Origin of the sequence: Cellulophaga sp. BC115SP (assembly GCF_009905545.1) — a bacterium.
Lineage (GTDB): Bacteria > Bacteroidota > Bacteroidia > Cytophagales > Spirosomataceae > Flectobacillus > Flectobacillus rivi.
The window spans coordinates 1-57,671 of sequence record NZ_JAAALB010000026.1; the positions used below are offsets into that span (position 1 = coordinate 1).

45 protein-coding genes are annotated in these 57,671 nt (G+C 37.3%); 22 read left to right on the plus strand and 23 right to left on the minus strand.

Annotation, left to right across the window (positions count from 1 at the left end; all coding sequences use genetic code 11):
• Positions 1-344: 344 nt before the first annotated feature.
• Positions 345-1,628 (plus strand): hypothetical protein, encoded by a 1,284-nt coding sequence (locus GVN22_RS17535; RefSeq protein WP_166552313.1) that lies wholly within the window; start codon positions 345-347, stop codon positions 1,626-1,628.
• A 35-nt stretch (positions 1,629-1,663) separates the two neighbouring features.
• Here GVN22_RS17535 and GVN22_RS17540 read toward each other — a convergent pair whose 3' ends face one another.
• Complete coding sequence (locus tag GVN22_RS17540) at positions 1,664-5,536, minus strand: DEAD/DEAH box helicase (RefSeq protein ID WP_166552314.1); 3,873 nt, start codon at positions 5,534-5,536, stop codon at positions 1,664-1,666.
• A 156-nt stretch (positions 5,537-5,692) separates the two neighbouring features.
• Here GVN22_RS17540 and GVN22_RS17545 point away from each other — a divergent pair, with 156 nt between their 5' ends.
• The 9 genes from GVN22_RS17545 (at position 5,693) to GVN22_RS17585 (ending at position 15,991) form a co-directional block, all read left to right on the plus strand.
• Entirely contained in the window at positions 5,693-7,792 is a 2,100-nt protein-coding gene (locus GVN22_RS17545; RefSeq protein ID WP_166552315.1) for a ComEC/Rec2 family competence protein, read from the plus strand.
• Positions 7,793-7,949: 157 nt separating this feature from the next.
• The gene (locus GVN22_RS17550; protein ID WP_166552316.1) at positions 7,950-10,526 is read left to right on the plus strand and encodes a zinc-dependent metalloprotease; all 2,577 of its coding nucleotides are present in this window, start codon (positions 7,950-7,952) and stop codon (positions 10,524-10,526) included.
• Between the two features lie 170 nt (positions 10,527-10,696).
• Positions 10,697-11,605, plus strand: coding sequence for a DUF72 domain-containing protein (locus GVN22_RS17555; protein ID WP_166552317.1), 909 nt, complete (start codon positions 10,697-10,699; stop codon positions 11,603-11,605).
• 298 nt (positions 11,606-11,903) lie between these two features.
• The gene (hisH, locus tag GVN22_RS17560; protein ID WP_166552318.1) at positions 11,904-12,488 is read left to right on the plus strand and encodes an imidazole glycerol phosphate synthase subunit HisH; all 585 of its coding nucleotides are present in this window, start codon (positions 11,904-11,906) and stop codon (positions 12,486-12,488) included.
• A 71-nt stretch (positions 12,489-12,559) separates the two neighbouring features.
• Positions 12,560-13,279, plus strand: a complete 720-nt coding sequence (gene hisA, locus GVN22_RS17565) for a 1-(5-phosphoribosyl)-5-[(5-phosphoribosylamino)methylideneamino]imidazole-4-carboxamide isomerase (protein ID WP_370520432.1) — start codon at positions 12,560-12,562, stop codon at positions 13,277-13,279.
• 35 nt (positions 13,280-13,314) lie between these two features.
• Positions 13,315-14,070, plus strand: a complete 756-nt coding sequence (gene hisF / locus GVN22_RS17570) for an imidazole glycerol phosphate synthase subunit HisF (protein WP_166552320.1) — start codon at positions 13,315-13,317, stop codon at positions 14,068-14,070.
• A gap of 93 nt (positions 14,071-14,163) precedes the next feature.
• Complete coding sequence (gene hisIE / locus GVN22_RS17575) at positions 14,164-14,763, plus strand: bifunctional phosphoribosyl-AMP cyclohydrolase/phosphoribosyl-ATP diphosphatase HisIE (RefSeq protein ID WP_166552321.1); 600 nt, start codon at positions 14,164-14,166, stop codon at positions 14,761-14,763.
• A 44-nt stretch (positions 14,764-14,807) separates the two neighbouring features.
• Positions 14,808-15,152 carry a phage holin family protein gene (locus tag GVN22_RS17580; protein WP_166552322.1) on the plus strand — a complete coding sequence of 115 codons (345 nt, stop codon included), beginning with the start codon at positions 14,808-14,810 and terminating at the stop codon, positions 15,150-15,152.
• 335 nt (positions 15,153-15,487) lie between these two features.
• Positions 15,488-15,991, plus strand: a complete 504-nt coding sequence (locus GVN22_RS17585) for an energy transducer TonB (RefSeq protein ID WP_166552323.1) — start codon at positions 15,488-15,490, stop codon at positions 15,989-15,991.
• A 58-nt stretch (positions 15,992-16,049) separates the two neighbouring features.
• Here the strand turns inward: GVN22_RS17585 and GVN22_RS17590 are convergent, their stop codons facing one another.
• The 5 genes from GVN22_RS17590 to GVN22_RS17610 form a co-directional block, all read right to left on the minus strand.
• Positions 16,050-16,439: a hypothetical protein gene (locus GVN22_RS17590; protein ID WP_166552324.1), complete on the minus strand. Its 390-nt coding sequence runs from the start codon at positions 16,437-16,439 to the stop codon at positions 16,050-16,052.
• Positions 16,440-16,455: 16 nt separating this feature from the next.
• Complete coding sequence (locus GVN22_RS17595) at positions 16,456-17,601, minus strand: methionine aminotransferase (protein ID WP_166552325.1); 1,146 nt, start codon at positions 17,599-17,601, stop codon at positions 16,456-16,458.
• A gap of 79 nt (positions 17,602-17,680) precedes the next feature.
• Entirely contained in the window at positions 17,681-18,805 is a 1,125-nt protein-coding gene (nagA, locus tag GVN22_RS17600) for an N-acetylglucosamine-6-phosphate deacetylase (protein ID WP_166552326.1), read from the minus strand.
• A 79-nt stretch (positions 18,806-18,884) separates the two neighbouring features.
• Entirely contained in the window at positions 18,885-19,727 is an 843-nt protein-coding gene (locus tag GVN22_RS17605) for a hypothetical protein (RefSeq protein ID WP_166552327.1), read from the minus strand.
• A gap of 159 nt (positions 19,728-19,886) precedes the next feature.
• Entirely contained in the window at positions 19,887-21,554 is a 1,668-nt protein-coding gene (locus GVN22_RS17610) for an amidase (RefSeq protein WP_166552328.1), read from the minus strand.
• 258 nt (positions 21,555-21,812) lie between these two features.
• On the opposite strand from GVN22_RS17610, the gene GVN22_RS17615 reads away from it, so the two are divergent.
• Positions 21,813-22,250, plus strand: coding sequence for a hypothetical protein (locus GVN22_RS17615; RefSeq protein WP_095166143.1), 438 nt, complete (start codon positions 21,813-21,815; stop codon positions 22,248-22,250).
• Positions 22,251-22,587: 337 nt separating this feature from the next.
• On the plus strand, positions 22,588-23,100 hold the full coding sequence (locus tag GVN22_RS17620; RefSeq protein WP_166552329.1) for an HAD-IIIA family hydrolase: 513 nt from the start codon (positions 22,588-22,590) through the stop codon (positions 23,098-23,100).
• A gap of 222 nt (positions 23,101-23,322) precedes the next feature.
• Here GVN22_RS17620 and GVN22_RS17625 read toward each other — a convergent pair whose 3' ends face one another.
• The 4 genes from GVN22_RS17625 to gatB all read right to left on the minus strand — a co-directional run bounded on the left by GVN22_RS17625 (position 23,323) and on the right by gatB (position 30,086).
• A complete protein-coding gene (locus tag GVN22_RS17625; RefSeq protein WP_166552330.1) occupies positions 23,323-25,734 on the minus strand; it encodes a ribonuclease R family protein in 2,412 nt (803 codons plus the stop codon).
• Positions 25,735-26,308: 574 nt separating this feature from the next.
• Positions 26,309-27,109, minus strand: coding sequence for a pyrroline-5-carboxylate reductase (proC, locus tag GVN22_RS17630; protein WP_095166149.1), 801 nt, complete (start codon positions 27,107-27,109; stop codon positions 26,309-26,311).
• A 162-nt stretch (positions 27,110-27,271) separates the two neighbouring features.
• Positions 27,272-28,426 carry a TlpA disulfide reductase family protein gene (locus GVN22_RS17635; RefSeq protein ID WP_166552331.1) on the minus strand — a complete coding sequence of 385 codons (1,155 nt, stop codon included), beginning with the start codon at positions 28,424-28,426 and terminating at the stop codon, positions 27,272-27,274.
• A 202-nt stretch (positions 28,427-28,628) separates the two neighbouring features.
• Positions 28,629-30,086 (minus strand): Asp-tRNA(Asn)/Glu-tRNA(Gln) amidotransferase subunit GatB, encoded by a 1,458-nt coding sequence (gene gatB, locus GVN22_RS17640; RefSeq protein ID WP_166552332.1) that lies wholly within the window; start codon positions 30,084-30,086, stop codon positions 28,629-28,631.
• 272 nt (positions 30,087-30,358) lie between these two features.
• Here gatB and GVN22_RS17645 point away from each other — a divergent pair, with 272 nt between their 5' ends.
• Together GVN22_RS17645 and GVN22_RS17650 are read left to right on the plus strand one after the other, a co-directional pair.
• The gene (locus tag GVN22_RS17645; protein ID WP_205690943.1) at positions 30,359-30,904 is read left to right on the plus strand and encodes an RNA polymerase sigma factor; all 546 of its coding nucleotides are present in this window, start codon (positions 30,359-30,361) and stop codon (positions 30,902-30,904) included.
• A gap of 49 nt (positions 30,905-30,953) precedes the next feature.
• A complete protein-coding gene (locus tag GVN22_RS17650) occupies positions 30,954-31,613 on the plus strand; it encodes a hypothetical protein (RefSeq protein WP_166552333.1) in 660 nt (219 codons plus the stop codon).
• Between the two features lie 25 nt (positions 31,614-31,638).
• Here GVN22_RS17650 and GVN22_RS17655 read toward each other — a convergent pair whose 3' ends face one another.
• Positions 31,639-31,866: a hypothetical protein gene (locus tag GVN22_RS17655; RefSeq protein WP_166552334.1), complete on the minus strand. Its 228-nt coding sequence runs from the start codon at positions 31,864-31,866 to the stop codon at positions 31,639-31,641.
• A gap of 127 nt (positions 31,867-31,993) precedes the next feature.
• Here GVN22_RS17655 and GVN22_RS17660 point away from each other — a divergent pair, with 127 nt between their 5' ends.
• Positions 31,994-32,500, plus strand: coding sequence for a hypothetical protein (locus GVN22_RS17660; RefSeq protein ID WP_166552335.1), 507 nt, complete (start codon positions 31,994-31,996; stop codon positions 32,498-32,500).
• Positions 32,501-32,543: 43 nt separating this feature from the next.
• Positions 32,544-32,933 (plus strand): hypothetical protein, encoded by a 390-nt coding sequence (locus tag GVN22_RS17665; protein WP_166552336.1) that lies wholly within the window; start codon positions 32,544-32,546, stop codon positions 32,931-32,933.
• A gap of 308 nt (positions 32,934-33,241) precedes the next feature.
• Here GVN22_RS17665 and GVN22_RS17670 read toward each other — a convergent pair whose 3' ends face one another.
• From GVN22_RS17670 to GVN22_RS17675, 3 genes are all read right to left on the minus strand, one after another.
• Entirely contained in the window at positions 33,242-33,628 is a 387-nt protein-coding gene (locus GVN22_RS17670; RefSeq protein ID WP_166552337.1) for a MerC domain-containing protein, read from the minus strand.
• Positions 33,629-33,793: 165 nt separating this feature from the next.
• Entirely contained in the window at positions 33,794-33,925 is a 132-nt protein-coding gene (locus GVN22_RS28100; RefSeq protein WP_255406884.1) for a hypothetical protein, read from the minus strand.
• A gap of 117 nt (positions 33,926-34,042) precedes the next feature.
• Complete coding sequence (locus tag GVN22_RS17675; protein ID WP_095166160.1) at positions 34,043-35,524, minus strand: arginine decarboxylase; 1,482 nt, start codon at positions 35,522-35,524, stop codon at positions 34,043-34,045.
• Positions 35,525-35,920: 396 nt separating this feature from the next.
• On the opposite strand from GVN22_RS17675, the gene murC reads away from it, so the two are divergent.
• Entirely contained in the window at positions 35,921-37,282 is a 1,362-nt protein-coding gene (gene murC, locus GVN22_RS17680; RefSeq protein ID WP_166552338.1) for a UDP-N-acetylmuramate--L-alanine ligase, read from the plus strand.
• A gap of 69 nt (positions 37,283-37,351) precedes the next feature.
• Complete coding sequence (trpA, locus tag GVN22_RS17685; RefSeq protein ID WP_166552339.1) at positions 37,352-38,128, plus strand: tryptophan synthase subunit alpha; 777 nt, start codon at positions 37,352-37,354, stop codon at positions 38,126-38,128.
• 235 nt (positions 38,129-38,363) lie between these two features.
• Here the strand turns inward: trpA and GVN22_RS17690 are convergent, their stop codons facing one another.
• Positions 38,364-42,590, minus strand: coding sequence for a gliding motility-associated C-terminal domain-containing protein (locus GVN22_RS17690; RefSeq protein ID WP_166552340.1), 4,227 nt, complete (start codon positions 42,588-42,590; stop codon positions 38,364-38,366).
• Between the two features lie 441 nt (positions 42,591-43,031).
• Here GVN22_RS17690 and GVN22_RS17695 point away from each other — a divergent pair, with 441 nt between their 5' ends.
• Positions 43,032-44,099, plus strand: a complete 1,068-nt coding sequence (locus tag GVN22_RS17695; RefSeq protein WP_166552341.1) for a type IX secretion system membrane protein PorP/SprF — start codon at positions 43,032-43,034, stop codon at positions 44,097-44,099.
• 262 nt (positions 44,100-44,361) lie between these two features.
• On the opposite strand, the gene ettA is transcribed toward GVN22_RS17695, so the two are convergent.
• Positions 44,362-46,029: an energy-dependent translational throttle protein EttA gene (gene ettA / locus GVN22_RS17700; RefSeq protein WP_166552342.1), complete on the minus strand. Its 1,668-nt coding sequence runs from the start codon at positions 46,027-46,029 to the stop codon at positions 44,362-44,364.
• A 599-nt stretch (positions 46,030-46,628) separates the two neighbouring features.
• On the opposite strand from ettA, the gene GVN22_RS17705 reads away from it, so the two are divergent.
• Entirely contained in the window at positions 46,629-47,909 is a 1,281-nt protein-coding gene (locus tag GVN22_RS17705) for a DUF349 domain-containing protein (protein WP_166552343.1), read from the plus strand.
• An 81-nt stretch (positions 47,910-47,990) separates the two neighbouring features.
• On the opposite strand, the gene trpB is transcribed toward GVN22_RS17705, so the two are convergent.
• From trpB to purB, 7 genes are all read right to left on the minus strand, one after another.
• Positions 47,991-49,178 carry a tryptophan synthase subunit beta gene (trpB, locus tag GVN22_RS17710; protein ID WP_166552344.1) on the minus strand — a complete coding sequence of 396 codons (1,188 nt, stop codon included), beginning with the start codon at positions 49,176-49,178 and terminating at the stop codon, positions 47,991-47,993.
• Positions 49,179-49,228: 50 nt separating this feature from the next.
• Positions 49,229-49,870: a phosphoribosylanthranilate isomerase gene (locus GVN22_RS17715; protein WP_166552345.1), complete on the minus strand. Its 642-nt coding sequence runs from the start codon at positions 49,868-49,870 to the stop codon at positions 49,229-49,231.
• A 102-nt stretch (positions 49,871-49,972) separates the two neighbouring features.
• Positions 49,973-50,764, minus strand: a complete 792-nt coding sequence (trpC, locus tag GVN22_RS17720) for an indole-3-glycerol phosphate synthase TrpC (protein ID WP_166552346.1) — start codon at positions 50,762-50,764, stop codon at positions 49,973-49,975.
• A gap of 20 nt (positions 50,765-50,784) precedes the next feature.
• On the minus strand, positions 50,785-51,771 hold the full coding sequence (gene trpD / locus GVN22_RS17725; protein ID WP_166552347.1) for an anthranilate phosphoribosyltransferase: 987 nt from the start codon (positions 51,769-51,771) through the stop codon (positions 50,785-50,787).
• Positions 51,772-51,837: 66 nt separating this feature from the next.
• Positions 51,838-52,404: an aminodeoxychorismate/anthranilate synthase component II gene (locus GVN22_RS17730; protein ID WP_095166181.1), complete on the minus strand. Its 567-nt coding sequence runs from the start codon at positions 52,402-52,404 to the stop codon at positions 51,838-51,840.
• A gap of 36 nt (positions 52,405-52,440) precedes the next feature.
• Positions 52,441-53,847, minus strand: coding sequence for an anthranilate synthase component I family protein (locus GVN22_RS17735; RefSeq protein ID WP_166552348.1), 1,407 nt, complete (start codon positions 53,845-53,847; stop codon positions 52,441-52,443).
• Positions 53,848-54,229: 382 nt separating this feature from the next.
• Positions 54,230-55,576: an adenylosuccinate lyase gene (gene purB / locus GVN22_RS17740; RefSeq protein WP_166552349.1), complete on the minus strand. Its 1,347-nt coding sequence runs from the start codon at positions 55,574-55,576 to the stop codon at positions 54,230-54,232.
• Positions 55,577-55,702: 126 nt separating this feature from the next.
• On the opposite strand from purB, the gene GVN22_RS17745 reads away from it, so the two are divergent.
• Together GVN22_RS17745 and GVN22_RS17750 are read left to right on the plus strand one after the other, a co-directional pair.
• Complete coding sequence (locus GVN22_RS17745) at positions 55,703-56,731, plus strand: cell wall metabolism sensor histidine kinase WalK (RefSeq protein WP_166552350.1); 1,029 nt, start codon at positions 55,703-55,705, stop codon at positions 56,729-56,731.
• 446 nt (positions 56,732-57,177) lie between these two features.
• On the plus strand, positions 57,178-57,660 hold the full coding sequence (locus tag GVN22_RS17750; RefSeq protein ID WP_166552351.1) for a GNAT family N-acetyltransferase: 483 nt from the start codon (positions 57,178-57,180) through the stop codon (positions 57,658-57,660).
• The last annotated feature ends 11 nt before the right edge of the window (positions 57,661-57,671 follow it).

The window sequence follows — 57,671 nt, forward strand, 5'->3', positions numbered from 1 at the left end:
GTTAAGCCCAGTACCGTTGATGATACTGCAATCAAATGCGGGAAAGTAAAAAAGCTCCAAAATATTACAAATTAGAAAAGAAGCCACTCCAAAAGAGTGGCTTTCTTCGTTTTATAAGGCTCAATACTGCAGGCTACGATACACCTACCTAAATAAATACCTATGATATCTTATTCTCAAGCTTAATAAGAGTACTTAGAAAGTTTATAATCTTTGATTTTACAGGCTTATTGCCTTGAAGAGTAGTATAAAATTTTAATTTATAGTTTTTACCTATTGATTTTATCAATTTACTATATTAATTTAAAGTATAAATTAAGTTGTAAATAGCTTTTCTACATTTTATGAAAAATCTACTCCAGATACTTGTACTAAGTATATTTTATACCACTACTATAGCTCAGATAAATTTGTCGGGTGCTAGCTATTCTCAGGATTTTAATCAGCTAGCTTCAGGGTTACCTCAAGGTTGGTCTATTCGAACTGGAGCTAATGCTCATAGTTTAGGCAATGATGTTTCAGGTGATTTTGTGGCTACGCCTACTCCAACAGTTATTGGAGCTAATGGGACTTATTGGAAGAATACGACTGCAAAATTCAAAAACTTTGCGTCATTTAAAAGCTCACTGATAGGAAACTACGTGCAACAAGCAAGTGAGCCTGATAGAGCCTTAGGCGTAAGACAAAGCTCAACGTTGGGCGATCCAGGTGCAGCATTTGTACTTTGTATTGCTAATACACAAGCATTCCAAAATTTTCAACTATCATTTGATTTACAATCTTTGGACGATACTAATGGCGAACGACAAACAGTATGGTCAGTCGACTATGGAATAGGTGATAATCCATCTACTTTTTCGACTATATCAACTGGGCATACGACAGGGGCCAATCAGGTTTTTAGTAATCGTATAAACACTACTCTTCCTGCATCTGTTAATAATCAAAATCAAAAAGTATGGATTAGAATCGTAACATTATCGGCGTCAACGAATCCATCAAATGCTTCTAACCCGACTCGTACCTCATCAGCGATTGACAATTTTAGTCTTTCCTATCAACTGATGCCAACTCCTATTACTTTAAGTAGCTTTACAGGAGAAGTCTTGATAAATGAAACAACGCAATTGAAATGGACAACAATTGAGGAATTGAATAATGTCTATTTCTCTGTTGAAAGAAGTACTAATATGCTTGATTTTAGGGAAATTGGAAGAGTGATTTCTCAAGGAAGTTCAAAATTACAAAAATCATATAGTCTAATTGATAAGCAGCCTGTGATGGGCTTAAATTACTATAGGCTTTGTCAGGTTGATAATGACTCAACTAGAACCTGTTTTAAGCCTATAGCGCTGAAAACAGCGTGGGTTGACTCAGAACAACAGGTTAGTATATATCCATCCTTATTTTCAAAAAATCAGCCTTTATTATTAACTTGGATACGAGAAGAGACACCCTATATCGAGATTTATACAATAAATGGAACTTCAGTAGCTTATGAAGTACAACAAAATGGCGATAAAAAATATGTTATTCGATTGAAAGAAGACACCTTTAAGGGTTTAGCTCTTGTTTCAGTATGGTGGAATACTACCAATATATTGACCCAGAAGATATTGATTGAATAAAATAAGAAAAGCTGGATAAACCAGCTTTTCATGTATTAGGAGAATAAATCGATGATGTCGTCTTGTGAAAGTTTTTTCAAGAAACCTTCTTCGGTACTAATTAAATCTTTTACTAAATCTTTTTTCTTTTCTTGCAATAAAAGTATCTTTTCTTCAATGGTATCCTTACAAATCATTCGATAGGCAAATACATTTTTCTTTTGTCCGATACGGTGTGTACGGTCGATGGCTTGTTGCTCAACAGCTGGATTCCACCATGGGTCAATCAAATAAACATAGTCTGCTTCAGTAAGGTTAATACCAACGCCACCAGCTTTTAGACTCATCAAGAATACCCGACAGTTTTCGTCTTCTTGGAAACGATTTACACGATCTTCTCTGTCCTGTGTTTTACCATCGAGATATTCATACGAAATATGATGCTTTTCAAGATGTTCTCTAATTAAATCTAACATTTTGAGAAATTGACTGAAAATCAAAATTTTATGATTTCCAGCATTCTCTTCTATCTCTCGAACAATTTCGTCTAATTTTGCCGAATTATTTTCAAGTGGAATTTCTGTGTTAATTAATGCAGGACTATCACAAATTTGACGTAGTTTTAGCAAACCCTCAAGAATCAAGAATGAAGCTTTTTCTTTACCATCAGTAGCCATTTTTTCTACTAGCTTTTGGCGGTATTCTTCTCGGTAAGAGTCATATACCTTTCTCTGCTTTTTATCCATTTCACAGAAAATAATACTTTCTGTTTTTTCTGGTAAATCTTTAGCTACTTCTTCTTTCGTTCTTTTTAAAACAAAAGGATAAACAATTTTACGTAAATGTGCTGCCTGTATTTTATCCTGTCCTTTGTCGATTGGTGTCGCAAATTCAGATTTGAAGAACTCTTGGCTACCTAATAAACCAGGGTTGATAAACTCCATTTGAGAGAATAAATCAAAAGTATTATTCTCGACAGGAGTACCCGTCATAACTAGACGATTTTGAGCGTTTAATTGTTTTACAGCCTTTGAAATCAAAGAGTCTGGATTTTTGATGGCCTGAGATTCATCCAAAACAACATAATTGAACGGAAATGACTTGAATAGCTCAATATCCGAACGAACCATGCCATAGGTTGTGAGAATAATATCATATTCATGCCAATGATGATTGTTTTTTTGACGAGTACCACCACGATGCACAAAAAGTTTCAAATCTGGGCAAAACTTGCTTGCTTCAGCCTGCCAGTTGAAGATTAGAGTAGTAGGTAGAATAACAAGATTCGTAGTATCCTTATGTCGATTTTGTTGTTCTTGTAAAAAAGTCAACATCTGTAAAGTCTTACCAAGACCCATATCATCGGCTAGAATACCACCCCATTTGAACTCATCAAGAAAGGAAAGCCATTTGTATCCTTCGAGCTGATAGTCACGTAAGGTCGCTTTTACATTGTGAGGAACAGCTACATTGGGAAGTTGCTTGAAATTGAGTAATTTTTGCTTTTTCTCAAACAATTCTTGCTGAACGGCAAAATTATCAATATCAGCACCTAATTCATCAAGAAGTGAAAAGTGGAGTTTTGAGACTTGAACATTTTCCCCTTTAATTTTCCCCAACTTAAAGATATGCTCATATTTCATGAGCCATTCTTCTGGTAAAATTCCCAACGTTCCATCTTTGAGTTCTACATAATTCTGTTTTTTCAAAACAGCTTTTTGAATTTCTTTGAGAGAAACGGTCTGATCGCCGAATACCACCTCAATTTTCATGTCAAACCAATCAATTCCTGAGCTGGTTTTTACAAAAAAGCTAGCTTTATTCGGATTGTATTTGAATTTCTTTAATTCTTGAGTACCGAATATCTTGATATTCTCTTTCTTCATTTCTTCGAAGAAATGAAATAACCAATCATTTTTCAGTACTTCGTTGAAACTTAAATGAAAGAAAGAATACTGACCTTGAGATTGAAAGTCACCGTGCAATTGCTGAATCTTTTCGAAAATTTCTTTCTCTAAGATAGCATTTCGTTCTTGTATGAGAATATCACCATTATGATAGTCTAGGCGACTAGACTTATGGTCATACGCAAATTCGTATTGAATAGGTTCTTTCTTGGGTATTATAGTTTTTTTAGAACCACGTTTAGGAGTTACGATTTCAACGACTGGCTCTTCAGGTAAAATTTGAGAGTAAACAAACCTTGGAACAAAAATGAGATTGTTATCCTCTTCTTTCAACATAAGTTTGGCCTCAATAAATTGAAGCTCTTCCTTTTGAATGTGCTCTTGAAGGTTCACTTCTAAATCAAATTTTTGACTTAGCGGAATAATAAAATCGTGCACAAAACCTTCAAAATCCTCTTTTTTTACCTTAATTACCCCTTGATTGTCGAGGTAGTGTAAAAGATTGGCAATTTCGGGGGAAGCTACTTTATGTAACTGCTCTCCGTATTCGCGTATCCAAAAGCTATTGAGATTAATTAATGATGCAAGTCTAATACGTTTTTTGAGAATACGTGTATAGCCTTCTAGTATAATAAATTCAGCGTCTTGGCGAAGAGTAAAAAACGGAATCACCCTTTCGCTTGATAACGTGATTGGTGTTAATTCGTGATGCGAATTGAAATAAGGTGAGCTTGCTAGAAAAACATTTTTGCCCTGCAATAAATGAAATACCTTATCTAGCTGCTTGCTCATATACTCCTCAATAATTGGTAGAGTATCTGCCGAAACTTGTTCACGGTCAAGATAATCATGGAAGTAATTGAGACGTATTTCTTTTCTTTTAGCAAAAGATTGAATACCATCAGCATTGATGCTATTGATGGTATGAATTACCTGTAGGTCTTCGTCAGAGAGTTGCGGAAAATCTTTGAACTGAGCAGAGTCGAAAGACTTAAAGCCTGACATTTTGCCTTGACCGTTGATTTTACAAGAATGTACCTCAAATTGAACATCGTTGAGATATTTGGCATCTTTGAAATGAACCACATAGATAATCTCACGAGTTTCCTGAAGGTTGGTTTCGTCAGTATTGATTTGAAAAGCATACTCTTCTGGGCGGAAAATCTTATTGTTGATAATACGCCAGTTCTGATAAGAGCTAATTTTCTGAATGCTTTTGTCTAACTTAACTAAGGCTACAGAGCCATCTTGATTGATTTTGAAGTCAAATTTTCCCTTCAAATCATCTTCTAAACTGAAGCCGTATTCTTGAAGAAGTTTATTTTTTTCGGAAGTATAATCACGCATTTTATCAAATGGATTATACGTACCGTATTTTTCTCGAATAGCTAAAATAGCTTGAAGTTTATGTACACAAAGCTGCGCATCAATGGAAGCGTGGCAAGAACAAGAAGTGAAAATTTCTTGATTAAAACGTAGACGTTCAACTTTTACATGAAATGTTTCTTGTTTGTTGGATACATCTACTTCAGCAACACCATTAAGTGCATGGGTAATATTTACCTGAAATAGGTTATCATTACGTTTTTTCCAGTCCTCTTCCTGTACCAATTGTTTGAGTGACCAATCGTCGAAGGAGCCAATTTTTAGAATATGTTGAGCTGTGATAAACTTTGGTTTTGCAGCAGTTGTAGAAACCTTTGACGAGGTTGGATTCGTTTTGATATATTCCTTTAAAGATAAAAGAGCAGCCACACGGTGTTTGCAGATACCTCCCCAGTCATATTCGCAATTACACTTAGTTCGAATAATTGAGCCATTCCAATTTTTGATGTCAACTTGATAGAGTTTAGGACCTGACTCGCTTTTTACTTGATATTTAGCTTCTCCATCACCTTCCATTTGGATGCTTTCGAGCTTACAAGCTTTGTTGTGAAATAACTGTATTCCTTTATTATGAACTTTAGGTAACGAATTCCCTTTTAAGAACTTATCTAATTTATCGCTAATCACTGAAGACATTTATCGTGCGTGTATTTTGATTAATCCGCAAAGATACGGATATTAGATATGGTAATTCTGGAAAATTTCGAAAAATCCAGAAAATATTCAAATCTTATTGATACCCAATGAGTTTGGACATCCTATTAGATTTTACACCGAATCATTATTATAGTTATGACACCTTTTGCACGCTTCCCTTTTTTGAGGTATGTGATATGCCTTATTGTCGGTATTTTATTGGCTCCGTATTTTGCTGGGTACAGGTTTGGACTTATGATTAGTCTGGTGAGCCTTTTTGCCTTGTATATTTTTGCCTACATAAAACTTTCGAAGAACCTGACAGGATTATTGGGCTTACTGATGGTGATAGGAATAGGTATCTTAGTGGTTGATATAAAGAAAGAAATCCTTTTCAAAAATCACTATTCAGATTTTACTGATACAAAAGCGGTTCATTTAGTGGAAATTGTGGAAATGGTAGAGGAAAAAGCAAACACATGGAAGGCAATTGCTGAAGTGAGAGAAGTAATTAAAAATGATACAATATATTCAAGTCATGGCAAAATTTTATTGTATGTCGATAAGAAAGCAGAAAGAAAACCAGAGTTAGGAGAAAAATACTGGTTGATTAATCACTTACAAAAGATACAAGCTCCGAAAAATCCTTACGAATTTGATTTTAGGAGATACATGGAACTACAAGAAATTTTTGACCAACAATATGTAAGAAAAGGCGACTTCGTATATGCAGGTGAAACAGAACATAAAAGCATTTATTATTATGCGATGCTATTGAATCGTTATGCAGATAGGACGGTTATCAAAGCTATTCCGAAGAAATCGGTTTATGGGGTGGTCAATGCTATGGTCTTGGGTGTAAGAGACGAGTTGGATTCGCCTTTAATGCAAGCCTATTCGGCGGCAGGTGCTATACATGTACTTTCGGTATCGGGAATGCACGTTGGTATTATTTATCAAGTGCTAATTATTTTATTAGGCTTTATTAAGAAAAGAAAAAGCCGATGGGGCCGAACAACCTTTGTGCTTGTAGTATTAAGCTTGCTTTGGTTTTATGCTTTCTTGACGGGACTTTCATCTCCGGTATTACGATCTACATTGATGTTCTCGATGGTACTAATAGCAGAGTTTATCAACAAAAAACAGAATACTTATAATACTGTTGCTTTCTCTGCTTTTGTATTGCTTTTATGGAATCCTAATTTCATTTTTCAGGTTGGATTTCAACTTTCTTATTTGGCAGTTTTAGGAATGTTAATTTTTCAACCATTATTGGTCAAATTGTGGATAACTGATATCCACAAAGGTTTTCATGTAAGAATATTGTATTGGTTTTGGGAGTTGACCTGTGTATCTGTGGCAGCTCAATTAGCTACTTTTCCACTGACGGTATATTACTTTCATCAATTTCCGTTGTACTTCTTATTCGCTAATCCTTTTGTAATATTCTTTTCTACCTTGGTGCTTTGTGTAGGTTTGCTTTTTATCGTTATATATCCTGTTTGTAAGTTATTTAAGGTGTATTTTGTTCTTGAATATCTTGGAAAGCTATTAGAATTTCTGACGGATTTATTAAACCTTTCGGCCAAAGTAACAGAAGAATTACCTCACTCAATGATGCAATTTTTACACTTTTCAAAGTTAGAAGTAGGCATAATTTTTGCGTTGTTGATAACTTTTTCAGCATTGTGGATAACTAGGTCATTTGTGTGGATAAAAAGTAGTGTTTTATTGATGATTATACTGATATTCCTACAGGTTAAAGAGCAATTTAATATTAGTGAGCAAAAACAATTAGTTATCCACAGTATTCCGAAGGGGCACGCTATAAGTGTGTTGGATGGCACAAACGCATTGATTATTGGCGACAGCAGTTTTCTCGAAAATAAGAAAGAAATAGGCTTTAGATTAACCAATTATTTTTCAGAGAAAGGAGTGAAGGATACCTTGAGTGAAAGTTTGTTACAAACCAATGCTACTCGAGTATTGACTTATCAACAATACAAATTACTGTATATACCTTTTAGGCTCAATAAGCAAAAAGTAGTTTCGAGTACCACATTCGACTGGGTAATTATAGGTAACAAAGCAATCAAAAAACTCGAAGATTTAGAAGGTTTGAAATACAAAGCCTTAATCTTGGATGGTTCTTGCTCAGAATATTATGCACAAAAGATTTTGAAACAATCTGAGGAATGGGGAGTTAAAGCAGAGTATCTGCGACAAACAGGTGCCAAAGTTTTGTTTGGAAAATAAAAGCTTTGGTCAATGATACCTTACGCCATGTCGAAAAACTGTTACCATTCATCACAAGCTGTTTTTAAATTCGTGTATTAAAATCTATTTTCGTTATTGGATTATTTCAAAAACCCATACTAAAGCAAGTTTATTAACTCAAACACAACCATTCAACATGCTAAAAAATGCTACTAAAGTTTCCTTGGCTATGTTGTCGCTTGGCGTTGCATTAAATGCTCAAGCGCAAGATAAAAAAGGAGATCCTAAAGCCTCTGCTGCTGCGCCAGCGGCTGTGGCTGCTCCAAAAGCTGATGCTCCTAAACCTGGACCAAAACCATACAAGGAAGTTATTACTGACAAAGCAAAAACTTCTAAAGGCTTGTTTACAGTTCATAAAATTGAAGATAAGTATTACTTCGAAATTCCTGATTCATTGATGGGTCGTGAAATTATGACTGTAACACGTGTGTCTAAATCTGCAACAGTGCCAGGTTCGGTAGGCTTGCCAGCTTATGGTGGTGAAATGCTAAACCGTCAGGTAATTCGTTTCGAAAAAGGACCAGATAATAAAGTATTCTTGCGTGGTGTTCAGTATATCAATGTGTCGGCTGATTCAACACAACCTATCTATAAGGCTGTTCGCAACTCAAACGTTGACCCAATCGCTCAAGCATTTGAAGTAAAAGCTTTCAAAAAGGATTCTGTTTCAAAATCTACCAATACGGTAATTGATATTTCGGATTTCTTCAAAAGTGAAAACCAAATTATTTCATTGCCACCTGTAATTAAGACTGCGTACAAATTGACTACGCTTGCTCCTGATCGTACTTATTTGACTTCTATCAAAACATACCCAATCAATACTGAGATTAGAGCGGTTCGTACTTACAATGGTGCGCCTTCTATGCCTGGTGCTCCTAGTGCGATGCCTTCGGTTTCTTTACCTTCGGTTGCTACAACGGGTGTGATGACAATGGAAGTGAATACTTCGATGATTTTGTTACCAAAAGTACCAATGAAGAAACGTAACTTCGACCCTCGTGTTGGTTTCTTTGCAAATGGTTACACTGTTTTTGATGAAAACTCACAAAGAACAGAAGACCAAACTTTTGCAGTTCGTTGGAGATTAGAGCCTAAAAATGCTGAAGATGCAGCAAAACAAAAGAAAGGGGAAATAATCGAGCCTAAAAAACCAATCATTTACTATATCGACCCAGCTACTCCAGCAAAATGGAGAAAATACTTGAAAGCTGGTATCGATGATTGGCAAAAAGCGTTTGAAGCTGCTGGATGGAAAAATGCTATCCGTGGTGAAATCTTGGCAGACAACGATACTACAATTAGCCTTGAGGATGCTCGCTATTCGGCGGTTCGTTATTTTGCTTCTGATATTGAAAATGCTTACGGTCCAAACGTTCATGACCCACGTTCAGGTGAAATTTTAGAAAGTCATATTGGTTGGTATCACAACGTAATGAAGTTGTTGAAAAAATGGTATATGACTCAAGCGGCTGCCGTAGACCCACGTGCTCGTAAAAGCAAATTTGATGATGAGTTGATGGGTGATTTGATTCGTTTTGTATCATCTCACGAGGTTGGTCACACTTTGGGCTTGCGTCACAACTATGGTTCAAGTAGCACAGTTCCTGTAGAGAAACTTCGTGATCCAAAATGGATTGCTGAACACGGTCACACTCCATCTATTATGGACTATGCTCGTTTCAACTACGTGGCACAGCCAGAAGATGGCGTAAAAGATTTGTATCCAAGAATTGGAGAATATGATATTTGGGCAATCAAATGGGGATACCAGACGTTGGATGGTGCAACTCCAGAAGACGACCAAAAAACATTGAGCAAAGAGTATATCCAAGAAATTGCGAAGAATCCAAGAATTTGGTTTGGTACTGAAACTAACCCTTATGACCCTCGCTCTCAAAGCGAATGTTTGGGTGACAACAACATGTTGGCAAGTGAATATGGTATCAAAAACTTGAAGCGTATTGTACCAAACTTGATTGATTGGACAAAAGAAGAAGCTCAAGATTATGATATGTTGACAGAATCATACAACGAAATCGTTACACAGTATCGTCGTTATATTGGTCACGTAGTGAAAAACATTGGTGGTATTTTTGAAACACCAAAGTCAGCAGACCAAACAGGTGTTGTATATGAGCCAACGCCAAAAGCTACTCAAAAAGAAGCGATCACTTGGTTGAACAAATATGTGTTTGATACACCAACTTGGTTATTGGATGAAAAAATTCTTTCTCGTATTCGCCCTGACCAAGGTTTAGATGCTATCTCAAGAATTCAAGATGCTGCATTGTCTAGTATTTTCTCTATCGACCGTTTACAGCGTTTGGTTGAAACTCAATCAAAATATCCAACAGCTTACGGTATCGACGAAATGTTGACAGATGTAAAATCAAACGTTTTTGCTGAGCTTAAAACTAAAAAAGCAACAGATAGCTTCCGTCGTAACTTGCAGAAAAACTACGTTGAGAAATTGATTGCAACGGCAAACGCTTCTGGCGCTTCTATGTCTGGTGGTTTCTCTTTCAGAGGTACAGTTGTACCTGCAGCAGTTGACCCTCGTAAAACTGATATTGTTTCAGTAAGTCGTGGACACTTGTTGGCATTGAGAGACGAAGTAAAAGCTAGCTTGCCATTGATTCAAGACAAAATGACTAAGTATCACTTACAAGATGTTTTGTTCAGAATCGAAAAAGGTTTAGACCCAAAATAATCAATAGCCAAAAGACACAGAAGTATATTCAGTAGATAAGTTCTGTTTTATGCTTCTGTGTCTAAACTATTGAGCACAATGAATTACGAAAATCCTACTAGCAATAGTGGGATTTTTGCTTTATATGGTAACTTTATTGTGGAATTGGATAGAGAAAAGCAATTAATGAAATGGACTTTGGAAAACTTTCAAAATTTGATGTAGAGCGTGTCGATTTTACTCTCTCTCAAGATAATGCCTTTAACTTGGAGGTATTGACTGGAACAAAATCAACAAAACCTAAAATCTGGATAGGATGTCCCATTTGGGCAAATAAAGATTGGAATGGGAAAATATATCCGTTTAATGCCAAAAATCAAGATTACCTTTCTTTATATGCCAAACAATTCAATACGATTGAGTTGAATGTGACACATTATCAAATCCCTAATGAAGAAACCATTAATCGCTGGTTAACCGAAACAGAAAATGGTTTTTTGTTTTGTCCAAAATTTCCTCAGGTTATCTCGCATGATAAACAACTCCAAAATGCACAAGAGCTGAGTCAGTTGTTTTGTAATAATATTTTGTCATTAGGAGATAAGCTCGGTTCTAGTTTTTTGCAATTAGCCCCACAGTTTGGTCCAAGACAACTACCTATTTTGGAGAAATATATTCAATCTATACCTCAGTCATTAAAGTTTTCGGTCGAATTCAGAAACGAGGATTGGTTTAAAAATCCAACCATTTGGCAAAACACCCTACAAATGCTCAAATCCTATCAAGTTGGAACAGTAATAACCGACGTGGCGGGGCGACGAGATGTTTGTCATCAAAGTCTGAGTACCACTACTGCAATGATTCGTTGGGTTGGTAATGAACACCCTTCTGATTATAAACGAATAGATGAATGGGTACAAAGAATTAAACAGTGGTTAGATAACGGCTTGGAAGAATTATACATTTTTGTACATATCTGCGAAAATACCATTGCACCAGAAATGGCAAACTATTGGATTCAAGAACTAAATTTACATTGTAATTTGGAGATTAATCCACCAAAGTTTTTACCCAAAATAGAACAAATGAGCTTGTTTTAAGGATTATATAAATGCTTGAATCGCAGATAAATGCAAAAATAGATAGATAATACTTGGTGTTTGTATATTCTTCGTCTAACTTTGCGCCATGAACAGCACAATTACACATCATCATCACCACTTGATTTCCTAATCGGGAATGGGCTGATGCGTGTTTGTGCCATTTTGAAGAATTGAATTATTCAAAATATACAAAAAGCCTGATTCCTAACCGAGTCAGGCTTTTTGTATTTTGGCAGTATCCTAAAAATTACATTGAAGGCTCTAATCGATAAGCCTGACCATAAATTTACCGTAAATGAAAACTGTAATTATTAAGTACAATGCTGGTAACGTTCAGAGTGTCATGTACGCTATGGACCGTATAGGAGCATCTTATCTTTGGACCGACGATGAGCAAGAAATTCGTACTGCTGATAAAGTGATTTTTCCTGGGGTGGGTGAGGCAAGTACAGCCATGAGTTATTTAAGAGAAAAAGGCTTGGATAAAGTAATCCCTTCTTTGACACAACCAGTACTCGGAACTTGCGTAGGTATGCAATTGATGTGCCGCCATTCTGAAGAGAATAATACTACTTGTATGGGAATTTTTGATTTAGATGTGAAGAGATTCGATTCAACCAATTTCAAAGTTCCTCATGTAGGTTGGAATAATATTTACAATCTCAAAACAGACTTGACACAAGGCTTACGAGAAAACAGCTATATGTATTTTGTGCATAGTTACTTTGCTGAACTAAGTCCTTATACCGTTGCTGAGTGTAATTATGTACAACCATTTTCAGCAATGCTTCAAAAAGATAACTTCTATGCAGCACAGTTTCATACCGAAATTAGTGGAAAAGAAGGTCAGTTGATTTTGGAAAACTTCCTAAAGCTGTAACTATATAAAAGAAATCATTTTGCTCAAGCCTTTGACTTGTAGCTCAACATAAACAGAACAATATTGCGATGATTCAGATTATTCCAGCAATTGATATTATCGATGGCAAGTGCGTACGTCTTACTCAAGGAGATTATTCTCAGAAAAAAACTTATAATGAAAACCCTTTAGAGGTGGCCAAGTCATTTGAAGATGCAGGTATTCAGCGTTTACATTTGGTTGACTTAGATGGTGCTAAACAAAAACGCATTATCAACCATAAAGTTCTTGAAACAATCGCCAACAAAACCAGCTTACATATCGATTTTGGAGGAGGAGTACAGTCAGATGAAATGATTCAATTGGCTTTTGATTATGGTGCAAAACAAGTAACAGGTGGTAGCGTAGCAGTAAAAAATCCTGAGTTGTTTGAAAAATGGTTGCAAGAATATGGTGGTGAAAAAATCATTTTGGGTGCTGATGCCAAAGATGAAAAAATTGCCATTTCTGGTTGGGAAGAGTCAACAGAAAAATCGGTTTATGATTTTGTAGGCGAATATATTGCTAAAGGAGCAAAATATACGATTTCAACAGATGTTGCCAAAGATGGTTTATTACAAGGACCAAGTTTTGATTTATACCAAAAACTTCAAGATCGTTTTGCAGACTTACATATCATTGCAAGTGGTGGGGTATCTGAATTGAAAGATATTATTCAGTTAAACGAAATGAATGTCTTTGGTGTAATTGTAGGAAAAGCTATTTACGAAGGGCGTATTACGTTAAAGCAATTAGCCGATTTTCATAAATAGAAAACAATATCAAGTTTACTTATAACTTCTTATCAATGCTAACGAAAAGAATTATTCCTTGTTTGGATATAAAAGACGGTAGAACTGTAAAAGGAACTAACTTCGTTAATCTCCGCGATGCTGGCGACCCTGTGGAATTGGGCGCAATTTACGCCGAACAAGGAGCTGACGAATTGGTATTTTTGGATATTACCGCAACTGTAGATAACCGTAAAACCTTGATTGATTTGGTGCGTAATGTGGCACGTCATGTCAATATTCCCTTTACGGTAGGTGGAGGTATTTCTTCTATCGACGATGTTTCGGCTTTATTAAATGCAGGTGCCGATAAAGTTTCTATTAATTCCTCGGCCGTTCGTCGCCCTGAATTGATTAATGAGTTAGCATTACAGTTTGGATCTCAATGTATTATTGTTGCGATAGATACTCGTTTTGTGGAGGGTGAACATATTGTGCATACGCATGGAGGACGTAAACCTACCGAATTGCGTACTATTGCCTGGGCAAAAGAAGTAGAAGACCGTGGAGCAGGTGAAATTCTGTTGACTTCTATGGATACAGACGGTACAAAAGCTGGTTTTGCCAATGAGCTTACCGCTACTATTTCTGCAAATTCTTCTATTCCAATTATTGCTTCTGGTGGTGCTGGAACCATGGATCATTTTACAGAAGTATTTACTACCGGAAAAGCTGATGCTGGATTAGCCGCAAGTATCTTTCATTTTAAAGAAATAGATATTATCGAACTAAAACAGTATCTCCAACAACAAGGAATTTCAGTAAGATTATAAATAAATCAAAATTGTAGAAGATGAATTGTGAATGATGTCATTTACAACTTATCGTTTACAATTCATCATTCACACATTTATCAATAAAGAGCTATGCAATTAGATTTTGAAAAACAAGGAGGCTTGATTCCTGCCGTTATTCAAGATGCCAAATCCGACAAGGTATTGATGTTGGGATATATGAATCAAGAGGCGTTGGAAAAAACAGAGAAAGAAGGTGTGGTTACATTCTTCAGTCGTTCAAAACAACGTCTTTGGACTAAAGGAGAGACTTCAGATAATTTCTTACATGTAGTCGAAATCTTAAAAGACTGTGATGAAGATACACTTTTGATTAAAGTTAATCCAGCCGGACCTACTTGTCATACAGGTGCTGATACTTGTTGGAATGAGAAAAATGCGCCAGGACAGGCAGGTTGGTTGAACTATTTAAAGGCTGTTATTCGTGAGCGCAAGAATAACCCTTCAGAAAAATCATATACAGCAAGTTTATTTGAAAAAGGAACCAATAAAATCGCTCAAAAAGTAGGAGAGGAGGCTGTAGAGCTAGTGATTGAGGCTATGGACAACAACAATGATTTGTTTAAGGGCGAAGCAGCAGACCTATTGTTTCACTATTTGGTATTGTTAGAGCAAAGAGGTATTGATTTTGACGAAATCATTGACGTACTTCGTACAAGACATAGCAAGTAGCTATTGTTGAAGCTCAAACATCTTCAAACCTTTTTATACAAACAATGGTCAATTTCATCATTAAGTATTTATTGATTGCGATTGCTGTGATTGTATTTGCTAAATACATTGATGGTATCGTAATTCAGGATGATAATTTTATCATATCCTTGAAGGTGGCTATAGCGATGGGTTTTGTAAATACCTTCCTCAAGCCTGTTCTCAAAATTATCAGCTTTCCTATTACTATTCTTAGTCTAGGATTATTTTTATTAGTAATCAATGTGATTCTGGTGTATTTGGTGTCACATTTTGTTACGGGTTTTAATGTCCACGGCTTTGTACCTCCATTATTGTTTAGCTTTGGTATCTCTGTGGTATCCACAATTTTAGGATGGATTTTAGACTAATAAAAAAATGAGTAAACCTTATCTTAATTAAGGTTTACTTTTTTTTTGCGTGCCGTTTTTAGTACAAAAAAAGAAAATAATGGATTAATGGTAAAATAAAGGATTTTATTTTAAAACATTCATTATTCTTCCTATCTTCGTGCCCTCCAAAATACTCTCACTTTTCTTTTTGGCATATTTTTTGAAATGTTAGCCAACAAATTGCAAGATAAATAGTTATGTCTTTTGTGTTACCCTTGACAAGAACCGCCAATGACGTCAAGAGCACAAACCTGACAGGGTTTGTCCGATTGATAATTAATTGAGTAGTTACATTTGAATTAGTCTATTAACACATGAAAAAGATCCTTCTTTTATTTTTAAGCTCGTTACTTACATTTCAGATACAAGCTCAAAAGAGTAAGTATGCTTCATCTACCATAAAACCTCAAGAACGCTCCAATATAGAAAAATCACTTAATTGGGCGTCTACGTCATCTCAGCATATATCTGATACTAGAGGTTATGAAATTGGAGTTAGTGCGGCTCCTGTAGATAGAGATTCTATTTATCATGAGGTTGATATTGCACCTTCATTTCCTGGAGGTGATGAAGCTGTTCGTAGATTTATCGCTCAAAATCTTATTAGACCTAAAGGTTCAAAGGGCGAGGTTGTTTTGGTGAAGTTCTTAGTTGAACGTTATGGCGAAATTAGCAAAGTGCATATTGTAGAAAGCAATGGCGATCCTCAAATCAGTGCTGAAGCTATTAGAGTAGTACGAAAAATGAATGCTTGGAATCCCGGTAAAATTAGAGGTATAGAGGTAGCATCGTATTATGTGTTACCTGTTCGTTTTTAAACAACGTTACTATAAAATATAAAACAAAATAGGCTCGGTCACCCGAGCCTATTTTGTTTTATGGCGTACCATGTTGAAAGGTAACTTCTGTGGCGATTCCCATAGCACTAAATCGGATACTCATAGATAGCGCACTAGATTTCTGTGTCTTGTTTTGACAGTGTGTACCGGGTTCAAAAAAGTAGATATAGTATTTTTGATTACGGTCTGCCAGTTGTTGAATGTCTGGTTTTCCTAAATAATCATCCATATCGTTGGCACTAACACCTCTTATTTCTTCTTTCAGGCTTTTTACTTTTTCTAACATGGCTAATCGTTTGCCTTGACAACCACCTCTGTCTGATTTCCATGTTTCCAAATCGAGTCCTGCCAAGTTGGGTTGTTTGGTACAAGCCAAAGTGCTAATCAATAGAAATATCCCAATGAACCCACTGATAATTTTTTTCATGTTGATAAATGTTTTATTATAATTTACTCAATCGTTCGCCAGCTATCTCTAAAGTTTGATCATCTTTGGCAAAACAAAATCTTAAAATTTTGTAATCGTTTTTCTGATGATAAAAAACAGAAACAGGAATACTTGCTACACCGATTTCTTTGGTAAGGCGTTGTGCTAATGCCAAATCGTTCTCGTCAGTAATTTTGGCATAGTTAACACACTGGAAAAAGCTACCACTTGCTGGAGTCCATTCAAATCTACTTCCCTGAATACATGAAATAAACTTATCACGTTTTTCTTGATAAAACTTTGAAACGGACAAATAGTTATCGGGTTCTTGAAGAAACTCCGCCAAAGCATATTGGATAGGAGTTACAGTAGAAAATGTTAGCCATTGGTGCACTTTTCTAAACTCCTCGCTGAGCTGTTGTGGAGCTAAGCAATATCCTACTTTCCAACCAGTGACATGAAATGTTTTGCCAAACGAACCACAAACAAAGGTACGCTTTTGAAGTTCAGGATGACGAATAGGGCTCCAATGATTATGACCGTCAAAGATGATATGCTCGTACACTTCATCACTAACGATAAAAATATTGGTATCCTTCACAATAGCTGCTAATTGCTCAAGATCGTCTTTGCTCATGACCGTTCCTGTTGGGTTATGAGGTGTATTGAGCAAAATGAGTTTTGTCTTTTCTGTGATTTTGGCTTTTACGACCGACCAATCAATCTGGTAATTATTTTCTGGAGTAAGCGTAACATAGACAGGAATACCGCCGTTGAGGCGAACAGCTGGCTCGTAAGAGTCGTAGTTGGGTTCGAGTAAGATAACCTCGTCGCCTGTTTGTACCACAGCTGTGATGGCGGCGTATAGTGCCTCAGTTGCACCCGACACAATCGTGACTTCTTGGTCAGGATGATAGGAAATACCGTAAAGTTCTGATGTTTTTTGTGCAATAATTTCACGCAAAGGCTGAATGCCAGATAACGGAGCATATTGGTTCATGCCTTTGCGTAAATATTTTTCGACTAATTCAATCAATTTGGGAGAGCACTCAAAATTGGGAAAACCTTGTGACAGATTGAGTGCGCCATGGTCATTGGCTAGTTTAGACATGACCGTAAAAATGGTAGTACCAATATGGGGTTGCTTAGATTGTAATTGCATGTAAAAAATCAGCCATTGTGAACATGCAAAATAAGGTAAGGATTAGCAAGTATCCCAACATATCGACAAGTATTAGGACTTAAATTTCAAGAAACCATTCCAGATATCCTTGTTCTATAATCCCCTGAACCTCTAAGTCTTCGTTGAAAATAACCATATTGGCTTGGAAGCCTTCTTCTATCTTGCCTAAGGTTTGGTCTTGTTGGATGGCTTGAGCTGGATACGTAGATGCCATACGTAAGGATTCATCCAGAGAAATACCTACTTTTAAGTAGCAATTAATAACCCCTTGAATCATGCTAAGCGCCGAACCTGATAAAATACCATTGGTATCGACATAGCGATCGCCAGCGTGAATAAATTTATAATCGCCAGAAATGTCTTCAGTAACGGCATCAGTTATGATAAAAAGGCGTTCGCCCATCATTTTTTTCGAAATACTTACCGTCGGGTAACTTACGTGTACACCATCAGGAATAATACTTGCCCAAACATCGCTATCATAAGTCGCACCTACAAGTCCTGGCTCACGACTCTGAAACTGCGACATGGCATTGAAAAGGTGAGTAACTCGTTTAATACCTTTATCAAAAGCTTCTGTAGCTTGTTCGTAGGTAGCAGAACTATGTCCTGCCGAGATGATAATATGGCTGTCAAGTAAGTACTCTAGTTGCTCTTTGGTAAACTCTTCTGGAGCGATTGTCATATAGGTTGGTAACCCTTTTGACGCTTCTACCACTTGAATGAGTTCTTCATTGGTGGGCTTTCTAATAAATTCAGCTACGTGTGCACCACGTTTAGGAAAACTAAAATAAGGACCTTCCAAATGTAACCCTGCCAAGCCTTTTCCGCCTTGAGCTAAATAATCTTTAGCGACTTGGATAGCCTCTAATATTTTATCAAGTGGCGTAGAAGAAAGAGTAATTTGAAAATGACTTGTTCCTGAACGTCGTATTTCTTGATAGGTTTTTTGAATTGTCTGAATACTTGTGCTAGAGTTGAATAAACTACCGCCACCACCATAGATTTGAATATCTACAAAAGATGGAGCAATAGAATACCCTCTCATGTCTACCGTTGAGAGTTCGCTATCAATTTGTTCCTCTGGGATAATTTGCAAAATACTTTCATCCTTGATGACAATTGCATGTTGTTCAAGAATTTTTGAGGAAGTATAAATTTTGCAGTTTTTTAATGCGTACATAAGCTAAATGGTTAACGTAATGAATGAGGTAAGTTTTCGTAGTAGTGTGTATAAAATAGGTTGATGAAGGGACAAACTCTTATTGAATTGTTTCTACATCAATCACAATTTTCCAAGTATTTTTTGATTCTTGTTGCCAAACTCTCAGAAAACTGCCCTTGATGTCTTTATCTTGAGCTTTTCCTGAAATACTCCCATAAACACAAGCCAAGTCGGTAGCTTGTGATACGATAGTTTTGAGGCCTGTATAAATGAGTTTTTTCTGATAATTTTTTTGTAGAAAAGCTATAGCATTGGCTTTTCCCTCTATTGGGATGTTGTTATCTCTAATTAGTAAGACGTTTTCAGCAAGGTGCGGCTCGTGTGGGTTCAATGATGTTTGAGCATTTTTCCAGTAATAAAAATCCTTCATGAATACAAAACGTTCTGCTTGAATCACCGAATTACTTGATGGTTTGAAGGCACTAAATCTTTCTTTGAGTACTTGGTTGGGATTGGCTTTGTGTGCAACACCTATGTCGGCACGAACACGCCAATCGCCTGTATTTTGCTTTTGCCAAAGCGTGACAAATGTACCAGTTGCGGAAGCTGTTGTTTGTGCGTTGGCTGAAGCCTGCCAATTACCAATAGAGTAGCCCAAATCCCCTGAAAGTGCCATTCCTGCATAGATAGGTTGCCATTGTAATAAGCCTTGAGGTTTTTTGTTTTTCCATATTTCCAGGCCATTTTGAGGCATTCCTCTGTCAAAAACTACGCCATCAGGTGCTAAAAAATAGAGAAAGGCAACTGGTGTATTTTTATCTAATGCCATTTTAGCAAACGCTTTTTCTGTCGCAATCATTTGAGCGATAGCTTCTTTGGGTAAAGCATCCTGAAAACGGAAAGCTGTCAATAACAAGCAGATAAGAAAAGTAAATCGCATATCGTATAAATATTGAGTGATTGAGTGGTTTGTGATTAAGTGATTTTTACAAATATCTATCTTCTCAGACGTAATGCTTTGTAAATTATAGATTAAAAATTAATCACTCATTCGCTCAATCACTCATTCACTCAATAATTGAAGTTACAATGAAAATAGTTATTTCTTAAGCCACTCTGGGTGCTTTTTGTGAAAATCGGTAGCATCTTGGTAGATTTTGGCTACCTCCAATAACTTGCCTTCACCAAACAATTTCCCCATAAAAGTAATACTTGTTGGACGCCCTTCTGGACGGAAACCGTTGGGTAATACCACGCAAGGGTGCCCCGACAAATTGGTTAATGTCAAGTTGGCATTACCAAAGGCTGGTGAAATATAAACGTCTATATCTTTGAGTTTAGTCTCCATATCCTGAATAAGCTTGGTACGGAGGCGATTGGCTTGTAGGTATTCTACCGCAGGAATAAAACGAGACGCACGGAATGAATTTGGCCAAGCATTCTTGATTTGTCTGACCATCGTATCGTCTTTGCCATTGCGTGTTAGTTCATCAAATGCTGTGGCAGCCTCAGCGCTAAGGATAATGGTCATGTCTCCTACTGGATAGTTAGGAAGTTCAAGTGGTATTAACTCTGCTCCTAATTTCCGTAAAGTTGCCAAGGATAGTGAATCTTGGCTCTTGGTTGGGTAATTTCGATCAAAATCTTTTTTCAAATAAGCGATTCTGATACCTTTCAAGTCTTTTCTATTACCATTAAAACTAAACGAAGCATCAATGGTACTGAGGTCTTTCCCGTCGGTTCCTTTAATAGCATTAAAGACAATCGCACAATCTTCGACTGTTCTACATATAGGACCAAGTTTATCCATCGACCAGCTCAAAGCCATGGCACCTGTACGAGGTACGCGACCAAAACTTGGACGAAGTCCAGTAGTTCCACATTCGGAAGAAGGCGATACAATAGAGCCTAAAGTTTCGGAGCCAATAGCAAATGGTAATAGTCCTGCCGAAACAGAGGATGCCGAACCAGCCGACGAGCCTGACGAACCACGTTTGAGATTCCAAGGGTTTTTGGTTGTTCCTCCAAACCAAACATCTCCCCAAGCTAGCTCTCCGAGTGTTAGCTTGGCACAAAGCACAGCACCAGCTTCTTCGAGACGAGTCACGACAGTCGCATCATAGTCCAACACTTGGTCTTTGAATGGTACAGAGCCCCACGTGGTTTTATATCCTTTTTTAGCTAGTAAATCTTTTGCGCCATACGGAATACCATGTAATAGACCTCTATATTTCCCTTTGGCTATTTCTGCGTCAGCTTTTTTGGCTTGTTGAATGGCCAAATCTTCTGTAAGGGTAATTACACACGCTAATTGTTTGTCATAGGTTTTTAGTCTTTCCAAGAAAAACTGTGTTAGTTCTAATGAGCTAATTTGTTTGGTACGAATCAATTCAGCCAATTCACGAACACTCATAAAAGCCAAATCACTTTTATTTATAGGAAGTTTAACATTAGGGTTTGTTGAGGGAATAAACTTTGAGGGAGTTTTATCAAAAGTAAATCCTATGGGTAAAGGATTAAAGGCAACAGCTGGAGCAACCTCATTGTTGATAGGGACCTTTCGAATTTCTTCAAAATTCCTTCGATTATCAGTCACATCAAAAATCATGGAATCAGCTTCTGCTTCCGTAAACTCCAAGCCTAATAGTGATTGGGCATGATGGATAACATTGGTTGTGATTGGTTGATTTTCAATCTTTTGATGTATAAAAGCTCCAAGGAATAAGCTACCAACGCAAGCTAATGGTAGGACGTAATGTTTTTTCATAGAATTGATATTAGTTTGTTAAATGCATAAAAGGAGAAGGTTTTGTTCTACTCTAAAGTTAAGCCAAAATGGGAAAGAATTGTTTGATGAAAGAGAAATTTAGCTCAACATCAAAGTTTAGATGCGAAATGAAATAACAAATAATTGAGAATTTTCGAGAATAACCTATAGTCCGATTTTTTTGTTGATTATCTTTGGCACAGCAAATCTATTTGATAGCGCCACTTTGAATTTTTAACAAACAAAAAACATATTATTATGTACGAGATTCTAGTAACTTCTCACTCTTACCTTCGTTGGCTTGTGTTAATGTTGGGTTTGGCTACAACGATTAGTGCCATTATGGGCAAAACTTCAAAAGCTCAGTTTTCAGATGGTGATCGTAAATTGGGTCTTTTCTTTATGATTTCATGCCACACACAATTGTTACTAGGCTTAGTTCTTTACTTTGTGAGCCCATTTGGTGCCAAAGCATTTGAAATGGGTATGAAGGAAGTAATGGGTAATGCTTTTTATCGTAAAATCGCTGTTGAGCACGTATTTACAATGATTATCGCAATCGTTTTGATTACGGTTGGTCATTCAAAAAATAAGCGCGAAACAAGCGATGCAAAAAGATTTAACAACGCATTGATTTTCTTTGGATTAGGCTTACTATTGATTTTGGCTGGTATTCCTTGGAACAAAGCGGTTTAGGAATTAAGTATTTGTAATTGCATTATTGCGCTCTAGGCTCTAAGCTGTGATACTTTTCAGTTTTTGGCAGCCTATAGAGGGTAAAATTAATTTTGCCCACCAACTAGACATTCTTTAAAAAAGGCTTATCAGATATTGCTGATGAGCCTTTTTTTTACCTTTCAATCAAATTTGAAGATTTATCAGGAATAAAAGTTTGAAAAGTAGTTATTATTTGTAATTTTTATTAAAAAAAATATTCGATAAATTATATAAAAACCTATTGAGGATTCTTCTTTGATTTTGAAAACACATCAATTGACCATTTTTATATAAAACTGATTAACTTTGTAAGGATATGAATAAGTGTATTTTTTTAGATAGAGATGGTGTTTTGAACGTAGATAGAGTGGACTACGTTTATCGCATCGAAGATTTGATTATTCCCGAAGGAACAGTAGAAGCGTTGGAGCGTTTGAAGGCTGCGGGCTACTTGTTGATTGTCATTACAAACCAATCAGGTATTGCGAAGGGTATCTACACACGCGATGATGTATGGATGTGCCATAATTACTTCCAAGAGCAATGTGGACACTTATTGGATGATCTATATTTTTGCCCTCATCACGAAAACTTCAACTCAGCATCTCTTACTCGCAAGCCTGGCTCATTGATGATCGAAAAGGCTATTGCGAAATACCAAATTGATCCAGACCAATCTTGGATGATTGGCGATGCACATCGCGACATTAAAGCGGGGCATCGTGCGGGTGTAAAAACGATACATTTAACCGAAAAACCTGAAGAGTCATTTTCTGAAATTACCACAAATACTCTGTTGGAAGCAAGCCAGATTATTGTTCCAGCTTAGGATTTGACAATATATTCTAACAAAAAGAATCAATAGAGTGAATTGTGATTGAGTGATTATTTAAAATTAGTATTCACAATGTAGGTACGTAATGCTTTGCGTCTAAATCTCTATCGTTATAACATCAAAAAAGCGGTCGAAAATAACTTTTTCGACCGCTTTTTTGATGAGATTAGAGTATTAACATTTAAGATGATTTATGGTGCTTAGAACGCTACAACCTTATTTGCGTTTCTTACGGTCATTACCATGCTTGTTATCTTTACCACCTTTATAGTCTTTTTTCCTATTATCTCTACCTCTAGAGTCAGATTTTGATCTGTGACGAGAATTAAAGCGTTCTTTGTCTTTTTTACCACCACCACGGCTTTCATTAGCTCCTGCTAGCAATAAATCCATCGTTCTACGAGCTAAATTACATTCTTTTACTCTTACCTGAACTTTATCGCCAAAAGTATATACTTTACCGTTGCGCTGACCTACAATACGGAAGTTGTCTCTGTCAAAATCATAGAAATCATCTTTCAAGTCAACCATACGAACGATACCTTCTGATGCAGTTTCGGTAATTTCTACAAAAATACCGAACTCGGTTACACCCGAAATAATACCATCCCAAACACGCTCTTCTTCCATCATACTCATGTATTCTACTTGCTTGTATTTGATTGAAGCGCGTTCGGCTTCACTCGCAAGTTTTTCCATTTCAGAAGAATGTTTACATCTTACCTCCCAAGCAGCTCTTTCGAGTGGATCACCGCCGTCAAGATAATGTTGTAGCATACGATGCGCCATCATGTCAGGATAACGGCGAATTGGTGACGTAAAATGTGAGTAGAACGGAAATGCCAAACCAAAGTGACCAATAGGATCGGTGCTATATTTGGCTTTTGACATGGTACGTACTGCCAAGCTCTCCAAGATATTTTGCTCTGGTTTTCCTTCAATACCTTCCATCAGTTGATTGAAAGAACTACTGATTTGTGCGGCTTCTGTGGCTACCGAATAACCAAACTTCTTGGCAAAGGTAGAAAACGTGCGAAGCTTTTCGGGGTCTGGTGCTTCGTGGATACGATACACCATGGTATTGCGAGGCTCTTTTTTACGAAGTTTATACACATACTCAGCCACACGCTTGTTGGCTAATAGCATGAATTCTTCGATAAGTTTGTGAGTATCTTTACGGATTTTTTGGTAGATACCTAATGGTTTACCATTTTCGTCCAACTTGAATTTTACTTCAACTGTTTCAAAGTTTACCGCGCCGTTAGCAAAACGCTCGGCACGAAGAATATGCGCTAGGTTATTCAAAACCGTCAATTCATGCAAAAACGGAACTTCTGGCGTAGTAGGTTCTTCTACTTTTTTCTTACGGCCACGTTTAGGTTTTACTTCTTCTGCGGGTGTCGCAACGTCTGTAGTTTCGTTGACAGTAACTGGCGCTTCGGCAGGAGGATTATTTAGATCTAATACTTCTTGTGCCTCTTCATAAGAAAAACGCTTATCAGAGTGAATGACTGTGCGACCAAACCATTCGTTTTTGATTTTACCTTTTGATGTAATTTCGAAAATGGCCGAAAAAGTCAGTTTGTCCTCATTAGGACGTAAAGAACACAAGCCATTCGAAAGTTTTTCAGGAAGCATTGGTACTACTCTATCCACCAAATACACTGATGTGGCACGCTTGAATGCTTCTTGCTCCAAAATGGTATTGGGTTGAACATAATGCGTTACATCGGCAATGTGGATACCGATTTGATAATTACCGTTTTCGAGTTGTTCAAAACTCAAGGCATCATCAAAATCTTTGGCATCTATTGGGTCAATAGTGAAGGTGGTAATGCCACGCATATCTTTGCGTTTGGCAATTTCTGCTTCAGGAATTTTCTCTGAAATATCTTCGGCTTCTTGTTCGACACCTTCAGGAAAATGGTATGGCAAACCGAATTCGGCTAAAATAGCATGCATTTCGGTATTGTTTTCGCCAGCTTTACCTAATACTTCCTGAATAACACCTTCCATTTTACGTTCGCCAAGAGGCCATTTGGTGATTTTTACAATCACTTTATCGCCATGCTTTACATCTTTAAGTGCTTCTCTTGGCACAAAAATGTCTTGGTACAAACGCTTAGAATCTGGTGTTACAAAAGCATAATTAGGTAGTAATTCGATAGTCCCTACAATTTCGGAGCGACCATGTTCTAGAATTTCTACAACTTCCCCTTCGGCACGGTCAGAACCTTTTTTACGTTTTGCCGAAATCAATACTTTGACAATATCGCCATCGATAGCTCCATTGAGGTCTTGGTTTGAAATCCAAACATCATCTTCACGACCCTCTACTACCACAAATGCAAATCGGGCATTGACATGGTCTACTTTCCCTGTCACAAACTCAGTGACACGGTCTATGATATAATTGCCGTCTTTTTGACGAATCAGTTTTTTGTCTTTAGTTAGTACTTCAACTAGTGTAGCAAAAAGTTCTTTTGTACTGCGGTCACGAACGGCAAAGGCTTTGTGAACTTGATTGAGCGACCAGCTACGGTCGTCGTTTAGTTCGAAAAATGATAAGATTTCATTTTTTACAGATTCGCGAAATCTTTCTTCTTTGCTATTTTTTTGTTTAGTCATTGATATATAATTACCTTTTATTCAAAGAAAAGGATTGTTTCAGTTATAAAATGAGAAATAATGTGTGGTGGCTGAGTTGTGCTTGGTAGTATTTGCCAATAAAATGTAAATGCTTTATGTGATTGCCATTAGCCACTATTTTGTATGAGCTAAAATGATACCAATAAGTAGATGGTGGATTTGAGAATGTGTATTTCGGTGGTGAAAAGCCCGAAATTTTTAACTTCTATTGTATGAATTGCTAGTTTTCAAATAATAAATCACAAAGTCACTCTAATACTAATTCGCTCAATACTTACACGAACAGTTCTAAATTACGATTATTCTTGTATATATGACAATATTTATAAGAATTTGGTTTACTCTGGTGCCAATAAAGAATGGTTCTATATTAGTAGCGTACGAAGGATTTCAAACTATTTTGGATTTGGGATGTTGAATTTCGGAAGTGTAAGCCACGTCTTTGAGTCATATTTTACAAAAAACTAAAGTAGGTTTTTATATTTCCGAAATCAGCAATAATTTCAAATCCTTCGTATCGTCCTAATGCCTATGGCTTATAACCTAAAGCATATTATTTTGAAAGTTCTGTTGCGCGTTTTTGTGCAGCAAAGATACCTTCTTTTAAATTTTGAGCTAATAAGCCTTCCTCAAATCGCTTGAGGGCAGCTTCGGTAGTACCACCTTTTGACGCTACAGCCTTAATAAGTTCGTCGAGGCTCTTTTCTGCATTGTTGATAAGGTGAAATGATCCCAACATCGTTTGTTTTACCAATAATGCCGCCATCGAGTCCTCAAAGCCCATTTCTTTACCTGCTTCAATCATAGCTTTTACCAAATAGAAGAAATAAGCAGGACCGCTACCCGATAAAGCTGTTACAGCATCGAGCAAAGATTCTTCTTCTAAGAACACCGCACGACCAGTAGAGTTAATCAAGTTTTCAACCTTCTTTAATTGGCTCAACGTAATGTCACCAGAGGCCGCAAAAGCAGTCATCCCCATTCCCAACAATGCAGGCGTGTTTGGCATAGCTCTTACAATAATTCGGTGATTGAGCGATTCTTGTATTTTATCGATAGAAATACCAGCCATGATACTCAAAATAATTTGGTTGGGCTGGATTACTTTTTTAAGTTCTTCAGAAACTGTTGGATAGTCTTGGGGCTTAACCGACAGGATGATTAAATCGTATTCTCCGACTTTAGGAGAAATCGTATCTACTACAACACCTGCTTTTTCTGACTGAAGCGCTTCGGCTCTGGCAGCATTTTTTTCGATTAAGAATAGGTTTTCTTTTTTTACTAAATCATATTGAATAAAAGATTTGGCAAATGCCATTCCCATATTCCCCGCTCCAACAATAGCTACTTTCATGATGGTTTGTTTTTGGTCAAAAATTAATTAAAATGATTATAAATTTGGTTATCAGCTGAATTTCAGTTTTGTGAAACAAAATTACAACAAAAAACCTGACAGTATTGATAAAATATTGTCAGGTTGATGGTTGCCTTATGGGCGAAGTATATGTTACTAAAATTAATCTTTGAAGATTTCTTCTAGCTTTTTCTCTAATTCTGCTGAGCTACCTGTGTATTTGGCAATTACTTTTCCTTCTTTATCTATTAAAAATTGCGCAGGAATAGCGCTCACGCCATAGGCTGCTGCTGCAATGCTATTCCAATATTGAAGGTCGGATACTTGTTGCCAAACCAGCCCGTCTTTTTCAATGGCACGAACCCAAGCTGTTTTTTCTTGGTCGAGGCTCACGCCCAAAATATCAAATCCCTTAGCATGAAAACGGTTATAAATTCTTACAATGTTAGGGTTTTCACGACGACAAGGTCCACACCAGCTTGCCCAAAAATCAATCAATACATATTTGCCACGCATTGATGAAAGCGTAACCAAACTATCAGAAGGTGTTTTTAAGGAAATCTCTGGAGCTTCAGAACCGATAGCAACACCTTTCATTCTTTTGATTTGTTCCAAAAAAGATTTGATATGTGGGTTAGGAGAATTAGCTTTTTCCTTTTTGAATGTATCAGCTACCTTTTCCAATAAATCCATATCTGTTTCTGGGTTTAGGAAATTGCCTGCTGTCCAAAGTGCCACCAACTCAGAACCCATATCAGGAATCATCGCTTTGATTTTGCCTACAGTGATTTGTTGTGCATTTTGAAATTCATTTTGGATTTTCTGCAAAGTTGCGTCGTCCTTTTTCTCCGTTGCAATGGTTACTTGTTTGTTCCAACCTTCAACCTTGGTTTGTAACTCTTGGTTAATTTTGATGATTTGGTTGAAATACTGGATATTCTTCGATTCACCTTTGATTTGGAATTTACCTCTTACTTGAGGTGTATCCATACCATCGGCAACAACTTCTACTTTTTCGCCTCCTTCAAGAATCAAGAGTAATTTCTGACTCAAAGGCATATTGAAAAAGTTAATCAAATAATAGCCACCACCCTCAGCAATGGGCGAATTGAACTTGAAATTATGAGCGGCATCTACATTGGCAGAGTCGATATTAACAGCCGTACCACGACCATTAATCATTTGAAGATAGACTTTTTTGTCAGGAACTACATTTTGAACTTTTCCTGTGATTTGAGCTTTTTTTGTGGCTGTGGTTTGTGCTACCATCGAGAATCCAAGCAAAACACTAAGGATACTCAAGATTGATTTTTTCATAAATAAAGCGGTAACTGATAAAAGGGTAAAAGGCATTTATTAGACGTTTTACAAAAATAGAATCGTAATGAATGTCTAATAAATGCCTTCAGAATAATTGAGCTGTTGGCGATAGGCTTTCAGCAAGTGATTCCAGAATCATTTGCATTGAATGACATCGAATACTTGGTTTATTCGACAGCCTTTTCCCTATGCGCTCTTATTAAAGCGAGTCGAGTGTTTTTTGTAAAAGTGCGGTAGTAACTTTTGGATCGGCTGAACCTTTTGATTTTTTCATAATGTCGCCCATAAACATGCCCAAAAGCCCTTTTTTGCCGTTTTTATACTCTTTTACTTTGGCTGGATTGGCTGCCAAAACCTCATCAATTAACGACTGAAGCGTGTCGGTATTGCTTTGTTGAATCAAATTCTTTGCTTCAGCAATCTGAAGTGGACTAGCCGACGTATCTGTTACCATCACAGGGAAAATCTGTTGCGAGGCGGTTGAGGTACTCACTTTCCCTTCATCTACAAGGTTAATCAGCTGTGCTAACTTTTCAGGAGTAATGGTTAACTGCTCAATTTCCAAATGATTGTCATTGAGATATGATTTTACCGTACCCATAATCCAGTTTGAAGCCGCTTTGTAGTTTTTGGTAAACTGACAAGTTGCGTCAAAATATTCGGCTACCTCACGGCTATCTGTTAATACACCTGCGTCATAATCTGGCAAGCCATAAGTTTTAGTAAACTTCTCGAAAAGCTCCCAAGGTAAAGCAGGCATTTGAGCTTTTACTTGGTTCAATAACTCTTCCGAAATATGTAGAGGTACCAAGTCTGGTTCAGGGAAATAACGATAATCGTTCATTGATTCCTTTTCACGCATACCCGAAGTACGTCCAGTAGCAGGGTCGAAGTTACGCGTTTCCTGAATGATTTTTTCACCAGCTTCAACGGCCTCTATCTGACGAACTACCTCATAATCAATTGCTTTTTGAATAAAGCGAATCGAGTTCATGTTTTTGATTTCAACTTTTGTACCAAAAACTTTACTGCCGACTGGCATCACAGAGATATTGACATCGCAACGCAATGAACCTTCTTCCATGTTACCATCGCAAATATGCAGGTATCTTACAAGCTTGCGAACCTCGGTCATAAATTGAGCAGCCTCTTCCGATGACTTGATTTCTGGTTCTGTTACCATTTCAACCAAAGGCGTACCAGCACGGTTGTAGTCAATAAGACTGTCGCTCGAACCCTCGGCATGAAGAGATTTTCCTGCATCTTCTTCCAAGTGAATATGGTGGAATCGTACGACTTTTTCACCTGTAGATAATTTCACTTTTACGCCACCACCAATACAAATGGGGGTTTTGTCTTGTGTAATCTGATACCCTTTTGGAAGGTCAGGATAGAAATAGTTTTTGCGGTCAAAATATTGATATTCAGATATTTTTGAGCCAGCAGCAAAGCCCATTTTGATAGCGTACTCAACCGCTTTACGATTAAGTTTTGGCAAAGTTCCTGGGTGTCCCAGCGTAATGGGAGAAATATGGGTATTGGGCGCAGCTCCAAAAGAGGCAGAGTCTGCTGCAAAAATTTTACTCTCGGTTTGAAGTTGAGCGTGTACCTCTAGGCCAATAACAACTTCATATTTGTTTCTAATTTCTTGGTTCACAGAATATTAATTTCAGTTTGAGGCAAGAATCTTCTGTATTTTTGTAAAAAAGTTTCTGCCTTGTGGAACAATCGTCTACAAAGATAGTAAAAAGCATGGCTCGGTATAACCAGCAAGGCTAAGTGATTGGAAATTTGATGGTTTTCAAAAAATAAATCATCCTATTCCAACCTTTTAAGTCAAGAAAAGCTCTTTGTAGTAAAATGTTCAAAAAACACATTTTTATAATGCCTTAAGGCGTTGTATGTATTGTCCGTAAGCTTATAAACACATTGAATACATTGGAACTTGAAAAAGACCTCATAAACGCTTGTTTGCAAAACGACCGCATTGCACAGCGAAAGCTCTATCAGGCTTACGCATCGCGTATGTTGGTGGTATGCTCACGCTATGCACAAAGCAAGGCCGAAGCGGAGGATATTCTTCAAGAAGCTTTTATTAAGATATTTCAAAACTTGGCTAGTTTTAGAGGTGAAAGTACGATTGGCGCATGGATTAAAAGAATTGTTATCAATACGGCCATTAAGCATATTCGTTCACAACAGCCTTGGCAGGATATGTCGGATGTTGCTGAATTTGAAAACCATTTTTCGGACAAAGGCACGAGTATCGAAGGAATTCATTTTCAGGAATTGTTGGCCATGATTCATAAATTACCGAAGGGCTGTCAAACCGTATTTAACTTGTATGCTATTGAAGGATATCAGCACCACGAAATTGCTGAAATGTTAGGTATTTCGGAAGGAACATCAAAGTCGCAATATTCGCGCGCTAAGCAATTATTGCAAGCACAACTTTCGTATGATAAAGTAGGATAAAGCACAAATGAAATAATATGACAAAATCTTTACTGATAAAATCACTATAATGGATAATTCATCACACAATTCTTTTGAGGACCAATGGCGTGACGCCTTCGATGATGCCTCTATGACCCCATCCGACTGGGTATGGGATGGCATAGAAGCGTCCTTGGAGCAGTCTGCTCCTTCGTCGTCCGCACCAGAAGCGAGTGGTGGGATGGCCAAAGGTAGCCTTGGGCTTTATTCTGCTGGACTAGCAGTAGTGGTGTTGGTTGGTGCATGGTTATTGAAGCCTGAAGATGATAGCACTAAAGACTTGCCTGAGCAGCCGAGTGTTCATCAACAAGCAGTCGTAAAGCCTGTTCGCACTCCAGAAAAAAAACAGGATGAAAATTACGTAGTAGTTGAGAAAAATATGGAGCCTGCAACCCCAAGTATCAGGCAAGAGGAGGCTCCAACTGCATCGCAACCGATATTAGTAGAAGAACTTGTGAAAAAGTCGGTAGTTGATTCTATTAATTTTATATCACCAACCACTACCAAAGAGATACCTGTAGCTCATGATGGATTACAAGTAAATCATAGAGTGATGGAACCAACAGTTCCTTCCATCCAGACGCCCTATTTTGAGCCACAACCACCCGTTCCTGTCAAAACACAGAAAAAGGGCTTTTTGAAAAATGTTAAAATAACAGTCGGCGCAGGGGTATACCAAAGACCTTAAAATGTCGTGTACGAAGGATTTCAGGCTATTTCGGATATCGGATGTTGGATTTCGGAAGTGTAAGCTTCTGTATTTTGTAAAAAATAAATAGGATTTTCTTTACTTCCGAAATCAGAAATCCCAAATCCGCAATAGTTGGAAATCCTTCGTATATCCCTAACTCCGCATTAGTACTGTACGAAGGATTATAAAAACTGTTTATTTCGGATATCGGATGTTGGATTTCGGAAGTATAATCTTCTATATTTTGCAAAAAACAAAGGTATTTTACTTTATTTCCGAAATCAGAAATCCCAAATCTGCAATAGTTTAAAATCCTTCGTACACCAGTAACTCCGCATTCTGAATTCAATACTCTTAACTTATCTTTCATTATATCTATGAAAAATCTACTCTTTTTATCAATCATATTAAGTGTTTTGGGTTGTGCTTCTAGCTCAAGTAGTGTTGTAGACTCAGAAGTGCTCAAAAATCAAACTATTGATTTGACCAAAAATAATTTGAGTGAATACATTGTTTTTGGAAATGTAGGCTTAGGATGGGGGTGTCGTACCTATGGACTGTATTTGTATGCAGGAGATCAATTGTTTGTTGATACAACTAGTGCCTACTGTAAAAATGCTGAAAATTATCGTTTTCAAGGCTATAAACTAGGTGCTACAGAAAAAGCTAAAGCTGAGCAAATTGTTCAGAAAATAAAAAACCATTTGAGCACGATTAAAGATGATGGTCAGGCTATTCAAACGATAGGTTGCCCTGGCTGTGCAGATGGAGGGATGTTATATGTACAAGTTAAAACTAGTCAATCCTTGAAAGCATGGCGATTGGATGACATGATTGATACTCATCAGAAATTAATTGTTGAAGTGGCAACGATTAAACGTTAGTATAAACCTCAAAACTGTAATAAACTACAAACAAATTAACATTATGAAAAGGTTATTAATATTTGCCCTCTCGGGGTTACTATTATGGAGTTGTTCTAAAGGAGGAATAGGAGGGGATGGCTTGTCAGAAGAGGAAATGGATTATCAAAAATTAACCCAAATGGGGGCTGAGATTAAAGATTATGCTAAAAACAAAGCATGTGCTGGCGACGAATGCCGTGTAATGTCGATGGGCTCTAAGGCTTGCGGTGGTCCAACACAATTTATTGTGTACTCGGTCGGAAAGGTAGATGAGAAAGTTTTGACTCAAAAAATCAATAGTTATACCGAATACGAACGTCAACTTAATATCAAATATAGTCGAATATCAGATTGTGCCATGATTGCTATTCCAACAGTAGACTGTGTGAATGGGTTATGTGTAACAAAATAATAGAAGCTTTATCCCTAATTGAGTGATTATTTTAAGATTTGTATTCTAGCGGTAAAGGCGCAAACACTGCGTGTAAAATCAAGTGGTATTTAGTAAGATTACACATAATTCATCCTGAATTTTGTAACTAGGATGGTTTTACAATTCTTCATTAAAAAAGCGGTCGAAAAATAATTTTCGACCGCTTTTTTGCTATTAGTATGCTATATCTGACTCGGATTAAGACGCAAAGAGTTGCATCTCAATAGTTGGAATACAAATTTTAGAAGAATCAATCACTAATTCACTCAATTAGAAGGATGATACTTCTAACACGAACAACTTGCTTTTGCTTTCCAATTGACATAATAAGCAGAAGCAATCAAAATCGCACCAACGAAGCCTGTCAAAAATTCGTATTGCTCGCCAGTCCATAAGAGTTCGATACCTTTTACAACTAAACTTCCAAGCAATAAGGTCAAAGGAACAATAGAATGGTGTTTGCGGTAGTCAGCAATCAATAAAGCGCCAGCCAAAGCAACACTTGCTCCAATAAACCAAATTTCCCAAGAATGATTGTGGAAAAGACTACTTCCCAAGTAAGGCAATACTGTCATCACCACAGGAGTAGCAATACAATGAATTGCACAGATGACAGAAAGATAGAATCCTACCTTCTCAATGGGTGTTTCGTTATGTGAATGTGAGTGATGCATAATTGTAATACTGTTGCAAAATTAATACAATGCAACAATATTGCAAACATCTACCTAAGGATATTTTGTTCCCGAGTAGTAAGTATTTTTTACTATTGATTTTAAATGAAAAACCTCTGTTCCTAATTGTGAATAGAAACAGAGGTTTTAAAAATGTCCTAATGATTAATTACGACCTTTGTAAGCTGGCTTGTCGATGCTCGTAGTACCGTAAGCAGGGCAGTTGTTTTTTCTGCCACAAGAAGTTGCCATTGCTACTACTGCCAACAAAACCAAAATAACTGAAGCTCTTTTCATGAGATATAATTTTATAAAGTTGATACCAATGATGTATTTGATAGATTTGGCCATTGAGAGGCATAATACTACAAAAATACAAATATCTCTCAAGCTTAAACTCTAATGTCCACAAAATTATTGTTCGATAAGAGACAGATTTTCAGCATGTTTTACTTCTTCTTGACTTAATACTGTTGCTTGAGCTTCGGCTTTTTCGGTAGAACCGTAGCCTAAAATGTTAAGCATACCATAGCTTTCTTGTGCTGAAGCAAACAGCTGTGTCGTAATAGTACCATCTTCCAGACGATCAACCAAGACGTGTTTTGGAGCAGGAATCAAGCAGTGTTGAATACCACCATAACCACCTAATGATTCTTGGTAGGCACCTGTATGGAAAAATCCAACATATTGACGCTCTTGACCTTCTTCAAAAATTGGCAAGTACAAATCTGAGCTATGAGCTTCGGTATTATAGAAGTCCATAGAGTCGCAAGTCAAACCACCTAAGTTTACTTTTTGATATGGCGAGCCCCAGTTGTTTACAGGAAGCATGATATATTTTTGGTTCATACCCCAAGAGTCAGGCAATTGAGTAATAAACGAACCATCAATCATGTACCATAATTCCTTGTCATTTTGGAGTTTTTGGTCAATGATTTCGTATAAAACAGCACCACTTTCGCCTACTGTGTAAGAACCAAATTCTGTAAAGATATTTGGAACAGGGACGTTATTTTTGTTACAAATCCATGAAATAGATTCCACGATTTCATCAATCATTGCTTGGTAATCGTAATTAAATTGCAATGAAGTTTGAATCGGTAAACCACCACCCAAGTCGATAGAATCTAAATCTGGGCAGATTTTTTTCATTTCACAATATTTGTAAATAAAGCGGCTCAATTCAGACCAATAGTAAGCACTGTCTTTAATACCAGTATTGATAAAGAAGTGCAACATTTTGAGCTTATACTTGCTGCTGTTCTGAATTTTGTTTTTATACAAATCCATTACATCAGAATAGCGAAGTCCCAAACGTGAAGTATAGAAAGCAAAATCTGGCTCTTCATCAGTGGCAATACGGATACCCAAATTGACAGTCTCGGCAGTTACTGATTTATCATAAAAATCAATTTCTTTAAGATTGTCCAAAATAGGAATACAATTAAAGCCCTCATTGATTAACTCGCTGATATATTGAGTATATAAAGGCAACTTGTAGCCATTGCAAAGAATGTAAGTAGATTTTGAAATCTTACCTTCATCATATAGCTTGCGAATAATAGGAATATCGTAAGAAGAGGATGTTTCGAGGTGAACATTATGACTCAGAACCTCTTCGACCACAAATCTAAAATGCGAAGACTTTGTACAGTAACAATACGTATAATTTCCCTTGTAATTGTACTTCTTAATAGCATTCTTAAACATGCGCTTGGCATTTTCGATATGCTCACCAATTTTTGGTAAATACGTGATTTTCAGGGGAGTCCCGTATTGTTTTATGATGTCCATCAACGGTACGTTGTTGAACATTAATTCGTTGTTTTCGTCAATGTTAAACTCAAGAGTTGGAAACTCAATCGTCTGGTCAATGAGGTCAATGTAATTTTTCATCCTACTGCGAAAAGCATAAAGCGAGTTTTTATGTTCGAAATTATTTAAGTTTGTGAGTATTCGTCCTAAGAAACGAAAACCGCAAGAAATTTTACTAACGAAAATCGACTTGCGGAGTTTACTCATAAAAAACGTGCAAAAGTGCAATAAAAGTATGACCTTTGCAAGAATCTAATTTGGATTTATTTTTATTTCACAATTTGATAAAATCATTCTGTCAAATTATTTGATTATCAAAGAGTTGTATCGATAAATAATTCAAGTGAGTAATATGTGAATTTTCTTGAAAATGATTCATTATCAGTTAGTTAGTTTCTTGGAAAAGTCATAGCAAATCCAAAACCACAATCTTTTTAACGAACAATGTTTTGAACTGGAAAGTTCGAGTTAAATTTTATGAAAAAAGTTCACTTTATCGCTATTGGGGGGGCAGCGATGCACAATTTGGCTATCGATCTGCATAATAATGGTTATTTAGTTACGGGTTCGGACGACGAAATATATGAGCCTTCACGTAGCTTATTAGCAGCTTGTGGCTTATTGCCTACCGAAACTGGTTGGTTCCCTGAGAAGATTTCAGAAGATTTGGACTGTGTAATTTTGGGTATGCATGCCAGAGTGGACAATCCTGAATTGTTGAAAGCTCAAGAATTAGGAGTGAAAATTTACTCATATCCTGAATTTATTTATCAAAATAGCCAAAATAAGCAAAGAGTGGTGATTGCTGGAAGTCACGGAAAAACTACGATTACATCGATGGTTTTACACGTATTGAAATTCCACAATCGCAAATTTGATTATTTGGTAGGGGCTCGTATCGAAGGTTTTGAGACTATGGCTAAACTTTCGGATGCTCCTGTGATTGTGATTGAAGGCGATGAATACTTATCATCACCCATTGATCGCCGTCCAAAATTTTTGCACTACCATCCGCACGTAGCTTTGATTTCGGGAATTGCTTGGGATCATATCAATGTATATCCTCAGTTTGATGATTATGTGCATCAGTTTGAACTGTTGGCGCAAGACTTACCAAAATCTGGTAGTTTGATTTATGACGAAACCGATTCGTTAGTAAACACTGTGGGTCAAAAAGAATATGCTGATATTCAGAAATATGCCTACAAAGCTCATCCAGCTGTGGTGAGAAATGGAAAGACTTTTTTACTATTACCTGATAAAAAAGAACTAGCAATTGAGGTATTTGGAGAACATAATCTCAAAAACCTCAACGGCGCACGTTTGATACTGAGCCAGATTGGTATCGGGGACGAGCAGTTTTATGAAGCAATTGCTTCGTTTAAAGGAGCTGCCAAGCGTTTAGAGCTAGTAGGACAAAACGATGAAACGGTGTTTTATCGTGATTTTGCTCATGCACCATCTAAGGTGGAGGCGACAACCAAAGCGCTCAAAGGACAGTTTCCCAACCGTCATTTGGTAGCTTGCTTGGAGTTACACACTTTTAGTAGTTTGAACAAAAACTTCTTGAAAGAGTATGCTCACAAGTTGGACGGAGCTGATACCGCAGTTGTATATTTCAGTCCTAAAACCCTTGAACACAAAAAGATGCCAGCGCTTAGTGTAGAAGAAGTCAAAGCAAATTTTGCGAACAGCAATCTCGAAGTATTTACTGATAACCAGTCTCTGAAGACATTCCTTTTGAGTAAGCGATGGCGCGGCTCAAACTTACTGATGATGTCGTCGGGGACCTTTGATGGTCTGGATTTCAAAGAATTATCTAGTCAAATACTTTCGTAAAATTATGGTACAGTTCGGGAAGATGAACCTTGTGTTCACTTGCTGTACATATTGAACTTTTATACAATCATGAATCGTATTACTCAACTTTTTGAACAGAAAAAAAATAACGTACTAAATATTTATTTTACAGCGGGTTATCCACAGCTCAACGATACAACAACCATTTTGAAAGCCTTGGATGAAAGTGGTGCTGATTTAGTAGAAATCGGAATGCCTTATTCAGATCCAGTGGCTGACGGTGAAACTATCCAACATGCTAATCAAGTAGCTTTGGATAATGGCATGAGTGTAAAGTTGTTGTTTGAACAACTTGCTGGCATTCGTCCTGCTATCAAAGTACCAATTTTATTGATGGGTTATATCAATCCAGTATTACAGTTTGGTATAGAAGAATTTTGTAAAAAATGTCAAGAAGTAGGAGTGGATGGTTTGATTTTACCAGACCTTCCTGCCGATGTGTATGAAGAAGATTATAAAGCAATTTTTGAGAAATATGGTATTTTAAATATCTTCTTAATTACGCCTCAAACTTCAGAAAGCCGTATTAGCCATATCGATGCTATTTCAGAAGGCTTTATTTACATGGTATCTTCGGCAAGCATTACAGGGGCAAAATCGGGTATTTCTGATGAGCAAGAGGCTTACTTCAGTCGTATTAATGCCATGAATCTGAAAAACCCTCGTTTGATTGGTTTTGGTATTTCGGATAATGCTACTTTCACAAAAGCATCATCACACGCAGCTGGTGCAATTATTGGTAGTGCGTTTATCAAAGTTGTAACAGAAGCAAAAGATTTATCAGTTGATATTAGTGCTTTTGTAAAATCAGTAAAAGGAGAATAAAATCGTAGAATTACTATATTGAGTGAATGGGTGATTGTTTTTTATCTATATTTTACCCTTAGATATACAATATATTACTTCTAATCTCAATGCCTTTCGTCTAAAGATTTATTATCAAAAAAGCGGTCGAAAATTGTTTTTCGACCGCTTTTTTGATAAATACTTGAATGCCAAATCACAAGACTGACGAATAATCACTCATTCACTCAATCACAATTCACTCAATAGATATTCTTTACCATGCTACCGTTACAGCTCCCCGTTTTACTTGTAAAGGTGTGCCTATATTAGGCTCTGGATATTCAGGGCGATAAGTTATTTCCCAAGCATAACTATTAGGAGGTGCTAAGACACCTCTAAATTTACCGTCCCATTCGTCTTCCCAATCATAAGATACAAATACTAATTCGCCCCAACGGTTATAGATTTTTAGGGAAAATCCTTCTTTTAAAATATGTCTAGGGAAAATTTTAAAAGTATTATTGTATCCGTCATTATTTGGGGTAAAGATATTAGGAACCATGATGTCTGGAAGACACAGGTCATACACCAAAGTGCTAGCTTTGATGCTACAACCTTCGAGATTCGTTATTTTAACAGTATAATTGCCAACAGAAGAAACCTTAATTTTTTGAGAGGTTGCACCTGAAGGTGACCATTCATATTTCCATGTATTTCCTGCATTGCCAGGGTCAAGTTCAAGCTCTTTCCCATCAGCAATACACAAAGGAACTTCAGACTTTAGACTACTAAATGGTATCGGAAGAATATTTACATTAATATCATCGCTAGAATTACAAGCGCCATTTGAAACTAACAAAGCATAGTTTCCTGATTTTGTAGGCGTAATTTGAGGCGTTGATTCTCCAGTACTCCATCTAAATGTCCAGTTCGGGTCTGTAGGAATACCAATTATTACGGAGGTATTTTTACAAAAAACAATATCTTCTCCTAAATCTACATACGGCTTGGATACGGTTGAAATATTAACACTACCTCTACCTGTACAGGTATTTTGGGTGTAACTATAAGTAATAGTTTCAGTTTTGATAAAAGTTGCAGGAGTATATAATCCTGTTGCACTGATATTGCTCGACCCACTCCATGTTCCACCCGCAGGTGTGGCACGTAGTTGTACAGGTGTCGCTCCTATACATAAGAAAGATGGGCCTGTAACACTCACTTTAGGACTTGCTTTGAAAGTAACCGTTGTACGAGCTGAGTTATTGCATTTGCCATCTAATGACGTAATCGTAACACTGTAAATACCAGCATATTGAACATTGATAGTTGGCGTAGTCGCTCCTGTGCTCCATAGTACTGTTCCTGTAGGCGTTTGATTTAGCGTTAATGTAACGGATTCTCCTTCACATTTTACCACGGGAGGCTCGATGCTCAATTGTGTACTAGCAACTTTTAGTAACGTAATAGGAGAGGTAGAGTACTGACAACCTTCTACTGTTTCAAGAACAATCTGATAAGTTCCCACACCCAAATTACTAATTTTATATTCTTTATCTTTTACAAAAATGCTACTCATATCTCCACTTGCTACACGATCATACACACCGTTATTTTGCTGTAAAAGCACATATTTAGCTGGAATGAATAGGTTTGTAGCTCCAAGCATAATTGTGATGCTACCATCTGTTAGACAAGTCACAGGTGTTGAGCGTGTAGTGATTGCAGTGGTTGGTAGTTTAGTAGGTTGCAAGTTAAAATCAGCATTTTGATAACACGTATTAGGACTACTTATACTTACTTGATAAACCCCTGGTCCCAGTCCAGAAAGACTACTACCTCTCAGACTAGGTACGATAGAGCCATTTTTCTTCCAAATAAAACTATAGTTGTCAGTTGGAGAAAAATTGGTTAGAGCAATAGTTCCATCTTGTGCGTTACAAGCTGTAGGGTTGGTAATAGCAGACGTAAAAGTTGCTTTAGGTCTAGCTGTAACCTGAATGTCATCACTAACAGTACATCGTGTGGTGCCTATTAATGTTTTGATAGTAACAGTATATTTTCCTGTTGTTGATACTGTAATTGAAGGTGTTGTCGCTCCAGTATTCCACAGGTAGGTAGTGGAATTACTTAAATTTGAATTGGCTGCATTTAGTACAATAGAGCTATTTTGGCAAATATTGGTATCTGCTACCGCAAAAGGAGGAGCTTGTGCCAATATGACTTTTATCTCATCTTCTTTGATACATCCATTGCTTTCAACAAATACCTTGTAAGTGCCAGACTGAGTAACATTGAGCGTAGATAAGGTATCAGCTAATAACCCACCGTCTTTTTGCCAAAAGTAATGGCTATTGGCTATTGTATTTTTTGAATCTAAGGTCGTACTAGCAGCACATAGCTGTATATCGTTCCCCAGATCAGGATTGGGCATTGGTTTTATCGTAAACTCTTGTGCTGGCAAAGTGGTATCAGATTTACAACGGTTTGCCATTGTTACAGTAACATGATACAAGCCAGGCTCAGACAGCGTTGTGCTTACCTGCAAGTCTTTGTCAGAACCGGTACCTCCTAGGGTTGCAACAGGGAAGGAGGTTTCGGGTTGTCCTTGCTGTGGAGCTGGTCCTTTATAAACTTTCCAAAGAGTTTTGGTATTTTTCAGCTTTTCACCACAGAGATGGTTGGCTTGAAATTGTGTAGGAGCCCCCAAACAAGTGTCGCCAACCGAAATGCCAGATTGCTGATCTTGGTCGGGAGTTACGGATGTATTGTTGGGTAATCCTAATTGGCTCAATTTTCCTGCTAAATCAAATCCTTGAAGCTTGTATTCTAAAGTATCTACTTTACTACCTGTTTGTAAAATAATATTGGGTTGACCAATTACTGCCAAATGTGTACTACCCTGAACAGCCATATATATTTTGCTGTCAGGTCCTATTTTCAGAGCTCCAAAGTTTTTGGTACTAGTACTATCAATGAGTTTTCGAGATAGACTAATGGTGGCCGAATCCTTGGAGGTTAAGTCAAACTGTAATAGTTGAGATTTAATGGAGGGATCGGCTGGTGGAAGGGTAGTGACACCCGCAGTAAGACTGGTGTACAAGCTATTACCATCTGGCGAAAACTCAGCACCGTACAGCGTTGGAGGCGCTTTGCCTAAATCAATGACTTTTTTGTTAGAAATAGCTCCCGTAGAATCCGCAAAATCATATATTTCTACATAGTTGCGATCTGGACCTGGTACTACATAAGCCATTTTGGTACCATCTTGTGAAAACTTCAAATACCCTTGCGCTTTACCCACAGAGTCTATTTTGGCACCAATACTAATTGTTTTGGAAATAGAAACCCCATTTTTTGTAACACGATACATACGATAGGTGTTATCACCATAGTCGTGGCTAACTACCCAATAAGTAGAGTCTTTTGGTACATAAACAGAGGTCACACTTTCGGTGGTGCTATTGCTATCTAAAGGAATATTTTTCTCAATAACTTTTCCCAAACCTCCATCTCTACGCATATCAACAATAGAGTAAGTAAGCTTTTTAGTGCCATTTATATCGGTTGTGGTAAATACATAATACGTTGACTGACAACCTTTACAGGATGGTACAGGTACAATTACGACCCCTTGCGTAGCAGTAGAACTACCAGCTAAGGGAATGCTAGAGGATACGGAGGGCATTAGTGTTCCGTCTGTACGATACACGTTTTTACCATCTGAATAAAAGATGGTATTTCCTTTTGTATCAGTTATTCCTGCTACACCTTCTAGGGAGTTTGTTTTACCATTTCCATCGGCAGTTGGCTCGCCACTTTGAAACAAAATACCAGCACCTTGTCCAAAATACCAATATTCTTTAGGAGGTTGTGGTGGAGGAGGTACACAGAGCTTGACATTAAGTTTATTTTCTGTAGAACAGCCCGTCAAGGTATCTGTCACTTGGACAGAATAACAAGTTGTTGAGTCTGCCAATACAGTTTGTGTTGTATCTCCTTTCGGAAACCAGATGTATTTAAACTGTGGTTCGGCACCCCCAGTTCGATAGGGGTCAAGTTTAAGTTTATCGCCTTTACAAATGGTAGTATCTTGTTGCGAAGGATCATTGCCCAGATAAAAAGGTCGTGGGGGCTGATTGATTGTAATAACTTTGGTGTATGTTACAGGGCCAGATGTTTCATTCCTTGTTAGTGTTACCGTATAAGTACCTGCTGTAGCATACAAGTGAGCAGAATTTAGTCGAGTAGAGGTATTTTTGTTTCCACTGGTCGGGTCGCCAAAATTCCAAAGAACACTGGTTGCCTTCGTGATATGTAGGTCACGAAACTGCGTTGCGGCCGTTGAATCTGAGCACTCGGATAAACAAAGGTTTTTTACGGCAATATAATCTGGATTACTCGTAGTTTGTCCCATACCAACTACACTCATTCCTAGGAAAAGGAACGATACCAAAAGGATATGCAAAAAATACGGATATGATTTACCAAAATTTAACATTTGTTCGTTATCTATGTCGTGATACCCATCTTACAATTTACTCTAATAGACCGACAACTCAATTAAAGGGTTGTATATATACGCAGAGATGGCACTAGATTTGTAGAAAAAAATCATTTATTGAATAAACAAACTGCATAACTTTATGTTCAACAGTTATTTTAAACACAATTTTATATAATTTAACGAATAAGTAGGATATTAATTTTAAAGTAAACTCTAAAACGCTTTTTTACCTTCAAAAAGGTCTTTTTTTGTTAAAACTTAATATAAAAGTGCGATTCTAGCAGCTTTTTGTGCTCAAATGAGGTCATGTTATTAAAACCTATTTGGGCATTTCTCAAAATAGTTATGATTTAAGTTTTACGATAAGCTAGAAACCTATTCAATAAAATTTTAGAGATTTACCAAGAAATATGAGAAGTAACTTTTATCTATAATATGTTAAGAAAATCTATTTTAGGCTTAGGAATATTACTGGGAACTGTGCTAGTTGCGTTGGGGCAAGACCCTCAATACTCACAGTTTTATGCAGCTCCTTTATATCTTAACCCAGCATTTGCAGGTTCGGCTATGGCACCTCGTGTGAACTTTAATCACCGTAATCAGTGGCCTTCTCTCAGTGCAAACTTTGTTACTTCATCGCTTTCGGCAGATATGTATCTCGAAAGAATCAATAGTGGCGTAGGCTTGTTGATTACAAATGATAGACAATTTTCAAATTTAAAAACTACCGATATTGGCGCAATTTATACATACCATCTCAAATTAAGCGATGGTCTATCTGCCAATCTCGGTGTACAAGGCTCGTATGTGAGTCGTAGTATCAATTTTGGGGATTATATTTTTGCAGATCAAATTCAGTCTTATCTCAATGGTGGCGGTTATCCGTCCAGCTATAATACCAGTGACCCAATCGTGACTGGTGGATTTGCTCCTACGATTCAATACTGGGATTTTTCTTCGGGAGGAATTGTTTATTCAGAAAGATTTTGGGCTGGACTCTCAGTACATCACATCAATCAGCCTAATCAGTCTTTTGGTAATGCTGATGCCAAACTGCCTATGAAAATAGGCGTACAGGCTGGATACAGAATTCCTTTAGCGGATTATGAAATTGGGAATAATTTAGGAAGTCAAATAGAAAAAGAGAAAAGCTTAACGCCTGTAGTCCATTACAAACACCAAGGAGCATTTGACCAGTTGGATGTGGGTATGTACTTGACTTATTCGCCACTTGTACTTGGTGCTTGGTATAGAGGTATTCCATTAAAAACATATAAAAAAGACAATACGACTTACTTGAGCAACGATGCTGCGGTTATTTTGATAGGGTATCGTCAAGATAATTTTTCGATTGGTTACAGCTACGACATGACTATTTCGAGTTTAGGCTCATCGACAGGAGGAGCACATGAGCTATCACTTTCTTATGTATTTTCAGATTTGTTTGATTCAAAACCAAAATATCGTCCACGGAAAGCAGAGCTTCGTTGTCCGAAATTCTAAAGATATTCACCAAACATGAGCCATTCCTACATTTAGCGATTGAGTGATTGAGTGGATGAGTGATTATGTTAATATTTTCATTCTAGCAGTAGAGACGCAATGATTGCGTCTAAAGCCGAGTCATATGTAGTATTTTAGTATCAAAAAAAGGGGGCGGAAAATATTTTCCGCCCCCTTTTTTGATGAAAACTTGAAGAGTAGCCCCAATCTTAAAATTCGGGATAACTCATGAGTGCTTCTAGTCAATAGATGACCCTGAATACTATTGTAACTTTTTGTATCTGATACGTTTTGGTGTGGCATCTGAGCCTAAGCGTTTACGACGATTTTCCTCGTAGTCAGAGAAGTTACCTTCAAACCAATATACTTGAGAATCGCCTTCGAATGCCAAGATATGCGTAGCCACACGGTCAAGGAACCAACGGTCGTGGGAAATAACTACGGCACAACCACCAAAGTTTTCAAGAGCTTCTTCCAAAGCACGCAAGGTATTTACGTCGAGGTCGTTGGTAGGTTCATCTAAAAGTACCAAGTTAGCACCCTCTTTCAACATCATTGCCAAGTGAACACGGTTACGCTCCCCACCCGAAAGGTTGGCAATTTTCTTTTCTTGATCAGCACCTGCAAAGTTGAACTTACTTACGTAAGCACGAGCATTAACTTGCTTGTTGCCTAACATAATTTGCTCTGTACCCCCAGAAATAGTTTCAAAAACAGATTTTCCTGCATCTAAAAGATGGTGTTCTTGGTCTACATAAGTCATTTTAACAGTATCTCCGACTTCGAATGTTCCTGAATCAGGTGTTTCTTGACCTGAGATAAGCTTAAATAATGTCGATTTACCAGCACCGTTTGGTCCGATAATACCTACAATACCAGCTGGAGGCAATGAGAAACTAAGGTTTTCGAATAATAATTTATCGCCATAAGCTTTTGATACATTATTTACTTCAATAACCTTATTACCCAAGCGTGGTCCTGGCGGGATAAATAATTCTAGCTTATCTTCTTTTTGTTTGTTTTCTTCCGAAAGGAGTTTTTCATAAGCACCCAAACGAGCTTTAGATTTGGCCTGACGGGCTTTTGGAGCCATACGTACCCATTCTAATTCACGTTGTAATGTTTTCTGACGCTTAGATTCGGTTTTCTCTTCCATAGCCAAGCGGTTTTGCTTTTGCTCTAACCATGAAGAATAATTTCCTTTCCATGGAATACCTTCGCCACGGTCAAGTTCCAAAATCCAACCAGCTACGTTGTCTAAGAAATAACGGTCGTGGGTTACAGCAATGACTGTTCCTTTATATTGACGAAGGTGTTCTTCCAACCACAATACCGATTCAGCATCGAGGTGGTTGGTAGGTTCATCGAGCAATAATACGTCTGGCTCTTGCAACAACAAACGACAAAGCGCCACACGACGTTTTTCACCACCAGAAAGATTGCCTACTAATGCCTCTGATGGAGGACAACGTAGTGCATCCATAGCTTTTTCGAGGCGAGTATCCAATTCCCAAGCATTGAAGTGATCTAGTTTTTCTTGTACTTCTCCTTGGCGAGCCAATAATTTATCGAAGTCAGCATCTGGGTCGCCAAAAGCTTCGTTGATTTCGTCAAACTCTTTTAAAAGCCCAACAATTTCAGCGACGCCCTCTTCTACAATTTCTTTAACCGTTTTGGTTGGGTCTAATTTAGGCTCTTGCTCAAGCATTCCTACAGTATAACCTGGCGAAAACACCACATCGCCTGTGTAGCTCTTGTCTATACCTGCAATTACTCGTAACAACGACGATTTACCAGCACCGTTTAGACCAAGCACCCCAATTTTGGCACCGTAGAAAAACGAGAGATAGATATTTTTGAGAATTGTTTTTTGTGGTGGAACAGTTTTAGAAACCCGTTCCATTGAAAAAATAATGGTTTCTTGACTCATTGTTTTTTTGTTTTATTCTAAAGGTCTATTTATATTAGTAAAATGAATATCTGGAGCCTTACGTAGCCTTTCAATAAAATGCTTGAAGCTCAATACTTTTAAGAAAAAGGATGAGTAAAGTACTAGAATTATTGACTTTAATTCAAGCAAAGTAAGTTCGGCGTCTGTAGGTTTTAGCAATTAAAAAAACTAAGAAATAAATTTGTCAAAGATACTAAAAGCAGAGTGGGGATTCAGTGTATAAGGCTTAGTTTTTATTTCCATTGGTAATTCATAGCGATTTTAGCATGTTAATGTTAAATTTTGTCCGAATAATGGATAATCGATATGTATAATTATATTTTTTATTGAAATTCAGTATATTGCAAAAAAAATATCAAACTAATAACCGATAAAAATCCACCAACAATCAATAAATTTGTCTTATTAATTCAAATAGGTTATTAACTAGATTTTTCATTCATTTTATTAAATTATTTATTCAGTTAGATAAAATAAATGAAGTACTCAAAATCAAAAAAGCTAATATTTAACCTAAACCATGAATCCCGTTAGAGCTATGAGCATTGCCAAAAACTCTAACCACGCAACGTAAACCAATGGAAAATACAGTAAAAAACCCTGCCGAGTATGGCTATTGTAAAGATGGTAAGGTCTATTTAAAAGGATATTTGGAATACCCAGACCGCCTGATTGGTGTTGTTCGTAACACCGAAGAAGAAGCTCTTCAGTATTTTGTTAATCGCTTTGCTATCGCAGAAAACAAAGTGAATTTGCTTTTCTCTCAAGTAGATGAAGCTCAAAACAAAGGCTCTTACCTAACTAAATTACTCCAACTACGTAAAAACCTCGTAGAGTTTGATGGTTTGGGTAATTTCGTACCTCTACTTCACAAGTTGGATGAGTTAGAATTGCAGTTGCGTGAGCTAATTCTAAACAATCAAATCAAAAATCTTGAAATAAAGAGAGCTTTGATTGAGGAAGCTAATCAAGCTGGTGCTATTGATGACTGGGCTAGAGCGACTGATGTCATTATGGAAATCAAAACCAAATGGCTGAAGACTGGTCCTGTTGATAAAGCATTGCAAGATGGCATTGAAACTGAATTTAATGGTATCGTTGACAATTTCTTCGTTCGTCGTCGTGAATACTATGCTGAGAAAAATCGTATCATTGACGAGAAGTTGGCTCAATTGCAACGTATCGTTGATAGTGCTCGTGCATTGCGTTACGAACAAGATGTAGATGCTGGTTTCCAAAAAGTAAAAGATTTACAACGTGAATGGAAAACCATCTCTCAAGTACCGCCTAAAAAGCAATCTATGCTTTGGAAGCAATTCAAGCGTTCTTCTGATTTCTTCTTCGAGCGTTATAACAATGTGAAGGGAATTGTATCGAAACCAAGAATCGATCCTCGTGCTCAACAAATGATGGACATGACTACCGAATTGGAGCGTAACTTCCCAGATCAACCAAATATTCCACAAACAGCAGAAAAAGCAAAAGCATATCTTGTAAAATGGAAAGAGCTTTCGACTTTGGCAAAAAGTGTGGATAGAAACTTGGCAGAACGTTTCCGTAACATTTGCGATAAGATTTTCGAAATGAACTACTTGTTGCGTGTTATCTCATACCGTCACCCTGCTTTGCACGAAAAACCACGTATCGAGCAGTTGAAGATTATGATTAACCAAATGGATTATATGACGAAGAAAGAGAAAAACGAACTAGACTCGTTTATTTCTGAATCGCAATACTCTGGTCAAATGAATGACAAGTTGGTTATCAATAAAATCAATACACAAAAGCGCAAAATTTCAATGAAAGAAACGCTTTTGGTAGAGTTCAAGAAAGAACTAGAAACTTTGTTGGGTCAGTAAGATTTGATAAAGAAGCAATAAAGAAAAATCCCTTTGGTGAGAGCCAAAGGGATTTTTCTTTATATCAATCAAATCAAAGTCCTACAAATGCTTCATATAAGTTGCTAAATCTTTATCGCCACGACCAGAAAGGTTGATTACTACCGTTTCGTTGGATTTAGCTCCTAATTCTTCCAATGCCGCTAAGGCATGAGCAGATTCCAACGCAGGAATAATCCCTTCTAGTTTTGATAATTGAAAACCAGCTTTCAAGGCAGCTTCATCAGTAATAGCAAAGAATTTCGCACGCTTAGTGTCAAATAAATGTGCGTGCATAGGACCGATGCCAGGGTAATCCAAACCTGCTGAGATAGAGTGAGGCTCTACCACTTGACCATCTTCGGTTTGCATCAAGATACTACGACTGCCATGTAATACGCCTGGCTTGCCCAAAAATGTTGTGGCTGCCGAGAAACCAGAACTAATACCATGACCACCTGCTTCTACTGCAACTAATTGCGTTTGGGCGTCATCTAAGAAATGATAGAAAGCACCTGCCGCATTTGAGCCACCACCTACACAAGCAATCACATAATCAGGATTCGTTTTTCCTGTTTTTTCTTGTAACTGCCATTTGATTTCTTCTGAAATAACAGATTGAAAACGTGCTACCATATCAGGATATGGGTGAGGACCTACAACTGAGCCAATGATATAGTGAGTATCTACAGGGTTGTTAATCCAGTGGCGCATGGCGTCGTTAGTGGCATCTTTCAAGGTCTTTGAACCACTTTTGGCTGCACGAACTTCAGCTCCAAGCATTTTCATACGTGCTACGTTTGGTGCTTGGCGCTCAATATCGATTTCACCCATGTACACAATACACTCCAAGCCCATCAAGGCACATACCGTTGCTGTTGCAACACCATGTTGACCAGCACCAGTTTCGGCTACGATACGTCTTTTGCCCAAACGTTTAGCCAATAATGCCTGCCCGATGGTATTGTTTACTTTGTGTGCGCCTGTATGACACAAGTCTTCACGCTTTAAGTAAATGGTAGTATTATATTTTTCAGAAAGACGTTCTGCTAAAAACAACGGCGTTGGACGACCTACATAGTCTTTCAATAAAGCGTCAAATTCAGCTTTGAAAGCAGGGTCATTGATAATACTCAAATAATTATTTTTGAGTTCCTCTACATTAGGATACAACATTTCAGGGATAAAAGCCCCTCCAAATTCGCCGTAGTATCCTTTTTCGTTTACATTATATTGTTGAGCTGTAGTCATTTGACACAAATAATTTTAAGATATGATTGTCTTTGGCTTTGTCACCTCTTTTACATTTCAACTTCTTCTGGTTTTAAGATTTTGATTAATTCACTTAGTTTATCAATATCCTTTAGCCCAGGTTCAAGTTCAAACTTACTGTTTACGTCAATTGCATGAATCCGTAATTGCTTTAAATCTAAGGTTTGAGCAGCATTTGCCAAACCTACACCACCTGCCAAGAAAAATGGTTTTTCGTTATCATAACGACTCAATAAAGACCAATCGAACGCCTGTCCTGTACCACCAACTTGTTCACCTACTTTGGTATCGAACAAGAAGAAATCACAATGAGGTTTGTAATTATGTAGCTTGGCAAAGTTGAAAGTACTGTCTACCGAAAAAGCTTTGATAATATTAACGCCTTTAAACTTCAAATTTTTACAAAAATCAGGAAGTTCTTCTCCGTGTAGTTGAACATAATCCAAACTGTATTTTTTGACTGTATCCAAAATATAGGCTTGCGAAGCATTGACAAAAACACCTACCTTTTTGGTTGACTTAGGAAAGGATTTCAATAAATCTTCATCAAGCTCAGTTCCGACAAATCGGCTTGATTTATGATAAAAAATAAAACCCATGTAGTCAGGTTGTAAGGCTAATACTTCACGGATGTTTTCGGCATCACGCATTCCACATATTTTTAGTCTCATATCTTGACGTTAGTTGTTAGGAATTTGACGTTCTTAAAAAACAAAAATACTGAAAAAACATGACATTTTTGTGGAAACAAGGGTGCTAAAAAGCCATTTAATTTACTGAATCTGAGCAATTAGGGTTTTTAAGGTTTCGGCAGGGGCAGGAGTTTTCATAAATGTTTCTCCAATCAAAAAACCTCTGTATCCAACTTCTCTTAATTGCTTGATGGTTTCGGGTTGAGAAATACAACTTTCCGAAATTTTGATGCAATGACTTGGGATTTTTTCAGCTAATTCCAGCGAGGCGTTTACGTTTTGTTCCGCAAAGTTTTTAAGGTTACGGTTATTCACACCCACTACATCGATATACTCACATAGACTACGGTCAAGTTCTTCTTGATCATGAACCTCCAAGAGGGTTTCCATGCCTAAATCTTTTACGACTTTCCCTAGTTCGTAAATACGAGTAGGAGTAAGGTTGGCTGCAATTAATAAAATGACATCTGCGCCTAGAGCTTTAGCTTCAAAGATTTGGTATTCGTCAATGATAAAATCCTTACGTAAAATAGGAATGGTAGGATTAGCCTTGCGTGCAGCCAAAATATCTTCGTCCGAACCACCAAAGAAATCCATATCTGTCAAAACTGACAAGCAAGCTGCTCCAGCTTGTACATATCCCGTAGTTACTTCCTCAACTGTTACATCAGCATTGATAATACCTTTTGAAGGAGATTTTCTTTTAAATTCAGCGATGATTCCAGTAGAAGCAGGGTTCAACAAACTGGTTTTAAGAGAATTCGTGGTTTTAGCGAAATATCCTTTTTTAGTAATCTCTTCGATTGATACAAGGGCTTTCCTTTCGGCTACTTCGCGAGCTTTATTTTCTATTATTTTATCTAAAATTGTCATTTCTTAAAGGTTTTAGGGCATTAAGCAATAAATTTTTTGAAGGATTCAAAAGCTTTTCCACTTTCTAATGATTCTTTGGCTTTGGCAACAGCATCCTCTAAACTGAGGCTGTCACTTGCACAATACAATGCAGTAGCGGCATTTGCCAAAACTACTTCTGTTTGTGCTTTGGTTCCTTCATTGCTTAGTACCGAGGTCAAGATTTTAGCTGACTCTTCAACAGTATGTCCACCATGTAACTCTTCTGGATTACATTTTGAGAAGCCTAATTGTTTTGGAGAAATGGTTTCAATTCCTTTTTGTGTAATTAAAACAAAGTCTCCAGTCAATGAGATTTCGTCATAACCGTCTAATCCATATAATACACCGAAGTTTTTTCCTGTTTTCTGAAAAATAGCTCCATACAGTTTCAAAACTTCTTCATTATATACACCCGTAATTTGTTTCTGCACTTTTGCAGGATTCAAAATAGGACCAAGCATGTTGAAAAAAGTTTTCATGCCAAGCTCTTTACGAATTGGACCTACAAATCTCATGGCTGGATGAAATAGCGGTGCATGTAAGAAACAAATACCTGCTTGTTCGATTTTACGACGTAAATATTCTTCATCATTTGAGAATCTTACCCCCAAGTATTCTAATACTGTAGAAGAACCAACCGAGGATGAAACTCCATGATTACCATGTTTGGCAATGGCTTGACCAGCACCTGCTACAATAAATGAAGCTGTGGTCGAAATATTGAAAGTATCTTTACCATCACCACCAGTACCACACAAATCCATTGGGTCGTATGCCGATAGGTCAATCGTTACCGCCAAATCGAGCATGGCATCTCTAAACCCTTCCAATTCTTCTGGCGTAATAGCCTGAATCATATAAGTTGTTAGAAATGCCGCTATTTGAGAAGGATTTGCATCTCCTCTACCAATAATCGAAAGGGCTGCATAGGCCTCTTCTTGCGTTAATTGATTACCAGCAATACGTTTATTTAAAAAAGACTTCATAGTTGAAATGTTTGCTCTAGACGCTAAGTTGAAAACACTGGAATATTTTATGGAAATAAAAAGTAATTAGCTTTTTACCCAGTTTTCAACCATTTTGACTCCAAACTGAGTAAGATATGCCTCTGGGTGAAATTGCACCCCACGAATATCATATTTGGTATGAGCTTCGGCCATCACAAAACCTTTTTCATCTACAGCTGTAATAATTAAGTCTTCAGGCATTGTTTCAGGAACAACCGTCCATGAGTGATAGCGACATACGTCTACTTCTTTTGGCACACCTTGAAAAAGTACTTCGTTGGGCTGAGTAATGATACATTTTGTAGTTACCCCATGTAGTACATCGCCCATGTTGAGAAGCTTAGCTCCAAAAGCTTCGCCAATAGCTTGGTGACCAAGGCAAACGCCAAAAATACTTTTGCTTGGCGCATATTCTTTGATAACGTCTAGTAAAATACCTGCTTCTTCAGGAATACCTGGTCCTGGAGATAGAAGGATTTTATCATATTTTTTTACTTCTTCTAAAGCAATTTTATCATTTCTGAAAACGTCCACGTCGTTTCCTAAATCTTTGAGAATATATACAAGATTATATACAAAAGAGTCGTAATTGTCGAGTACTAAGATTTTCATGTTTTTATGCGATTTGACCTAAAAGTCAGTTGAATACTAGATTTGTTCGGCTACTTCCAATGCTTTGCGCAAGGCTGCTAATTTGTTGTGTACTTCCTGCATTTCGCTTTCGATAACAGATTTTGCCACTACACCCATTCCTGCTTGGTAATAAAGTGTGTTGTTTTTGCTCAAGAATGTACGAATAGCAATAGCATGGTTAAAATTACCTTGGAAATCCATGTACCCAATAGCCCCACCGTAGATATGACGGTTGGTAGTTTCGAGGCGATTGATAATGGTCATAGCATTGTGTTTTGGTGCGCCTGATAACGTTCCAGCAGGGAACGTATCTGCTACCAATTGCAATGGGTTTGTACCAGCTGTCATGTGACCTGTGACCTTAGATACCAAGTGGATTACATGCGAGAAGAATTGAACTTCCTTGAAAGTTTCAACTTTAACAATATCCGAGCTACGAGACAAGTCATTGCGTGCTAAGTCAACTAACATAACGTGTTCGGCAGATTCTTTAGGGTCGGCGTGGAGCTGACGAGCCAATTCGGCATCTTTTTCGTCGTCACCCGTACGACGGAATGTGCCTGCAATTGGGTGAATTTCAGCGAGTCCATTTTTGATTTGAATTTGTTTTTCAGGTGATGCTCCGAAAATACGGTAATTTTCATAATCAAAATAGAACATATAAGGCGATGGATTTATCGAGCGCAATGCACGATATACTTGGAAATCGTCACCTTCAAAAGTACGGCTAAAACGACGTGAAGGCACAATTTGGAATACATCTCCACGCAAACAGTGCTGAATACAAATTTTGATTACCTCACGCATTTCGTCGTCGGTAACATTTGTAATTTCATCGCCAGTTACCGTAAATGATTTTGTCGCATAGTGAGGCAAATCAAGCAACATTTCGAGCGATTCTAAAGATGGTGCTGTTGTATCATTGTATTCGTGGGCATACAATGAAAGCTCATCTTTGAAGTGATTAATCGCAATTACATAACGATATACATAATAGATAATCTGTGGAATTTCGGTATTCTCGTTCTTTTCTTGAATCTCAATATCCTCAAAATATTCTACGGCATCATAAGAAATATGTCCAAACATCCCGTTGGCCATTGGCGCATAATCAGGTTGTCTGTTCCATTCAAATCTTTCAGCAAAATTTAACAAAGCTTGTACAGCATCTTTGCGACGAGCTAAGGTAAATGTTTCGACGGTACCATCGGGGAAAGTTTGAGTTACCACATCGTTGTCGATGATAAAACTCGCCACTGGATCACAAGCAATATGGCTATAGCCATGCTCTTTGCCATGATAATCAGCACTTTCTAGAATTACGGTATTCTTAAACTTGTTTCTGAGTTTGAGAAATACCCCCACTGGAGTAATCGTGTCGGCTAACTTCTTTTTCTGAACGGTCTGAACGGTAAATTTCATGATGTTAGGGTGTGGTAGGTTTTCTACCTGTTAGAATCAATGGTTAACTTTTGGCAAAATCAATTGGACACAAAAAAAGACCTACTGGTTGAACAGTAGGTCTTTTCGAATGATATATTTTTCCGAAAACACAATAAGGTACTGCTCAACCGAGTTTCGTCAGTTGCCACCACCATGCTGTATTTTTGAAATTTGTTGTCATTTTTAGAAAATCTGATTTTTTTATTTTTTGCAAACTTAATTCGAATTTTTGTTTTTCAAAAAAAGTTTTTCAAAAAAATACAAAAATGGTAGAATAAAAGCTTTAATCTTACTTTTGAGCACTTTAGAAAAACAGCTTTTGTTGCTGAAAACTTATTGCCAATAGCTGAAGACCAATATCTTACTCCAAGATTCCAAGGTAATTAAAAGGAGAAATACGTTTTAATTCATATTTCACTTTATCACTAATTTCAAGCGAATCGATAAAGTTCGCAATCGTTTTTGACGTGATTTTTTCGTTTTTACGAGTCAAGGCTTTCAATGCCTCATAAGGTTGTGGATAACCTTCGCGACGTAAAATCGTTTGAATCGCTTCGGCTACAACGGCCCAGTTATCTTCAAGGTCGGTATTGATAGCATCTTGGTTCAATTCCAATTTGTTCAAACCTCTCAATAATGCTGTTAATGCAATAATTTGATGTGCTACTGGCACACCCAAATTACGCAATACCGTAGAGTCAGTAAGGTCACGCTGTAAACGAGAAACTGGTAATTTTGCCGCCAAAAACTCATACAAAGCATTTGCAATACCTACGTTACCTTCTGAGTTTTCAAAATCAATTGGGTTTACTTTGTGTGGCATCGCCGACGAACCAACTTCGCCTGCCTTGATTTTTTGCTTGAAATAGCCCATCGATACGTATGTCCAAACATCACGGTCAAGGTCTAATACAATATTATTAAGGCGTTTGAGATTGTCCATCAAAGCCGCCAAGTTATCGTAATGCTCGATTTGTGTAGTGTATTTGCTACGAGACAAACCCAAAGAACCTACGAAGTTGTTACCGAAATCAATCCAGCTAGTTTCAGGATATGCTACATTGTGAGCATTGAAGTTACCTGTTGCCCCACCAAATTTGGCAGAGTAAGGAATCGTTTTCAATAAGTCCATTTGGCGCTCAAGACGTTCGGCAAATACCCAAAACTCTTTGCCTAAGCGAGTAGGAGAGGCTGGCTGTCCGTGAGTGTGTGCCAACAAAGCTACATCTTTCCACTCTTCACCCAAGGCTTTGATTTTTTCAATAACCTCTTGAAGTTTTGGTAAAACAACCGCATCCATAGCATCTTTCAACGAAAGTGGAATAGCTGTGTTGTTGACATCTTGCGAAGTCAAACCAAAGTGGATAAACTCAAGGTATTGTTCAATACCAAAATTGCTAAGTTTATGTTTGATAAAGTATTCAACCGCCTTTACATCGTGGTTGGTTACTTTTTCGGTTTCTTTGATCCAAAGAGCATCTTCTTCAGAAAAATTACGATAAATGTCACGCAAGGCTCCAAAAAGGTCTTTGCTGACACCTTCGAGTTGTGGCAATGGAATTTCGCAGAGCGCAATAAAATACTCGATTTCGATAAGGACACGGTACTTGATTAGTCCGAATTCTGAGAAATAAGGAGCAAGACTTTCTACTTGCTTGCGGTAGCGTCCATCTACTGGAGAAATGGCAGATAATTGATTCAGTTCCATAATTATGCTTTCAAAGTGCAAAGGTACAAAGTTTTTGCTTGCATATCCTGAGATTTAACACAACAAACACCAAGAGTTTCGAAAAAAAGCCCAAACTTTGATGAATTATTCCTTAAAGTTGAAGTTATGTTATTAAATCCCAAGTTGTTGGCCACGCTACTTTCGATAGTAATTGCCATTTTTACGACTTCTTTTCTCTCTTTTTTGCCCGAGGCCAACGCCAACATTCTCTTTATCTGTTTTATCGCTTCATTTATTATCGCAGGATTGCTAATCTATTTTACACTTGATTACTTGGTATTTCAAGAAATCAACAAGATGTATGATACCATCAATCGTTTGAAGATGAAAGATTTTGGGGTTTCTCGCAAAAAGCTCTACAAAAATGCCAATCCACTCAAAAAACTGAATGATGAATTGTTTGTCTATGTTTCTAAAAAGGAACAAGAAGTTAATGAGTTAAAAAGACTTGAAAAATATCGTCGTGAATTTTTAGCCAACGTATCGCACGAACTTAAAACGCCCATTTTTGCAGCACAAGGTTTTGTTCATACGCTATTAGATGGAGCTATGGACGACGAGCGTGTACGAGTGAAGTTCTTGACCAAAGCTGCCAAAAGTTTGGATGGGCTCGATATTTTGGTAAAAGATTTACTCACACTTTCTCAAATGGAAACAGGGGATATTCGCATGAATCGTGAGCGTGTAGATGTCAAACAAATTACGAAAGAAGTTTTTGAACAATTAGAAAGTAAGGCCGAAACCAAAAATGTGAGCCTTCAAATAAAATCTCCTGAAAGTCAAGTTTGGGTAAAAGCCGACGCACAGCGTATTGGTCAAGTGATTACCAATTTGGTTGAAAATGCGATTAAATACGGAAATGAAGACGGAAAAGTATTGGTATTATTTGAAGATGAAAAGAAAGATTGGCGTATTTCGGTAAAAGATAATGGACCAGGTATTGCTCCAGAGCACTTAAGCCGAATTTTCGAACGTTTTTACCGTGTCGATAAAGCCCGCAGTCGCTCGGATGGTTCTTCTGGATTAGGGTTGGCTATTGTAAAGCATATTTTGAATGCACATAAAACCAAAATTACGGTAGCATCTAAACCCGATAAAGGCACCTCTTTTTCATTTAAGTTATCGAAAGAATGAGAGAGCTTTGAGTGATGAGTTTTGAGTTGTGAGTGATGAGTTGTCCTTTGCCCTTGCCTAAAATACAAGTTATTAAATATTGTCTTATATTCCTTTTATAGCGCGGTAGGTGCGAAAGACTTCACGATAGTTGGTGTTCTTTTGCCCCTACGGCGCTTTTTTATTCAAGTTTATCAAAAAAATTAGGTAAAAATGTTGAACTATTTATCCATTTTTTTAATTTCGTAAATAGTTACGTAAGTGATTACTTATTTTGAAGTGCTAAGTAAAATTATATTACTATGCTGTATGTATTATGCTCTATAAAAGGTTTAATATCTTTTCTTTTCTAGGAAACCAAAGAAACATTTTACCGAGTGCCCATAGCTGATAACCGAAAGCTAAATGATTCAATCTTATTTTTTACTCACAATTCGCAACTCATAATTCAGCATTTATACTATCCCATGATTCAAATTAGAACTTTTCAATCGCACGACACAGAGCAAATTGTAAATTTGATTCTGACTATTCAACAAGTGGAGTTTCAGGTGCCAATCACTATCCAAGACCAACCCGATTTGTTAGAAATACCCAATTTTTATCAACATGGTAATGGTGATTTTTGGGTGGCTGTTCAAGGCGATGAGGTAGTAGGTACCATTGCCCTCATTGACTGTGGCGGACCAATTGGTGCTATCCGTAAAATGTTTGTGAAGAAGGAATTTAGAGGAAAAGAATTAGGCATTGCACAAAAACTGCTTGATACACTTACAACAAAGGCGCAAGAGGCACAAATGCAACATCTTTATCTTGGTACAATAGAGCGTTTACAAGCTGCTATCCGTTTTTATGAAAGAAATGGCTTTACTTATATCCCCAAACAAGATTTACCATCAAGCTTCCCAATCATGGCTGTAGATACACATTTTTATGTGAAGGAAATATAGAAGGAGGGGTT

What these genes read in the sequence shown, in the direction of transcription:
- GVN22_RS17550 (WP_166552316.1), top strand. Translation starts at nt 7,950, where the DNA reads ATGCTAAAAAATGCTACTAAAGTTTCCTTGGCTATGTTGTCGCTTGGC.
- GVN22_RS17690 (WP_166552340.1), bottom strand. Translation starts at nt 42,590, where the DNA reads ATGTTAAATTTTGGTAAATCATATCCGTATTTTTTGCATATCCTTTTG.
- trpD (WP_166552347.1), bottom strand. Translation starts at nt 51,771, where the DNA reads ATGAAGTCTTTTTTAAATAAACGTATTGCTGGTAATCAATTAACGCAA.
- ettA (WP_166552342.1), bottom strand. Translation starts at nt 46,029, where the DNA reads ATGAGTCAAGAAACCATTATTTTTTCAATGGAACGGGTTTCTAAAACT.
- GVN22_RS17535 (WP_166552313.1), top strand. Translation starts at nt 345, where the DNA reads ATGAAAAATCTACTCCAGATACTTGTACTAAGTATATTTTATACCACT.
- hisH (WP_166552318.1), top strand. Translation starts at nt 11,904, where the DNA reads ATGAAAACTGTAATTATTAAGTACAATGCTGGTAACGTTCAGAGTGTC.
- GVN22_RS17595 (WP_166552325.1), bottom strand. Translation starts at nt 17,601, where the DNA reads ATGCAATTACAATCTAAGCAACCCCATATTGGTACTACCATTTTTACG.
- GVN22_RS17730 (WP_095166181.1), bottom strand. Translation starts at nt 52,404, where the DNA reads ATGAAAATCTTAGTACTCGACAATTACGACTCTTTTGTATATAATCTT.
- GVN22_RS17695 (WP_166552341.1), top strand. Translation starts at nt 43,032, where the DNA reads ATGTTAAGAAAATCTATTTTAGGCTTAGGAATATTACTGGGAACTGTG.
- GVN22_RS17580 (WP_166552322.1), top strand. Translation starts at nt 14,808, where the DNA reads ATGGTCAATTTCATCATTAAGTATTTATTGATTGCGATTGCTGTGATT.
- hisF (WP_166552320.1), top strand. Translation starts at nt 13,315, where the DNA reads ATGCTAACGAAAAGAATTATTCCTTGTTTGGATATAAAAGACGGTAGA.
- GVN22_RS17750 (WP_166552351.1), top strand. Translation starts at nt 57,178, where the DNA reads ATGATTCAAATTAGAACTTTTCAATCGCACGACACAGAGCAAATTGTA.
- trpC (WP_166552346.1), bottom strand. Translation starts at nt 50,764, where the DNA reads ATGACAATTTTAGATAAAATAATAGAAAATAAAGCTCGCGAAGTAGCC.
- GVN22_RS17540 (WP_166552314.1), bottom strand. Translation starts at nt 5,536, where the DNA reads ATGTCTTCAGTGATTAGCGATAAATTAGATAAGTTCTTAAAAGGGAAT.
- GVN22_RS17585 (WP_166552323.1), top strand. Translation starts at nt 15,488, where the DNA reads ATGAAAAAGATCCTTCTTTTATTTTTAAGCTCGTTACTTACATTTCAG.
- GVN22_RS17625 (WP_166552330.1), bottom strand. Translation starts at nt 25,734, where the DNA reads ATGACTAAACAAAAAAATAGCAAAGAAGAAAGATTTCGCGAATCTGTA.
- GVN22_RS17735 (WP_166552348.1), bottom strand. Translation starts at nt 53,847, where the DNA reads ATGAAATTTACCGTTCAGACCGTTCAGAAAAAGAAGTTAGCCGACACG.
- GVN22_RS17590 (WP_166552324.1), bottom strand. Translation starts at nt 16,439, where the DNA reads ATGAAAAAAATTATCAGTGGGTTCATTGGGATATTTCTATTGATTAGC.
- GVN22_RS17545 (WP_166552315.1), top strand. Translation starts at nt 5,693, where the DNA reads ATGACACCTTTTGCACGCTTCCCTTTTTTGAGGTATGTGATATGCCTT.
- hisIE (WP_166552321.1), top strand. Translation starts at nt 14,164, where the DNA reads ATGCAATTAGATTTTGAAAAACAAGGAGGCTTGATTCCTGCCGTTATT.
- GVN22_RS17745 (WP_166552350.1), top strand. Translation starts at nt 55,703, where the DNA reads ATGTTATTAAATCCCAAGTTGTTGGCCACGCTACTTTCGATAGTAATT.
- GVN22_RS17635 (WP_166552331.1), bottom strand. Translation starts at nt 28,426, where the DNA reads ATGAAAAAATCAATCTTGAGTATCCTTAGTGTTTTGCTTGGATTCTCG.
- GVN22_RS17705 (WP_166552343.1), top strand. Translation starts at nt 46,629, where the DNA reads ATGGAAAATACAGTAAAAAACCCTGCCGAGTATGGCTATTGTAAAGAT.
- proC (WP_095166149.1), bottom strand. Translation starts at nt 27,109, where the DNA reads ATGAAAGTAGCTATTGTTGGAGCGGGGAATATGGGAATGGCATTTGCC.
- trpA (WP_166552339.1), top strand. Translation starts at nt 37,352, where the DNA reads ATGAATCGTATTACTCAACTTTTTGAACAGAAAAAAAATAACGTACTA.
- GVN22_RS17715 (WP_166552345.1), bottom strand. Translation starts at nt 49,870, where the DNA reads ATGAGACTAAAAATATGTGGAATGCGTGATGCCGAAAACATCCGTGAA.
- GVN22_RS17670 (WP_166552337.1), bottom strand. Translation starts at nt 33,628, where the DNA reads ATGCATCACTCACATTCACATAACGAAACACCCATTGAGAAGGTAGGA.
- GVN22_RS17675 (WP_095166160.1), bottom strand. Translation starts at nt 35,524, where the DNA reads ATGAAAAATTACATTGACCTCATTGACCAGACGATTGAGTTTCCAACT.
- GVN22_RS17605 (WP_166552327.1), bottom strand. Translation starts at nt 19,727, where the DNA reads ATGCGATTTACTTTTCTTATCTGCTTGTTATTGACAGCTTTCCGTTTT.
- GVN22_RS17650 (WP_166552333.1), top strand. Translation starts at nt 30,954, where the DNA reads ATGGATAATTCATCACACAATTCTTTTGAGGACCAATGGCGTGACGCC.
- GVN22_RS17610 (WP_166552328.1), bottom strand. Translation starts at nt 21,554, where the DNA reads ATGAAAAAACATTACGTCCTACCATTAGCTTGCGTTGGTAGCTTATTC.
- trpB (WP_166552344.1), bottom strand. Translation starts at nt 49,178, where the DNA reads ATGACTACAGCTCAACAATATAATGTAAACGAAAAAGGATACTACGGC.
- GVN22_RS17555 (WP_166552317.1), top strand. Translation starts at nt 10,697, where the DNA reads ATGGACTTTGGAAAACTTTCAAAATTTGATGTAGAGCGTGTCGATTTT.
- GVN22_RS17665 (WP_166552336.1), top strand. Translation starts at nt 32,544, where the DNA reads ATGAAAAGGTTATTAATATTTGCCCTCTCGGGGTTACTATTATGGAGT.
- purB (WP_166552349.1), bottom strand. Translation starts at nt 55,576, where the DNA reads ATGGAACTGAATCAATTATCTGCCATTTCTCCAGTAGATGGACGCTAC.
- GVN22_RS17660 (WP_166552335.1), top strand. Translation starts at nt 31,994, where the DNA reads ATGAAAAATCTACTCTTTTTATCAATCATATTAAGTGTTTTGGGTTGT.
- GVN22_RS28100 (WP_255406884.1), bottom strand. Translation starts at nt 33,925, where the DNA reads ATGAAAAGAGCTTCAGTTATTTTGGTTTTGTTGGCAGTAGTAGCAATG.
- GVN22_RS17615 (WP_095166143.1), top strand. Translation starts at nt 21,813, where the DNA reads ATGTACGAGATTCTAGTAACTTCTCACTCTTACCTTCGTTGGCTTGTG.
- GVN22_RS17620 (WP_166552329.1), top strand. Translation starts at nt 22,588, where the DNA reads ATGAATAAGTGTATTTTTTTAGATAGAGATGGTGTTTTGAACGTAGAT.
- nagA (WP_166552326.1), bottom strand. Translation starts at nt 18,805, where the DNA reads ATGTACGCATTAAAAAACTGCAAAATTTATACTTCCTCAAAAATTCTT.
- murC (WP_166552338.1), top strand. Translation starts at nt 35,921, where the DNA reads ATGAAAAAAGTTCACTTTATCGCTATTGGGGGGGCAGCGATGCACAAT.